Origin of the sequence: Bacillus cereus, assembly GCF_015071065.1 — a bacterium.
GTDB classification, from domain to species: domain Bacteria; phylum Bacillota; class Bacilli; order Bacillales; family Bacillaceae_G; genus Bacillus_A; species Bacillus_A cereus_BA.
Genome location: NZ_VOVA01000009.1, coordinates 1 through 57671, shown reverse-complemented (window position 1 = coordinate 57671; position 57671 = coordinate 1). Strand labels below are relative to the sequence as shown.

Below are 57671 nucleotides of genomic sequence, written 5' to 3'. Positions count from 1 at the left end.
AAACGTATGTAAATCATATGAAAGTACATCATCCAGAAGAGAAAATTCTATGTCAAAAGCAATTTTTTGCTGAGGCACAAGAAGCTAGATTTAATGCAAAAGGCGGAAAGATATCACGATGTTGTTAATAAAAAAGGGACGAAATTTCGTCCCTTTTTATCTTTTTCTGTTTCACGTGGAACAGAAAAAGAGAAATAAAAAGCTTTGGGAATTATAGGGATTTCGTATACAATAAAATAAGGAAAGGTATAGACGAAAAAGTAGGGAGATTATTTTATGTTAAGGGATTTATTTGTAAACACAACAATTATTCTTTCCTTTATCTTTATTGGAGGTCAGCTTTTAAGAGATAAGCCGTTAAAAGAAGGGTTCTCTTTTTGGAAGAAATGTGTAATAGGTATTTTTACTGGAATATTAGGTATATTACTAATGTATTTCGGTGTTCATATTGGTAATATTCTATTGGATTTACGCTACTTAGCTGTCATTCTAGCCGTTATAATTGGAGGACCAATAGCCAGTACTATAACAGTAGGTATGATTTTAGTAACTAGGCTATTATTTATGGATTATTCCTTAGCTTCTCAAGTGGCTTTTTATACACTCATTGCGATAGGGATAGGTAGTATCTTTATTTCACACATGAAGATTTCCTTAGGAGAAAAGTGGGTATGGTTACATACATATATTTTATCTATTCTAATCCCATCGCTATATATATGGTTAATTAAAGATCCCTACATAATGGGGTTATATTTATTTTCTAGTATTGTTACAGGCTATATCACGTTTTTAAGTACAAAATATGTATTGCAATCGAATGAATTATTTCAAACGATGAAGCATTATGCAACGATAGATGCTTTAACAGGATTTGGAAATGTAAGGCAGTTTGATTTAGAGATGAATCGTCATATTAGTAATAAGCGTATGAAAAATGATTCACTTTGTTTACTACTTATAGATATTGATCACTTTAAGTATGTAAATGATACGTATGGACATCCTGCAGGAGACGAAGTGTTAAAACAAATAGGGCGTATTTTACGAGAAATGTCAACATTTCCGGATTTGGCTTTTCGAAAGGGTGGAGAGGAGTTTGCGCTTTTGATACCGAAGAAGGGAATAGCTTATGGAATTCGTATGGGGGAGCAAATTCGTACAGTTGTTGAAAAACACTCATTTCAATTGTTTAATGGAACAAAAATAAAAATTACGGTTTCAGTAGGAATTTCAGAGTATGAAGAGTCGCCAGATCAATTTATTCAAGCGGCTGATGACGCATTATATTACTCAAAAAAAAATGGTAGAAATAGGGTCAGTTCTGTATCTTAAAGATAAGATGACCAGAAGACGTAAAGCTTATTAAAAAACACCCACAGAGGCAATGTATGAACTCTGTGGGTGTTTTTATTCATCTATTAGACAAGTTCTTTCGATGCAACGAATTTACGATATGCACCATGATGAGTTGGGCCTACATATTCGTTAATTTTGAATGAGTAACGAATAGCTGCCGTGATAAATTCTTTAGCAATTTTTACTGCTTCTTTCACAGTTTTTCCTTTTGCAAGTTCTGCTGTAATTGCAGCAGAATATGTACAACCTGCACCGTGTGTATTTGTCGTATCAATCTTTTCTGATTCTAGAAGATCGAATGTTTCTCCGTCATATAATACATCAATAGCAGTTTCTGTTCCTAGTTTGCTACCACCTTTAATCAGTACGTATTTAGCACCTAAAGCGTGGATTTTCTTTGCAGCTTCTTTCATGTCCTCAAGAGAATTAATTTTCACACCGCTTAATTGATAAGCTTCAAATAAGTTTGGTGTTACAACTAATGCTTTTGGAACAAGAACGTCACGTAAGCAGTCATTTGTTTCAGGGTGTAACGCTTCATCCGCTCCTTTACATACCATAACAGGATCAACTACCACATTTTTGAAATTGTGCTTTTCAATTGTTTCCGCAACCATTTCGATAATTTCTACTGATCCAAGCATACCCGTTTTTAAAGCATCTACGCCAACGCCTTCAATTGTTGTTTCTAATTGTGGTTTTAATGTAGAAGCTGCGATTGGGAATACGTTATGTGCCCAGCCGTTATGTGGGTCCATTGTTACGATTGTCGTCAGTGATGTCATCCCATATACGCCAAGTTCTTGAAATGTTTTTAAATCTGCTTGTATACCAGCACCGCCACTTGTGTCAGAACCAGCGATTGTAAGTGCCTTATTTAATGTCATTATGAAAGCCCCCTCAAGTGATATAATAGTGAAAACTATGTTTTCACTATTATATCAATGTTACGAATAAGTACAAAGTGAAAAGTAGATGATTTATGTTAAGTACTATTTAAAATCTTGTATGTAGGAGACGAATTATGTTTCAAGAGAATCGTACAAATGAATTAGTTATATTAAAAGAGATTGCAGAAACGTTGAATACCTCAAATGATACATATCACGTACTTCAAGCTGTGCTGGAAAAGCTATTGAATGTAACTGGCTTAACGACAGGATGGATTTTCCTTGCGGATGAAAATGGTAGATATACAAAATTAATTGATTACCAATTACCAGAGGGATTGAAATTCGAAAATAAACGACCGATGTGTGAGGGGAATTGCTGGTGCTTACACCGCTTTGTGGAAGGAAAACTAGAGCGAGCAGTTAATATTATTGAATGTAAGAGAATTAATAATGCGATTGAATACAACTGGGGAGATACAGAAGGGATTGTACATCATGCGACAGTACCGCTAAAAGCGGGAGAAGATGAATTTGGCGTGTTAAATGTGGCTAGTCCAGGTAAAACGCATTTTTCTGAAGAAGAATTAGTACTATTACAATCAGTGGCCTTTCAAATTGGAACGGCATTAAAGCGTACAAAACTGTATGAAAATGAAAAGAGAAGAGCTCATTATTATGTAAAGTTAGAACGCTTTATTCAAGCTTTAAGGACAATTCATAAATTTAATGCATTACCTGAGGAGATTGTAAAGCAAATAGGGAGCTTATTTCTATGGGAGCAAGTTACATTCTTTATTAGAGAAGAAAATGAACTAGCTGTGAGAGCTTCTTATAAGAAGGGTGAACTACAAGATGATTTGAGGGCAGCAGCACAGGAATCGTTGGAAAAAGAAGAGTCTGTCTTGTTGAAGCGTCAGGTTGGTAATATAGAGCATCCCAATAGGGCAGTTATCGCTATTCCGATACATATCCAAAATCATATATTTGGAGTATTAAGTGTAAGTTCTAATAATGGAGAATTTGATATAAATACGATAGATGTAGTACAAGCGTTAGCAAATCATATTTCATTAATGATAGAGAACTTAAGATTAAATGAAAAACGCCGCGAACTCGTACGAATGGAAGAGCGTAATCGTTTAGCTAGAGATTTACATGATTCTGTTTCACAAAAGTTGTTTTCATTAACGTTTATGACGAAAGGCGCTGAAGCTGTCTTAAAGGGTCAAAATGAAAAGGTAGATCAGTCTTTGTATGAGATGCGTGAATTAGCACAGGGTGCTTTAAAAGAAATGAAGACATTAATTTGGCAACTCCGCCCAGCAGGACTAGAGAAGGGGTTATTGCCAGCTTTAAAGCAATATGGTGAAAGTTTAGGATTGAAAATTCGGGAACAAGTTACAGGTGTGCGTGATTTGCCACGTGTAGTAGAAGAGGCGCTATGGCGAATTGGACAAGAAGCTTTAAATAACGTAAGTAAGCATGCGAATGTAGGGGAAGCGACGATTTATTTTAAAGTGACGGAGAAAAATGTATCATTAGAAATAGTTGATCAAGGAAATGGGTTTGTAGAAAAGGATATAAAAGAGAAGAAATCACTCGGTATGACTACGATGCGTGAAAGAGTAGAATTAGTTGGTGGAACAATTAAAATTGTAAGTAGCAAGAAACGAACGAGTGTAAAAGTAAATGTACCATTATGATGTGAAAATGAGGGAAGTTTGTGAAAATAAAAGTATTGTTAGTTGATGATCATACAGTTGTTTTAAAAGGATTGGCATTTTTTTTAAGCACACGAGAAGACTTTGAATTAGTTGGTGAAGCAAACAATGGGAAAGACGCGTTGGTGAAAGTAGGCGAAACGAGCCCAGATGTCGTATTAATGGATTTATATATGCCTGAGATGGATGGAATTGAGGCAACAGCTTGTATTAAAAAAGAATATCCAAACGTGAAAGTAATTGTATTGACTAGTTTTTCTGATCAAGCTCATGTATTGCCAGCACTAAAAGCAGGGGCGAGTGGTTATATTTTAAAAGATATAGAACCAGATCAGCTTGTTGAAGCTATTCGAAGCGCGTATAAAGGTAATATTCAATTACATCCGGATATAGCAAATGCCCTTCTTTCTCAAACTTTACCGGAGGAAGAAAAAGAAGAAGAACCTTCCGTTCAAGTGGGTGTGTTAACAGCGAGAGAAAATGAAGTATTGCAGCTATTGGCGAAGGGGATGAGTAATAAAGAAATCGCTTCTGTTTTAGTTATTACAGAAAAAACAGTAAAAGCTCATATGAGTAGTATTTTGAGTAAGTTACATTTATCCGATCGCACACAAGCAGCATTATATGCAGTGAAAAACGGAATTGTATAAGACAAAAGTCGTAAGACCTAGTTCGCCTTTAGAAGGTGGACTTTTTTTATGGAAAAATACGTCTATGTGAGGACGAAATTGTCTTGATATAAAGATAGAATATGTTTGTAAGCAACAAAACAACAATTACAAGAGATACCCTTTTTGGGAGTATATAATAATATAAGAGTGAGTAGTAGGAGGAAAAAATAATGGCAACAGTTTTATTCGTAAAAGCGAACAACCGCCCGGCGGAACAAGCAGTAAGTGTGAAATTATATGAGGCATTTTTAGCAAGTTATAAAGAAGCACATCCAAATGATACAGTAGTGGAACTTGATTTGTATAAAGAAGAATTACCATATGTAGGCGTAGACATGATTAATGGTACATTCAAAGCAAGTAGAGGATTTGATTTAACAGAAGAAGAAGCAAAAGTAGTAGCAGTTGCTGATAAGTATTTAAATCAATTCCTAGAAGCTGATAAAGTAGTTTTCGGTTTCCCGTTATGGAACTTAACAATTCCAGCGGTACTGCACACATATATTGATTATTTAAACCGTGCTGGTAAAACGTTTAAATATACACCAGAAGGTCCAGTTGGACTTATTGGAGATAAGAAGATCGCGTTATTAAATGCACGTGGCGGCATATATTCTGAAGGACCAGCAGCTGAAGTAGAAATGGCTGTTAAATATGTAACAAGCATGATGGGCTTCTTCGGCGCAACAAACATGGAAACAGTAGTCATTGAAGGACATAACCAATTCCCAGATAAAGCAGAAGAGATTATTGCATCAGGTCTTGAAGAAGCAGTTAAAGTAGCAAGTAAATTTTAATTAAAAACATAATCGTCACTCAAAAAAAGCAGCATTAACATGTAAACGTTAATGCTGCTTTTTTTATATTTTAAGTTCATCAGCCAGTTTCTCTAATTGCATTCGATTTTGTATGTAATAGGTTCTTCCTTCTTTTTTTAAGTAGTTTTGCTGGCAAAATTGGTTTAGCACGTATAGGAGATGGCGATAACTGACGTTTAAATATTCGGAGGCCTCTGTATGTTTTTCGATATAACAATTATTTTGTTCAGTTAATAAAATAAACGCAGCTAATCGATTTTCGAACGGATAACTATAATTTTTAGCATAATTTTCCGTTCGCGTAATTGTTTTTTCTCCAATAAATTTGCATAATTGCTGCAAAAAAATTGCATCTTGTAATAGGAGATTACGACATTTATTAAGCGGAAGGGCTATACAAGTGCAATCTTCTATCGCCTCAATTCCCTTTGTTGCAGATTCCACACCAATTAATCCTAATTCTCCGATAAAAGAAGGCGCCTTAATAAAATTAATTAAGGATACTTTTCCATTTTTATGCGTCATACGTATTTTCGCTTTTCCAGAAATTAAGTAATAGAGATAAGGAATATCAGTCCCTTCACTACATATTATTTCTTTTTTTTGAAAAGAGTGTACTTCTGTATATGGTAAAACATCAAATGAAAAGAGTGTTTGGAAGTTATATGTTTGTATATAATGATGAATTTCTTCGCCATTTTTGTTAATTTTCATGTTTTCACCTCATATTTAGTATGAGATATCTCCTATTATTTTTACAAGAAAGAATGATACGATTTATTAAAAATAGTTTTTGTAGAAAAGAGAGTGTGAAGAGGATTATGAAAAGATATACAACATTATTATTTGATGTAGATGATACGCTATTAGATTTTCAAAAGGCTGAAAAAACAGCACTACATATGCTTTTTGAGAAGAAAAATATTCCTTTAACAGCTGAAATTGAATCTCATTATAAAAAAATAAATAAAGGGCTTTGGGATGCGTTTGAGGAAGGGAAAATAAATCGAGATGAAGTAGTAAATACAAGGTTTTCAACTTTATTTAAAGAGTATGGGCAAGAAGTTGATGGAATTCTATTTGAAGAAAATTATCGAAGTTATTTAGAAGAAGGCAATCAACTTATTCAGGGCGCTTTTGAATTTATACAAAATAATCAAAGTAAATATGATTTATATATCGTGACAAATGGTGTTTCAAAAACACAAGATAAACGTCTGCGTAACGCGGGATTACATCCGCTTTTTAAAGATATTTTTGTTTCTGAAGATACAGGATTTCAAAAGCCAATGAAAGAGTATTTTGATTACGTTTTTGAAAGAATTCCTAATTTTTCAGCTAAGAAAGGACTTATTATTGGGGATTCGTTAAATGCAGATATTAAGGGAGGACATTTAGCGGGATTAGATACTTGCTGGTTTAATCCTGAAAAGAAATTAAATAATAGCGGGGTTGTGCCGACTTATGAGGTGCGAAATTTTGATGAGTTGCATGATTGGTTAAAGTTGAGTTTATAAATATAAGTAAGCAGTGGGGCTAAAGAAGCCCTACTGCTTACTTATATTTCATTCCATATTTTCATTAAGATTTTTGTTTTCATTATGTTTAGGAAGCGGAAATGCATTACCAATTGCCGCCGCCCCGAGCATCGGTAATAATAAATTGAGCGGGAAAAACATGAGTAATAGTAATGTTATAGCTATTGGTTTTCTTAATGCATAGCTTGAAATGGCTGTCGTGACGATGGCTACAGAAGCTATTGGATCTATAGGGATAATAGAAGCTATAGCATATCCGATACTTGATCCAGCAAATATAATTGGGAAAATATGTCCGCCGCGCCAACCCGTATTTAAACAAACGGCAGTAATACATAATTTTAAAACCCCTGAAAGAAGTAGTACCCAGAAAGATAAATGGCTCCATTCAACGACTAAATCTTTTAATTGATGTTCCCCTGAAAATAACGTATACGGGAGAAAAGTTCCTGTAACTCCTAATAAAATACCGCCTATAATTCCAAGTGATACCTTGTATTCCCTGAAGGGGTGGATTAATTTCTCTAATGTGAATTCTAATTTGAAATAAAAGAAACCAACTATAGCACCAATGCTAGCAAGTGGTAGAAAGGCGATCCATTCATTAAGAGAAAGAGAGCCTTCCCCGAAATCAACAATAAAGGATCCACGATTATCAAATTTACTAAGCAATAAATAAACGGAAAAACCAGCAAAAGTGGTAGCTAAATATACAATTGCTTTTTTTCCTTTAGAAAATTCGTTAATTTGTTCACCCTCATTTTCATTCGGAGCCAAGTAACCGAATAATGGTGCATTAAAAATTACACTTAAAGTAGCACCAATTCCAACCTCTGTTAGTTCATTCATTCCCTTTAAAGCAAATTTAAAGCGATCTCCTACCCATGTACAAAGTCCACCGATAATTCCAACAAGTGCTGCTTCTGGACCTAAACTAGCTCCAAATATTAAAACGATAATCGCAGTTAAAGTAGCTTTATGTACAAAACTGTATTCAATTCTGCCTGTTTTTTTATATTCAGCCATCACTTCCGGCATAAGGCGTGGATATGTACCGAAGTATTTTTGTGTTAAACCAACGAGGATACCACCGATGATTGTTACACAAATGGTGTAATAAGGGGGAGAAGAGAAAAGAGTAGGTACGTATCCCCAAATAAAGTGAATTCCGATATTTATTGTAACTAAAAATAACCAGACTGTAGCTCCTACTATAGAGCCTAAAAGAAGGCCATATAGGACGAGTATATAGTGCATGTCCTTTTTATTTGTCATGTTGTACCTCCGTTATGTAAGTTTTAATGTAGAAAGGATTAAATATGCTAGTGTGAAATGAATTGAATATATATAGTATCTTTTTGAGGGGTTGGCTTATTCAATATATTGAGATCTCATGAAAATTTGAAACCAACGCGGTTAAACCACTTATTTAATTCTATATATTGATTGGAGTTTTTAAAAGGTCTTTTTCAAATGAATATGGAATATATTTCTTTTGTTGTTTAAATTGAATTTCTTACATTTAATTTAGAACATTCAGAAAAACTATTTGACATCATGAAATTATTGCTATAAAATCAACGGTAATTGCATAGTCTTATCAAGAAAAGGTGGAGGGACAGGCCCGATGAAACCTTGGCAACAGCCGTATAACGGAATTGTGCCAAATCCTGCAGGTAATAATCCTGAGAGATACGAAAGATCCTTTAGAGCGTGTTTTCAAACTGCTCCTTTCTTGTTTTCAGGAAAGGGGCAGTTTTTTATTTTGCATAAAGTGAAACTTTAATCAGTGGGGGTTTTGTCCCTCTCCCACTGATTATTAGCCTTCACCAATCGGGCAATTATCTCCCACCTGACTTCCTCGGATTCGCCAAATTTTGAGGTGGGAGTTTTACTACCCGCAAATAGCGGGATAAAAGAAAGGAGAATGAGAGATGGGAGAATCATGGGGGAAAGGAACGATTTGTGTGCAAGGTGGCTATACGCCAAAAAATGGTGAGCCGCGTGTTTTGCCACTTTATCAAAGTACAACGTATAAATACGATACGTCAGATGATTTAGCAGCACTATTTAATTTAGAGGCAGAAGGATATATATATACGCGTATTGGAAACCCTACTCTAGCTGCATTTGAGCAGAAGTTATCAGATTTAGAAGGCGGTGTAGGGGCTGTTGCAACAGCTTCTGGGCAGGCAGCTATTATGCTTGCGGTTTTAAATATTTGCAGTAGTGGAGACCATTTACTTTGTTCTTCAACTGTTTACGGAGGAACGTTTAATTTATTTGGAGTGAGTTTGCGTAAGCTTGGCATCGATGTTACGTTCTTTAATCCTAATTTAACGGCAGATGAAATTGCGGCACTTGCTAATGATAGGACAAAACTCGTTTATGCAGAATCGTTAGGAAATCCAGCAATGAACGTTTTGAATTTCAAAGAACTTTCAGCGGCAGCAAAAGAATTAGAAGTACCTTTTATCGTTGATAATACATTAGCGACGCCTTATTTATGCCAGGCGTTTGAACATGGGGCAAATATCATTGTCCATTCTACAACGAAATATATTGATGGCCATGCAAGTTCTCTAGGCGGCATTGTAATAGACGGAGGGAATTTCGATTGGACAAATGGAAAATACCCTGAGCTTGTCGAACCTGATCCGAGTTATCACGGCGTAAGCTATGTTCAAAATTTTGGAGCAGCAGCATATATTGTGAAAGCGCGTGTTCAGTTATTAAGAGACTACGGAAACTGTATGAGCCCATTCAATGCATATATTAGCAACATTGGCCTGGAAACATTGCATTTACGAATGGAGCGTCATAGTGAAAATGCTCTCGAAGTTGCTAAGTGGCTTGCTAATCATGATCGCATTGAATGGGTGAATTATCCAGGGCTAGATAGTAATGAAAATTACTCGTTAGCACAAAAGTATTTGAAAAAAGGTGCTAGTGGAGTTTTAACATTTGGTATTAAGGGCGGATTAGAAGCAGCAAAAGAATTCATCGCAAATGTAAAACTCGCAACGCTTGTAACGCATGTAGCTGATGCAAGAACTTGTGTAATACATCCAGCTAGTACGACGCACAGACAATTAAGCGCAGAAGATCAGCGTTTAGCTGGCGTTACATCTGATTTAATCCGTTTATCGGTCGGTATAGAAGATGTTTCTGATATTATTGCAGATTTAGAAGCGGCGCTAGTCGGAGGCAAACAACATGCCGATCATAATTGATAAAGATTTACCCGCTCGCAAAGTATTGCAGAAGGAAAATATTTTTGTAATGACGAAGGAGCGAGCAGTAACACAAGATATACGTGCTTTGAAAATTGCTATATTAAATTTAATGCCCACAAAGCAAGAAACTGAGGCGCAATTACTTCGTTTAATTGGAAATACACCGCTGCAATTAGATGTTCATTTACTTCATATGGAATCGCATCTGTCTCGCAATGTAGCGCAGGACCATTTAACGAGCTTCTATAAAACATTTCGTGATATTGAGAATGAAAAGTTTGATGGACTCATTATTACAGGAGCACCAGTTGAAACTCTTTCTTTTGAAGAGGTAGATTATTGGGAAGAGCTTGGACGTATTATGGAGTATTCAAAAACGAATGTAACATCGACGCTTCATATTTGCTGGGGGGCACAAGCAGGTTTGTATTATCACTATGGTGTGCCGAAGTATCCTCTTGCGGAAAAAATGTTTGGTGTATTTGAACATGAGGTTCGCGCGCAACATGTGAAATTGTTACAAGGGTTTGATGAATTATTTTTTGCCCCGCATTCCCGTCATACAGAAGTACGAGAGAGTGATATTAGAGGGGTGAAGGAATTAACATTATTAGCAAACTCTGAAGAAGCGGGTGTTCATCTTGTTATTGGGCAAGAAGGAAGGCAAGTTTTCGCACTCGGACATAGCGAATATAGTTGTGATACGTTAAAGCAAGAATATGAACGAGATCGCCAAAAAGGGTTAAATATTGATGTGCCAAAAAATTATTTTAAGCATAATAATCCAAATGAAAAACCACTTGTTAGGTGGAGGAGTCATGGGAATTTATTATTCTCTAATTGGTTGAATTATTACGTGTATCAAGAAACCCCTTATATATTGTAAAGAAAGATTGTGTAACACGTGGTAACGTTTTCTTTGTAAAAATTACCCTTTATTTTTCCGAATGTTCAAAATATATTGTTTTTCAGTTTTTTTACTCATATAATTTCATCTAAACACAATTTTTGAGGGGTGGACAGTATTATGAAAGAAATTCAAGTTGGTTTATTAGGTCTTGGGACAGTTGGTAGTGGTGTAGTTCGTATTATTACAGATCATCAAGAACGACTTATACACCAAGTAGGTTGTCCTGTGAAAGTAACGAAAGTATTGGTGCAAAACATTGAGAAAGAGAGAGGGATAGAGGTACCCTCTACTCTATTAACACAAGATGTGAATGAAATTTTAGATAATCCTAATATTGATGTTGTCATCGAAGTAATGGGCGGGATCGATGATGCAAAATCATATATTTTACAAGCTTTAAAAGGCGGGAAGCACGTTGTGACTGCAAATAAAGATTTAATGGCGTTACACGGAGCGGAACTTTTAGCGGTAGCAAAAGATAACAAGGCTGATTTATTTTACGAAGCAAGTGTAGCTGGAGGGATTCCAATTTTACGAAGCATCGTAGAAGGACTTTCTTCAGATCTTATTACGAAAGTAATGGGAATTGTAAATGGAACGACAAATTTTATTTTGACGAAAATGTCAGACGAAGGGAGAGCATATAACGACGTGTTAAAAGAAGCTCAGCAGCTTGGATTTGCAGAAGCAGATCCAACATCAGATGTAGAAGGTTTAGATGCGGCAAGAAAAATGACGATTTTGGCTACTCTCGGTTTCTCTACAAATGTAGAGCTTGGAGATGTGAAGGTAAAAGGAATTACTTCTATTACAGCAGAAGATATTGAATATAGTAAGAGCTTAGGCTATACAATTAAATTAATTGGTCTTGCAAAGCGCGATGGTGAAAAATTAGAGGTCACAGTTGAGCCAACTTTACTTCCAAATGCACACCCTCTTGCGGCAGTGCAAAATGAATATAATGCTGTCTATGTGTATGGTGAGGCGGTAGGGGAAACGATGTTTTATGGACCAGGTGCAGGAAGCTTACCGACAGCGACAGCTGTTGTTTCTGACCTAGTTGCTGTAATGCAAAATATTAGGCTAGGTGTAAACGGAAATAGTGCGGTATCCCCGCAGTATAAAAAGGTACTAAAAGAGCCAGATGAAATTGTTGTGAAAAAGTTTTTAAGACTTCATGTGAAAGACGAAATTGGTGTATTTGCAAAAATTACATCATTGTTCTCTGAGCGCGGTGTTAGTTTTGAAAAGATTATTCAAATGCCACTTGAAGAGAAAGGGAAGGCAGAAATTGTAATTGTGACGCATCGTGCTTCTCTTGCGGATTATGAGTACATTCTACATACATTGCAATCGTATGAAGAAATAGATTGTGTGAAAGCAAACTATCGAATTGAAGGAGATGCTAAGTAGTATCTCTTATCATAAAGTGAAACTTTAATCAGTGGGGGTTTTGTCCATCCCCCACTGATTATTAGCCTTCACCAATCGGGCATTTAGGGGCAGTTATCTCCCACCTAACTTCTTTGCATTCGCTGGATTTTGAGGTGGGAGTTTTACTGCCCACAAATAGCGGGATAAAACGAAAAACCCTATTAAGCGGCTTGCTTAATAGGTTTTTTTCTATTTAAAATCTGCGTACCAACTTGAATAAATGCTTGAATAATCCAACCTGTTGTAAAGGATAAGATAATTGTTCCAAAATAGATTGGTCCATCTAATAAGAAGCTTAATGTTAAAAATAAAAAAGCTAATGAAATTTCTGTTCTTCTAAATGTCCATTTCTTTTTCTCAGCAACAGTTAAAACGAAAGCCTCTTGAGGTGCCGCGCAAAGGTTTGTAGAGACGTAAAGACCGATCCCAGCCCCGACGAATAGATTGCCGCAAATAAGTGTTATATATTTTGGAAGAGAGCGGATAGCGTCCATAATGGTCGTAATAGAACCAACCCAATCAACAAAAAGAGAAATAAGAATCATTGTGACAATTGTGCCGATTGTAATTTGTTTTTTGTCCCAAAAGAGTACGATCAGGGTAAAAACAAAGTTAATCATGAAAATCCAAAAACCAATACTTATCCCGAAATTTTGATATAGTGCAATAAAGAAGGAATCATAAGGGCTAAGTCCAAAGGAAGTAATTGTCGTCATCATATTAATACCGAGGGCGAGAATGAGTAGACCGCCAATAAAAAATATATATTTTAATTTGAATCGAAGCATAGTTGTATATCCTTTCAAAATGTATTTGCTAGGAAAGAATATATTGTGGAAAGCTTACCAGGTCAAGGGAGAATTTTTGCGAGAAGGGGAAAATGAGATGACTAATATAAGAAAGATTGCTGAACTTGCTGGGGTATCGGTTTCAACTGTTTCACGTGTACTCAATAATCATCCGTACGTGAATGAACAGAAACGAAAAGAAATTTTAGCGATTATAGAAGAATTGAATTATACGCAAAATGTGAATGCGATTCATTTAGTGAAAGGAAAAACGAATGTAATTGGCGTATTATTACCGCACGTAAATGATCAATATTACAGTGCCATTATTGGGGGGATATCAAAGGAAACCGCAAAGAACAATTATAATATGATGCTTTGCCAGACAAATTATAGCGAAGAAAAAGAGCTTGAAATTTTACATATGTTAAAAATGAAAAAGCTTGATGGAGTAATTATATGTTCACGGACAAATAGTAAGGAAAAACTTGAAGAGTATACGAAGTTTGGTCCAATTGTGATGTGTGAGGAAATAGATTCGAATTTCATTTCGAGTGTACATATTGATTACTACAAGGTATTTTCACAAGGAATGAAAAGCTTAATGGATGCTGGTCATACACGTATCGGATATTGCATTGGAAGAAGTAACAGCATTAATAGTCAAAGAAGGAAACAAGCTTATGAAGATTCACTTCAACAGATTGCTGTAACACCGTTAGATGTCTGGAAGTTTAAAGGATGTTTTACGGTGGAAGATGGGCGCAATGTAGTCAGGGAATGGGCTCGTATGTCTGTAAAATCGACGGCATTTCTTGTATCTTGCAATCATATTGCTGCAGGAATGGTAACGGAGGCGAAAAAACAAGGAATTCGTATCCCAGAGGATATTACGATTATCGGATGTGATGATCAAGAGGTGGCAGATATATTAGGTATTACGACGATTTCGCATTCTAGTAAAAATGTTGGTGTAAAGGCATTTGAATTATTATATGAAAAGATTAATGATGAGGAAATAGAGGTGAAACATGTAGAGTTATTACCAAATTTGGTAGATAGGGAAACGACATAATAGAGAAGGTGCGAGAATCGCTTTTCGAAAATTCGTTTGGTATAATTATGGACAATCTATAGGGGCTAAAAGGGGTTTTGATATGAAATCAAAATTAGTAAAAGTAATTCTACTCATTACAATTGCGTCTTTCTGTTTATTTGCATACGGTTTTGTTTCGGGTGTGAATGATGTATTAAATCCGAAAGCTTCAAAATTAATTACGAAGACTGACGTAGTGGCAAAAGAGAAAAAGAAAACGGGAACGTTACAAATAGTTAGTTTAGGCGATTCGTTAACGCGCGGCGTTGGTGATAAAGAAGGAATTGGCTATATTGGACGAATGAAAGAAGATTTACAAAAAGATTATAAACAAAAAGTGGCACTAACCAATTTGGCAGTTAGTGGTGCGAAAATGCCCGATTTATTAAAACAAATTGAAAGCAGCGGAGCTCAATATTCAATTAAGCAAGCAGATGTAATTGTTTTAACAATTGGAGGAAATGATTTGTTCCCAGGATGGGAATCGCTCGGAAAGATAGATTTAGAGACGTATCGTCCTGATACGGGAACGTTTCAAAATGAAGCAAAGAAAATTATAGAAGAAATTCGTAAATTAAACACAGATAGTCCTATTTTTTGGCTAGGTTTATACAATCCTTTTGAGGATGTAGAAGATTTAAAAGGGTCTTCAAACATTGTTGTAGACTGGAATGCATCTTTAGAGAAGTTAGCATTAAATGATAAAAATGTGTATATTACACCGACATTTGATTTATTCCAAAACCGCGGTAAAGATTTATTATACTCCGATCATTTTCATCCGAATGAAGTAGGCTACACATATATGGCAGAGCGATTAGTCCAAAACGTCGTAAGTAAACTAAAACTAGAACAAGGAGGGATAAAATGACGATGATACTTTCCGTACGAGACGTGAAGAAGGTAATTGGAAAGAAGACACTTGTAGAAGACATTTCATTTGATGTAAAACAAGGAGAAGTGTTTGGCTTTTTAGGACCAAACGGAGCTGGGAAAACGACAACAATTCGAATGTTAGTCGGACTGATTAAAGCGACAGAAGGTACTATTTCTATTGGTGGTTATTCTATTAAGGAAAATTTCAGAGAAGCGATGCGTCAAATTGGAAGTATCGTTGAAAACCCAGAGCTTTATACATATTTAACGGGATGGGAAAACTTAAAGCAATTTGCGCGCATGCTTGGTGATATATCAGATGAACGTATTATTGAAATTGCAAAAATGGTTCATTTAGATGAGCGTATTCACGATAAGGTAAAAACATATTCCCTTGGTATGAAGCAGCGTCTCGGAATTGCACAGGCGCTTCTTGGAAACCCTAAATTGCTCATATTAGATGAACCGACGAATGGTTTAGATCCAGCTGGGATTAGGGAACTGCGAGAATTTATACATAAGCTTGTAAAAGAAGAAAATATGAGTGTATTTATTTCGAGTCACTTATTAAGCGAAGTGCAAATGATATGCGACCGTGTTGCTATTATTCATAAAGGGAAAATGATAACAGTTGCACCTATTGAAGAGTTGATCAAAACAGCGAGTGATCGTGTGGAATGGGTCGTTACACCAATTTCCAAAGCGAAAGACATGTTAGACGCTGCTGAAGGGATAGAGGAAGTTAGTATAGAAGATGAGCGTTTACTATGTCGTATGGATGTTGCGTCTATTAGTGTTTGGAATAAGCACTTTGTAGAAAACGGAATAGATGTACATAGCGTCAAAGAGCTTGTATTTACGCTAGAAGATTTATTTATTGAACTTACAAGGGGTGAGCAACATGCGTGAATTTGCGAATCTAGTTTTAAATGAATCAGAAAAGATTTATCGTAAGAAACGGATTGTTGTTGTCATGCTAATTTTAGCAATCTTGATTCCGCTTTTTGTGTATGCTCAGTATCGTGAAATAGAAACGACGCAGAAAAGGCTTGGTACGACCGATTGGAAAATATCATTACAGCAACAGATTGTTGATTCGCAGAACCGCTTGAACAATTCTAGATTGCCAGAAGAGTGGCGTGATTGGCTAAAAGTAAGGGTGGAACAGCAACAATATTATTTAGATCATAATATTAATCCGACTGCGCCAGGGGCACCAACATTTGTGAGGGCGTTTATTGAACAAGGAATAACGTTATTTATTCCATTGCTCGTTATGATTGTCGCCATTGATATCGTTTCAGGAGAGCGAAGCGATGGTACGATGAAAATGCTTCTGACGAGGCCGATTCGGCGCTGGAAAATACTCCTTAGTAAATATGTGACGATGCTATTTTTCATTTCGCTCATATTGCTTCTTGTCGGTGTGTTTGCTTACGGATTATCGGGGCTTGTATTTGGATACTCGGGATGGAACTTGCCTGTTTTAACAGGATTCGTCATTGATAAGGAGACATTAAATACGAACTTTGTACATCTTATTCCGCAGTGGCAATATATTTTAATGGCGTACGGATTAGCTTGGTTTGTTGCCATTGTTGTAGGAACTATATCGTTTATGGTTTCTGTTTTAATTCGAAATACACCAGCTGGTATGGGAGTTATGTTAGCTGCATTAATTGCTGGCGGTATTTTAAGTTCTTTTGCAACGTCTTGGGAAGGTGCGAAATACATTTTTAGTGTCAACTTATCGTTAACGGATTATTTATCAGGGAAATTGCCTGCATTACAAGGATTGTCGATGGGGTTTTCGTTAATAAATTTAACTGTTTGGGCAGTCGTTTCCCTTATCATTTCATTTGTAGTATTTACAAAGCAAGATATGGTGAATTAAGTGGATAGGAAGTGAAGGCATGGAAAACATTTTGCAGAATGATTGGGGACCATTACTGGGGCCAGAATTTGAGAAAGAATACTATCAAGCTTTAGCTGATTTTTTAAAAGAAGAGTATGAGGAGCATGTGATTTATCCAAAGAAAGAAGATATTTTTAGCGCTCTTCAGTATACAAGTTATGAAAATACAAAGGTCGTTATTTTAGGACAAGACCCATATCATGGACCGAATCAAGCACATGGTTTAAGCTTTTCTGTACAACCGGGTGTGAAAACACCACCATCATTGTTAAATATGTATAAAGAACTGCGAGATGAATATGGTTATGAAATTCCGAATAACGGCTATTTAATAAAGTGGACAGAGCAAGGGGTATTATTATTAAATACTGTATTAACAGTTCGTCAAGGTGAGGCGAATTCCCATAAAGGGAAAGGATGGGAGCATTTCACAGATCGCGTAATTGAGCTATTAAATGAACGTGAAAAACCAGTTATTTTCATATTATGGGGACGCCATGCGCAGGCGAAGAAAAAGTTAATTATGAATACGAATCACCATATTATTGAATCTGTACATCCAAGTCCACTATCAGCAAGACGTGGTTTCTTTGGCAGTAAGCCGTATTCTAAAGTAAATACGATTTTAGCTAATATGAGTGATAGAGAAATCGATTGGCAAATTCCGAATATATAAACGATAAAAAGGTAGCTAACAATTGTTAACTACCTTTTTACTATTACTGCTCATTTTTTAGTTTTGCATCTAGTACGAAAGTACCAAATGGGATAACTGATGCAGCAAGTGCGCCAAGTGCCCATAAAATTGATTTACGGTGTACGATTGTTACTTGAATTACCGCAAAGATAAATAGTATAAATAGAACTCCGTGAGCCATACCTGTAATTTTAACGGCTGTGGCAAATCCCGCGAAATATTTTAATGGCATTGCTACAAATAATAGTAATAGGAAAGAAATCCCCTCAACTAAGCCGATTGCTCTTAATCGTCCGATTGGTGTAGATAACATGAAGTAGCCTCCTTTAACGTATGCTTGTATATAGTAAATTTGTATTCTTTTTCAAAATAAAACAGTCTATTTTGTTTCATTATATACAAAAAGAAACTTTACACTACGAGAATAGTGCAAAGTTCAAAATATAGTCACAAAAGCAATGTGATTTAAATAAAAACCTATTTGAAGTATTTGACTTCAAATAGGTTTTATGAATGAAAATATTAAACAAGCGCTTCGCTTTTTAGTACAAATTTCTCTACAACTTTAGCAACGCCATCGTTCATATTTGTATCTGTTACATAGTTTGCAATTTCTTTAATATCATCTGGTGCATTGCCCATTGCAACACCAAGACCAGCGAATTCAATCATCGATTGGTCATTATAGCTATCACCCATTGCGATAACTTCTTCGCGTTTAATACCAAGTTTTTGAATTAATTGGTTTAAGCTCGTTCCTTTTGTAACACCATATTCAGTGAATTCTAAGAAGAATGGTTTAGAGCGCATAACGCTTAATTGGCCTTCTAGTTGTTTTTGTAGTTTCTTTTCTACTTCAACAAGGCGTTCAGCTTCTTTATTCATTAATACTTTTACTACAGGCTCTTTAACAGCAGCCTTGAAATTATCAACTTCAATAATTGGCATACCAGTAATTTCGCCCTCAATTTCAGTATACGGATTATTTTCTTCTGTTACGATATCATCGCCAATATAAGTATGAATCCATACATCTTCAGTTTTACTAATTTCAAATAGGTTGTGAACGATTTCAGGAGATAGTGTACTACTGAAAATCTCCTCATTTGTTTTACAGTTAATAATTTTTGCGCCGTTAAAGGATAGAATGAAACTGCCGTATTCTTCTAAACGAAGTTCTTTTGCAACATTGCGCATACCAAACGTTGGACGTCCAGAAGCAAGTACAACTTTAACTCCTTGCTCTTGTGCGGTCATTAAAGCCTCTTTCGTACGAGGTGAAATTGTATGGTCATCGCGTAATAAAGTATCATCTAAATCTAAAACAATCATTTTATAAGTCATATAGAAAATTCCTTTCTTTGTTGGAATAGAAATAAATTTTTATGAAGATATTGGGGAATATATAGTAAGACATCGAACCTCTTTACATGAAATTAGGAGAAGTTCTGCATTGTTAGTATAAATTATCATGAGCGTGTTGCCCATGATAATTTATCATTATCGTAACAACTCTAAAGGTAGAGTGCAATAATGGAAGTTTTCCAATTTACGATAGTTGTTTTTCGTTTGAACGAGAAAATAGTATTTCCAGCAAAATAGCCATTACAGATCCAAGAACGAGACCGTTACTCAAAAAGGATGCTAGAAATGGTGGTAACGTAGAAAACGCTCCTGCTGGAATGAACATAACTCCAACTCCTGTAAAAATTGAAAGACCTGCTACTTTAAATAATCGTTCTTTATTTTGTACAGTGTCGTATTCACGAAAAGCGAGACCAATCATGCTTGCGAATACAGGATAAATAGCAGCATATCCAACTGCGACGGGGATTGCTGCAAAAAATGAAGTAATCTTTGGGAATATACTAACGAAAATAATAAAGCTTGACCCTAATATAAATGGAAGGCGCTTATAAATATTTGTCGTTGCAATAAATCCTGCGGATCCAGAAATGGCAACAGGACCAATGGCTGAAAATAGGCCGCCTAGTAATTGATTTATTCCTGTTATAATGCCAGCTTGTTTGAAGCGATCTGGGGCGGCATCTTCTTCATACTTAGAAACAACCTTTTGTACAACACGAATACTTGCTAACATATTTGTTAGAAGTAATAGTGTGACGAAAACTACCGTAATTGCCATGTTCCATTCAATGCGAGGCATTCCGAAAACAAATAGAGATGGAAGACGAATTATATCTGTCACAGGTGTTACTGGATTAGATAATCCGAAGCACGCGAATAATATCCAGCCGCAGACGATACTGAAAAGAACGGAATATTGTCCAATAATAGGTAGCTTCATAATGAAAAAAGATAGTAAAATAACAATGAGTGAAAGAATAAATACCTGTGGCTGTACTTCTGTATGTTGTCCATCAAGGCCAAACATCCCTTTTAAGAAGGAGCCACTAAGTTGTGCGACAAGAAGGAATAAATACGTTCCAATTACTGTAGGTGTAAAGTAGCGAACTAGTTTATCGATAAGTCCAAAAACACTAAGAATAATACAAATAATTCCGCTTAGTAGGAAAGCGTACTGAAGGACCTTAAGTGTTTCATTGCTTGATCCAAATAGTACGACGCCTAAACTTGCATACAGGGAGAAAATTCCCCACCAAAGGCCTGCGGGACCTTCTTGAATAGGAAGTTTATGCCCAAATATAGCTTGCAGTAGGCCGGCAAAACCGAGAACAAATAATGTTCTTTGTACAAACGCGATAGCTTCAGTGCCATCAAGGCCGTAACTAGTTGCGACACTAATTGGTACAATAAGACTCCCAGCTAAAATAAATAGTGCCCATTGTAAGGCAGAAAGAAATAGCTTCATTATATCAACCTCTTTCATAGATTCCGTTTCTAGTATATAGGTATTTCATTTCCTTTGGCAAAGATTGTAGATAGAGAAAAGAGTTGAAATATAATATGAATGCACGTAAGCAATTATGGATAGCAGTTATATGTATGACATTTGTTGTAATTCTAGGGACGCTAGGATTTATGACAATTGAAGAGATTAGCTTGTTTCAAGCATTTTGGATGACGATGATTACTGTATTAACGGTCGGATATGGTGATGTAGTGCCTGTAACACAGGCAGGGAAACTTTTTGCGCTCCTTATTATACCTGTTGGTGTCGGGATCGTTACGTATGCAATGGGGGTAGTGGCAGCTATGATCATTGAGGGGAATTTATTTCATGCAGTGCGGAGGAAGAAGATGGATAAACAAATAGCACAGTTACAAAATCATATTATAGTATGTGGTTGCGGTAGAGTAGGGCTTCAAGTTGTACATGAATTACAGGAAAAGAAAATTCCATTTGTAGTTGTGGATAAAGATGAAAGTATATTGGAGCAGGAAAAACTTTTATATGTACATGGAGATGCAACTGAAGACCAAGTATTACATAATGCTGGAATCTCAAGGGCGGCTGGTCTAGTTGCCATTGTAGCAAACGATGCTGAAAATGTATTTATTACGTTAACCGCACGAGGACTGAACGATGCAATTAAAATTTTAGCAAGAGCTGAAAAGCCAGAAACAGAAGAGAAATTACGACGCGCTGGTGCAAATAAGGTTGTTAATCCATCTAGTATGGCGGGAATTCATATAGCGAAAGGTATTGCGAATCCGTTGACAGTTCATTATATTGATACAGTGTTGTATGGAATAGAGCAATCATTTGTAATTGAAGAGATTCAAGTTGGAAAAGGTTCTATCTTAGCCAGTAAATCGTTAATAGAGAGTGATGTGAGAAATCAATTTGATGTAACGATTTTGGCGATTTTAAGAGATGGGGATATTATCCATAATCCAACGGGGCAGGAAAAACTGCAAGAACATGATATGATAATAGTATTTGGTTCAGTAGAGAAACTGGGGCAATTTGAGAAAGAACTACAAAGTAAGAGGTGACAAGGAATGCAAGTATCTAGCGATAAGGTTTTAAATAAAATGGCGAGTGAAATTGCAAAGGCAAAAAGTAGTGAAGGACAAAAATCAAAAGAGCATTTATTAGTTGTGCGTGCATTATGTGATTTATTATTAGATGAACAAGTTGAGCCTGCTACGTATAGAGAACCACAAGTTCAATCACAAGTAATCGGATCCCAGCCTATAACGACAGTTCAACCGGTTATGCCAGTTTCTGGAGAACCTGTGTATATAAAAGAAGAAGGTGCAAATGGTAATTCTTTATTTGATTTTTAAGGATTAAATCGTTTGGATTATATGTGAAAATTGCTTATGATAAAAATAAAAAGGGGAATTAAGATGAAAATTTTCTTTTTACTAGGTTGTATTGCAGCGGGGCTATCTGTTGCATTAGGGGCTTTTGGAGCACATGGTTTAGAAAATAAAATTTCTGCAAAAATGTTAGAAGTGTGGAAGACGGGCGTTACATATCAAATGTTTCATGCAGGTGGCTTATTTGTAGTTGCTCTATTAATGGACAAAATGCAATCATCACTTTTAAGCACTGCAGGTTGGCTTATGGTAGCTGGGATTATTATGTTCTCAGGCAGTCTTTATGCATTAAGTACAACAGGTATTAAATTCTTTGGCCCAATTACACCTCTTGGTGGTGTGGCGTTTATTGTGGCGTGGATTTTAGTCGGAACTGCAGTTGTAAAAGGGTTATAAAAAACAAAAGCTGGCATTTGCCAGCTTTTTTTTATGGTCTTGGAGCATAAGTCGCTTGTTGACCAGGTAAATACGTAATTTCTCCTGGGAATTCTACATAATCTAAATAAATCATTAGTAGTAAAAAGCGCTTTCCAGATTTCGGCTCACTAATAACGATATGGTCACGGCCAGCTGCCTCGATAATCCCTGTATAAGATTGTGTACCGAGCGAGCTACCACGTTCATAAGTCATTACAACTGTAGCTGGCTTACCCTTATTTAAACGAAGGATATTTTCAATATACGATTGCTCTAGTGGCAACATACCTTGAGAAACTGCCAATTGAGCCTGAGCAGCTTGTTGTTGCATTGCTTGTTGCTGTTGCTGCTGTTGCTGCTGTTGTGGGTTCATCTGTTGCGGTTGTACATAAGTTCCAGATGGTTGATAAAAACCTGTTCCATAGTATGGATTTTGTTGCTGTGCCATTCAAAAATCCCTCCTCATTTTCATTCCTTAATATACGCTTGGACAATCCTCACCGGATGGTTGGAAGAAGCAGTGCTTTTTAAAACGTCCAGAGTTTTGTTGGTCATACCAAGTTGGTGGGCAAGGACCTTCAGGTCTGAAAAACCATAAAGCGAAATTTGCAGGCCAAAAACGTTGTCCTTGAATGGTACGCCTTGCTAAGGCAATGTCTTGTTCTCGTGCTCGTTGATAAAAGTACCCTTTTTGAGTAGCTTCAAAACCACCAGGATTTTGATAAACCATCTGACGTAAGTTCCGTACTTTTTTAAAATCCAAACAATTTCCGCGGACACGATTTACACCGACATTTCCAACCATTAGCATGCCTTGTTGACCTTCTCCTTCAGCTTCGGCACGCATGAGTCTAGCTAATAACTTTACATCTTCTTCTGTATGCGCGATAACACCCATTATGTGTCACCTCTCTTTTTGGAATACCCTTCGGAAAGAGGTTTTTTCTAGATGAAGTGTGGAACAATTACTAGTTCATACGTATGAGAAAAAGGACTCAGATATGACAACCAAGCAAAGTTTTACATTTTGAGAGGAAAAGAAAAAAGCTAGCGTGGGCTAGCTTTTTTTATCATTAAAATACTTTAGACCATAAGTTTGAGAAGAAATCACCAACGGAGCGCATTGTTAACACGAACCAATTTGCTTTTTCTACTTCTTCTGTCGTTTTTGCAGCAACTTTCATACTTTTATTTCCGTCTAAGAAACCGTATTTATCAGTTGATTCTAAAACGATTGAACCTACTTTTACATCTTTCTTAATAGGAGCAACTAAATGTCCATCTTCAGCAAGCGATTTATCTACTTCAGCTGAAATTTTGTAAGATGGTTTGCTACCTTTTGCAGTAACTACTGTCACTTCTTTTTCTGGTGCAACTGTTACGTAGTCTTCTTTTCCTTTTACTACAGAAATTTTGTTATTTTTATCTACTTTTAATTTCTGTTTTTCGAAGTTATTAAATCCATATTCAATTAATGCGCGAGATTCTGTGAAACGTTCGTCCATTGATTTCGTTTTAATAATAACAGAAATAAGACGTAAATCACCGCGTTTTGCTGTAATAGTGAATCCATATCCAGCGGTATCAGAACTTCCTGTTTTTAAACCATCTGCTCCTTCATAAGAGAAAGCAGCACCTGGTAACATCCAGTTCCAATTTTCCATACGAATTGGTTTCGGATGATTATCTGGGAAGTTTCTAAATCTTTGTTTTGTATCCTCTAGCATTTCTGGATACTTTATAATAATTGTTTTTGAAAGAATACCCATATCGCGGGCTGACATGGAGTTTTCTCCATTCGGATCAGTTCCTTCAGGATGTTTTCCTTTTAAGTCAGCGTTGTTTAACCCAGTAGCGTTTACAAATTTATATTTCTTTAACCCTAGTTTTTTCGCATGTTCATTTGCAAGATTTAAGAAGTTCTGTTCACTTCCTGCAAGTAATTCTGCTAAAGCAATACTAGATCCATTCGCAGAGAAGATAACGATAGAATGATATAATTCTCTTACAGTATATTGGCGTCCCTTTTCGAACGGTACGTTAGAGAATTCATTATTACGTGAAACTTCATAAGCGTAATCAGAAATATTTACTTTCGTATCCCAAGTGATTTTTCCTTCTTTAATTGCTTCTAATACGGCATAAACAACAATTAATTTTGACATACTAGCGATAGCTAGTAATTCATCTGGATTTTGTTCATGCAGTATTTTTCCTGTATCTGCATCAAATAGAAGTGCAGCAGCTGCCTCTATATGTATTTTTTCTTCCGCATGGGATGTTGTTACTCCTAAGGAATAAAATGACAATAGAGACGCTAGTAAAATAGACAAGATTTTCTTCATATACATTATCACCTTCGCATCGTTATTAGCATATAGCTCGTACCATTTTAGCATAAATTTGGATGTGAAGAGGTTACAATCTTACAAGAAATTTGAAAAGAATTTGGCGATTTTTGTTCGAATTTGCAGAGAAAAGAAGGTTTTTGCAGGTAAATGTAGAGGGTAATACAAAAAAGGAACGAATTTCGTTCCTTTTTTATATTATATGTGTAAAAATGTTGTTACTTTTTCGCTTGGTAAAATGTTTCCGACAAAGAATGTTCCAAATTCACCGTAGCGAGCACTTACTTCATCGAAGCGCATTTCATATATAAGTTTCTTAAATTGAAGAACATCGTCAGCAAATAATGTTACGCCCCACTCAAAATCGTCAAATCCAACTGATCCTGAAATAACTTGGCGCACTTTACCTGCGTACTGGCGACCAATTTTGCTATGACTGTACATAAGTTTCTTACGTTCATCCATAGGAAGCATATACCAGTTATCATTACCTTGGCGACGCTTATCCATTGGATAGAAGCAAATGTGATTTGCTTTCGGTAACTCAGGATATAAGCGAGCTAAGACTTGTGGGTTTTGGTATGGGTCTTCATCAGCTGGAAGATAGTTGCTTAGTTCAACAACAGATACGTAAGAATATGCAGGAATTAAATATTCAGCTAATGTTGTTTTATTTAATTCTGTTTCGATTTCATTTAACTCTTCCATTGTTGGACGTAAGATCATAAGCATAATATCTGCTTTTTGACCAACAACTGTATACATTGCATGACTGCCTTTTTTTGCAGTAGCTACTTCATTCCATTTTTCAACGACATTTAAAAATTCAGACACTGCTTGTCCGCGTTCGTCGCTAGATAATGTTTTCCATGCTGCCCAATCAATAGAACGTAAATCATGTAAACAATACCAGCCATCTAACGTTGTTGTTGCTTCACTCATTCTATTCACCTCAGTTAATGATATTTTACACGTTAACTATAGCATATATAGGATTAAAAACATCTAAATAAAGTTTGGGTGCATAAAACTGTCACATTTATATTTACTGGAAAACGGGAGAAAATAAGGATTAAGTAGGCTTTATTTCTCGGCTGAATTTTATGAAAATATAATCATTTTCATTTTATCTATTTTTTGGGAGCTATAAGTTTAAAATATAGCTGAAAAGAAGTATTCTTAAAGGTAGAGTTTTTAACATTTGTAGGAGGGTTTATTCGTGAGCAATTTATTTACAGCAGTAAAAGAAAAAGTTCAAGGAAAAGGCATTTCTATCGTACTTCCTGAAGGAACTGATGAAAGAATTTTAGGCGCTGCAGAGCGTTTAGCAAAAGAAGAGCTAGTAAAACCAATTTTAGTTGGTAATAAAGAAGAAATTAGCGCAAAAGCTGCTAGCATGAACTTAACATTAGCAGGCGTTGATATTTACGATCCAGCTACATACGAAGAGATGGATGCAATGGTAGCATCTTTCGTTGAACGCCGTAAAGGTAAAGCAACAGAAGAAGATGCTCGTAAAATCCTTAAAGACGAAAACTACTTCGGTACAATGCTTGTATACATGGGCAAAGCACAAGGTTTAGTAAGTGGTGCAGCTCACTCTACAGCTGATACAGTTCGTCCAGCACTTCAAATTATTAAAACAAAACCAGGCGTTACAAAAACTTCAGGCGTATTCATCATGGTACGTGAAGAAGAGAAGTATGTATTCGCGGATTGCGCAATTAACATTGCACCAAACAGCCAAGATTTAGCTGAAATTGGTATCGAAAGTGCGAAAACTGCTGAACTATTCGGTATTGACCCACGCGTTGCTATGTTAAGCTTCTCTACAAAAGGTTCTGCGAAATCTCCAGAAACAGAAAAAGTTGTAGAAGCAACTCGCATTGCAAAAGAAATGGCTCCTGAATTAACTTTAGATGGAGAATTCCAATTCGATGCTGCGTTCGTACCATCTGTAGCTGAGAAGAAAGCTCCAGGTTCTACAATTAAAGGTGATGCTAACGTATTCGTATTCCCAAGCCTAGAAGCTGGTAATATCGGCTACAAAATCGCTCAACGCTTAGGTAACTTCGAAGCAGTAGGACCAATCTTACAAGGTTTAAACATGCCTGTAAATGATCTATCTCGTGGATGTAACGAAGAAGAAGTGTACAAGTTAGCTTTAATTACAGCAGCTCAAGCACTTTAATTCTATAGTAAATTAAAAATAAAAAAGACCACCCTATTTCTTTTGAAATGCGGGTGGTCTTTTTTATTTTTCTAAACCAAGTGCCTTATTATTACGGTCAATAATACGTTGTAAATTCGTCTCATATAAAGGAACTTCATCTACGGTTAGCTGAGATGGTGTTAACTTTGGAGCGAATTGTTGCAACGTTTTTAAAAGGCGCATCATTAAATCTTGCACTGTAATTGTTTCGCCAAGTAATTCAGATAGTGAAGCCATCGTACTCGGCACAATTTCAGGATACGTAAATCGTGTTTCTTCGCCTTGAATTGCTATGTTGTAAAAATCACGAACGAGTGCGGCACGCTCAGATCCGCTTCCTGTCGCACATAAGTAAATTTGTACAGCAACACCTCCGCGAATACGACGCTGAGAAATACCAGCAAATTTTTGATCGCGAATACTCAAATCATAGCTACCAGGACAATAAGAACCAACAATTTCTTTTGCCTCGATAGTAACATTATAATCTTTTAACATTTCCTGAATTAAATGCCACATCGTATCGTATCCAAGATCGATGTCGATACCTTTTTCTGTTTCTTGGAATAAAAGTGATATGTTTAAAACACCTTCATCAAGTACGACAGCAAGTCCACCAGAATTACGAACGATAACATTGAAGTCGTTTTCTTTTAAAAAGGAAATACCTTCTTCTAAATGTGGTAGGCGTGAATCTTGGATGCCAAGAACAATTGTATTGTGATGAACCCAAGAGCGCATTGTTGCAGCGGATAGACCATTTCCAATACTTGTGCATAACGTGTCATCCATTGCGAATGACTGAAGTGCATGGAAAGTTGGTCCTAAACTAGACTGATCCGCAATACGCCACTCTGGCTGAGATAAAATCGAACGGGAATTGCTCATATAACTAACCCCTTATCTATAAAGTGAAACTTTAATCAGTGGGGGTTTTGTTCATCCCCCACTGATTATTAGTTGAACCAATCGGGCATTTACGGGCAGTGGATCTCCCACATAACTTCTTTGCTCCAGCTGAATTTTGAGGTGGGGGTCTTACTGCCCGTTAATGCGGGATAAAATGACAACCTCTATTATAGCAAAAAATGAAGAAAGGGGTTTTCTCGGATATAAAGTGAAAGAATAAAAAGGATGCATTGCATGCATCCTTTTTATTCTGCAATTTTTTCTAAGTTACCGTTTCGATCCATGCGGAAAGATGTTTGTGAGCGTTCCTCATCATCCATTACTGCTAATTTACGAGCACGGTTCATAATATTCATAAGTGTTTCGTAATCCTCTTGTACAGTATGAGATTGTTGTTCTAATTTTTCTAGTTTCTTTTCTAGTTCTTCATTTCGCAAGATTTGCGCTTTAATTTCTTGTTTCAATCTCGTATTCTCGTTTTCAAGAGCGGTTACTTTTATATTTGAAGATCCAACTGTTTGTAAAAAGTAAATAACATCTTGCATTGTTATTGGGCTTTTTGGAGCAGGAACAGTCGGCTCTTGATATGGAATAGCTTCTGTATATTGAACAGCTGTTTCATATGGTAACGGTACGTGTTCTTCATAATCAGTTATCGCTCCTGAAGCTGGTGGTGTATAAAGCAAACGTTTTTTTGCCTGTTCACCGCCCGCAGCACGCATTTTATCTTTACGATGTTTTTTTGCTAGTTGAAGAGCTTGCTCATAGCTATAACGAACAACAGCATTCCAGCGGAAACCACAAGCGGCTGATGTACGATTTAATTGATCTCCAACTTCTTCAAATGCATTTAATTGTGTACTTCCTTCACGAACATGGCGGAGTACAGTTTCAGCAAGCAATAAATCATCCTCATCCGTCCAAGCATCTTGTCTTACTTTCATAGATTCAACTCCCTTTCTTTTTATGAACTTCCTATTTTTATAATGGGCAAAAAAAAGAGCTTTTATACAAAGCTTTTAAAAATATGGTAGATTTTAATGAAGAGAAGAAATTTTGCTTTGAATAATGGAAGCTTTTGAAGTAGAAAATATAAATAATAGGTAGCCTTATATAGGAATAGAGCCATATTGGGAGACTTGCAACGAGCCTCAAAGAGCGGTAAAATACCATTTAGTGTTTATTTTTGAATGTACTTGTGAAAAGTTTAAAATAGAGGAAGTGTTATATATAATGGGAAACGAATTTCGTGTGTGTGATGATTGTCAGGCAACGAACGTTAAAACGTTGATTCCGAAGTTAAAAAAAGTAGATTCATGTGCAACGATTGAGGTTGCATGTCAGTCTTACTGTGGCCCTGGTCGTAAAAAATCATTCGCGTTTGTAAATAATCGTCCAGTTGCGGCTCCAACAGAAGACGAATTAATTGTAAAAATTGAAGCAAAGTTAAATAAGTAAGAAAAAGAAGAGTGAACAGATTACTCTTCTTTTTTTATGTCCATAAGATAGCGCTGTGTATGAATTCGTATTTCAAAATAATGGTTGACAGTCTTTTGACGTGGTAGGTAGAATAGAAAGTGTCTGATTCTGAGAATCATTATCACGAGAATGTCAATTCACCTAATTTTTTTATTACTATTTGAGAATAAATTTCATTTTATTAAATATATGTTGTTGGTTAGGATGGTTGAGGGATGGAAGCGAGCGCAAGGAGTATAGAACAGCAAGATGTGAATGTTAAAGAGATTAAGAGCAGACCACTTGTTGCTTCTATTATTTTAATAGCGGGCACAATTTTGTTAGCTTTAAGCATGGCAGTTTCTATTTCGTTTGGTGCAGCAGATATTAGTTTAAAGACTGTTTGGCAAGCTGTATTTCAGTTTGATGGGTCTATAACGCATCATAATGTAATTCAAGAACTTCGCATGCCTAGAGCAATAGGGGGCGTAGTTGCAGGTGCCTTTTTAGCGGTATCAGGAGCAATTATGCAAGGTATGACACGAAATCCACTTGCATCCCCATCGTTAATGGGGATTACAGATGGGGCTGTATTCGGAATTGCAATTATGTATGCATTCTTCCCTAATTCACCTTATTTAATGTTTGTTATCGCATCTTTTATTGGAGCTGCGTTTGGTGCGAGCATTGTATACGGTGTGGGTTCCTCTTCACCAGGTGGATTAACGCCTGTGAAATTAGCTTTAGCTGGTTCAGCAATTAGTGCTTTATTAGGGGCAATTTCATCTGGAATTGCACTGTATTTCAACCTTGCCCAAGAGGTAAGTATGTGGAATGCAGGCGGTGTTGCTGGAGTGAAATGGCAAAGTATTAATATGTTAGTACCGATTGGTCTCGTTTGTCTCGCTATAGCAATTATGATGTCGAGATATATTACAATTTTAAGCTTTGGTGAAGAAATTGCGATTGGACTTGGTCAAAATACAACATTAATTAAATTTATCGGAATAGTACTTGTTCTTGTGTTAACAGGTTCTGCTGTATCTATGGCAGGATCGGTTGGATTTGTTGGACTTGTAATTCCGCATATGACTCGTTTCCTTGTAGGCTCAGACTATAGATGGGTTATCCCATGTTCTGCGGTCTTAGGTGGACTATTAATTGAATGTGCAGATATGTTATCTCGTATTATTAATCCACCATTTGAAACGCCAATTGGGGCAATTACAGCGCTAATTGGGGTCCCATTCTTCCTCTACTTAGCACGTAACGAAGGGAGAGGAAAAATGTGAGGACGAGCGTCTTAACAAAAAAGAACGTTTCTATTTTAACGATTTTAGTAGGATTAATTGTTGCTGTATTTTTAGTAAGCTTAAATACAGGAACATTTAAAATACCTCCAATAGATGTATTAAAGTCATTGGTTGGATTAGGTGCAGAAGATCAATCTGTTATTTTATTTGAATTTCGTATGCCACGTATGGTTATTGCTATATTAGTTGGTTCTGCATTAGCTATGTCAGGTGCAATTTTGCAAGGGTTATCACGAAACCCACTTGCTGATCCAGGTATTATAGGTATTAACGCCGGAGCGGGATTAACAGTTGTTGTATTCGTCTACTTTTTCTTTGGAAAAGTTGGAACTGGTACATTTTTATCTGTATTTATCCTGCCATTCTTCGCGCTAGTTGGTGCGATATTAGCAGCGGTTATTATTTATTTACTGGCATGGAAAGAAGGCGTTTCATCCACTCGATTAATTCTTGTTGGTATCGCTGTTGCAGCCGGATTTGGTGCTGTTAGTTTAATTTTTTCTATGAAGATGACATCGAACGACTTCCGTTTTGCAACGATTTGGTTGGCAGGAAGTTTATGGGGAACAGATTGGAAGTTCGTACTAAGTGTACTCCCATGGATGGTTATTTTCTTACCACTTGCCATTAGTAAAGCACACATATTAAATGTAATGAATTTAGGCGACTCTACAGCAGTTGGCCTTGGTGTAAACGTAGAAAAGGAAAGACGTAAATTATTATTTATTGCAGTTTGTTTAGCTGGTGCATCTGTTGCTGTTGCGGGCGGAATTGGTTTTATCGGTTTAATGGCTCCGCATTTAGCGAGACGCCTCGTTGGTGGTAAACATCAAATTATGTTACCAACAGCTGCATTAATAGGAACGTTCTTGCTTTTATTTGCAGATGTAATTTCAAGAAGTGTGTTACCAACTTCAGAAATACCGGTCGGTCTTGTTATTTCTGTAATTGGCGCACCATATTTCATATATTTACTTATGAGGACAAAATAAAGGGAGGCTTTTTGTATGGCAACTTTAGCAGTTGATGCGGTATCTGTTGGCTATAATGAAGGGTTAATTATAGATGGATTAACAGTTGAAATTCCGGAAGGGCAAATTACAACGATTATTGGACCAAATGGTTGTGGGAAATCTACATTATTAAAAACGGCTTCTCGTATTTTGAAAGCAAAACGAGGTACTGTTTATCTTGATGGAAAAGCAATTGAGAAACAGCCAACGAAAGAAATCGCAAAGAAAATGGCGATTTTACCACAAACTGCAGAAGTGCCAACAGGCCTTACTGTGTTTGAACTTGTTTCATATGGACGTTTTCCTCATCAAAAAGGATTTGGAACATTGAAAGAAGAGGATTATCGCTACATTCATTGGGCACTTGAAGTGACGGGGATGACAGAATTCGCAAATCGTCCAGCAGAAGCTTTATCAGGTGGTCAGCGTCAACGTGTATGGATTGCGATGGCTCTTGCACAAGGAACAGATTTACTCGTGTTAGATGAACCAACAACATACTTAGATATGGCTCATCAACTTGAAGTATTAAACTTACTGAAGAAGTTAAACAAAGAAGAAGGCAGAACGATTGTTATGGTTATTCATGATTTAAATCATGCTTCTCGTTTCTCTGATCATATGATTGCATTAAAAGCTGGAAAGTTAATGAAACAAGGAACGCCAGATGAAGTTATGACAAGTGAAACGCTTCGTAACGTATTTGAGATTGAAGCTCAAATCGTGCCATGTCCAGTAAACTGTAAACCAATTTGTTTAACATACGATTTAGCGATGATTAATAATCAATTGCGTAAAAAAGCATAATTAATAGAATTTCCCCCTCTTAAAGAGATGAGAGGGGGAGTTCTAATGGACGTTGAGCTTCTTACCCATGGATGGGAAGTTGAACGCCCGTTAGAACGGGTTATAAACAACAGTTAATAAAAATATATTGATTAAATGTTGTTTTTATTTCTTATAGGTACATGCAAATTATAAGAGAAATACAACTAGAAGGAGTGGGAATATGAAAAATTTTAAAATGGCACTATTAGCAATAGTACTAGTTGTTACTTCTGTACTATTTGCAGCTTGTTCTAACAAAGAAGAAGAAAAGAAAGCAGATGCGAAGACTGAAGAGCGCACTGTAAAACATGCAAAAGGGGAAATTAAAATTCCTGCAAATCCAAAGAAAATTGCTGACCTTAGTGGTTCAACAGAAGAATTATTAATTTTCGGTATGAAACCGATTATTACTGCAAATACAACACAAGAAAAAATTGATGGACATATTGCAAAGAAATTAGAAGGTGTGAAACCAGTAGGTTCTGCTTGGGGCGATAAAATTAACATCGAAGCAGTAGCTGCTGCAAAACCAGACTTAATTCTTGTAAACAATCGTCAAGAAAAGATTTATGATCAATTATCTAAAATTGCACCAACAGTTATGTTAAAAACTCCATTAGACCAATGGCGTCCAAAATTCGAAGAAGTAGGTCAAATCTTCGGTAAAGAGAAAGAAACAAAAGAATGGTTCAAACAGTATGATGAAAAAGCAAGCAAATTACATGACAAAATCGTTGCTAAAACTGGCGATGCAACATTCATGAAAATGGCTGCATATCCAAATGCATTCCGTGTATACGGTGACTACGGTTACGGTAGCGTAATCTTTAATGACTTAAAGTTACCAGCAGTTAAAGGTACACCAACTGATAAACCACTAGTACAAGTACAAAAAGAAGCTTTAATCGATTACAACCCAGATTACTTATTCGTATTTACAACTGGTGACGGTTCTCAGCGTCTAAAAGAATTCCAAGAAGAATCAATTTGGAAAAATATGAACGCTGTTAAAAACAATCACGTATTCACAATTAGCAATGAAGACCTAAACAAAGGATACTTCCCACTAGGTAAAGAAATGATCTTAGACGAAGTTGCTGAATTTGTTTTAGGAAAATAATATATAAAGAAAAATCACTTTTACGCCGGTAAAAGTGATTTTTCTTTATATAACAGGAATTAATATAGTCTTTCATTTCTTTCTGTTTCCTATTTCGTTTATAATATATAGTAAGAATGTAGTAAAGAAAGGGGGATGTCGGAAAGTGGTATATTTAAACGACAAACTCAGCGAAACAAAAGTGTTTAAAGACCCAGTACATAAATACGTACACGTGCGTGATCGCGTTATTTGGGATTTAATCGGAACGAAAGAATTTCAACGCTTGCGCCGTATTAAGCAGCTTGGAACGACATTTTTTACATTTCACGGTGCAGAGCATAGTCGCTTTACTCATTCGTTAGGTGTGTATGAAATTATTCGTCGTATGATTGATGATGTGTTTGATGGCAGACCAAATTGGAATGCTGAAGATAGATTGTTATGTTTATGTGCGGCATTGCTTCATGATGTCGGTCACGGCCCTTTTTCTCACTCGTTTGAAAAAGTATTTTCGTTAGATCATGAGAAGTTTACACAAAAGATTATCGTTGGTAATACGGAAATCAATGATGTGTTAAGCCGTGTTGATAAGGATTTCCCGCAAAAGGTAGCAGATGTCATTGCGAAAACATCTACTAATAAACTAGCGATTAGTATGATTTCAAGTCAAATTGATGCTGATCGTATGGATTATTTATTAAGGGATGCTTATTTCACAGGTGTAAAGTATGGCAACTTTGATATGGAACGTATACTGCGCGTAATGCGTCCATATGGGAATCAAGTAGTCATTAAGAATAGTGGTATGCATGCTGTAGAGCATTATATTATGAGCCGTTATCAAATGTATTGGCAAGTATATTTCCATCCGGTAACGCGTAGTGCAGAAGTTATTTTAACGAAGATTTTGCACCGAGCTAAATCATTGCATGAGAAGTATTATGCATTTAAATATCACCCTGTTCATTTCTATTCTTTATTTGAAGAAGAGGTAACAGTAGAGGATTATTTAAAGTTAGACGAGAACGTAATGTATTATTACTTTCAAGTATGGCAAGACGAAGAAGATCCAATTTTAAGTGACTTATGCCGCCGTTTTATGAATCGAAATCTATTTAAATATGTAGAGTTTACAGATAAGCATGGTTTAGATAATTGGGTGGAATTAAGTAGCTTATTTAAAAAGATTGGACTCGATCCAGAATATTATTTAGTTGTTGATTCAACATCAGACTTACCGTATGATTTTTACCGCGCAGGAGAAGAAGAAGAGCGTCTGCCAATCTTACTTCTTATGCCGAACGGAGAACTTAGAGAGCTTTCACGTGAATCGGATATTGTTGAGGCGATTACGGGTAAGAAGAGAACGGATCAAAAGTTATTCTATCCGCATGATTTAATCTATGAAGATGGAAGAAAAGGAAAATATAAAGAGAGAATTATCGAGTTGTTAGAAGGAAAGAAATAAGAAGCAGCTAAGGGCTGCTTCTTATGAAAAAACTTGGAATTATTTGTCGCTTAAGCGTTTTCCGCCAACTGCATAATGGTTTTTAGACATTTCTTCGATGAAAACAACGATGTTTTCTTCAGGAGCACCAGTTGTTTCGCTTACTGCTGCTGTTACTTTCTCAGCAAGAGCTTTTTTTTGTTCTTCTGTGCGTCCTTCTAACATTTTCACTGTTACGTATGGCATGTACAATCGCTCCTTTTATGTAAGTTACAACCTTATTATAACGGATTATGGGGAAGAACAATCGGAAAAACAAATATTTTCTTTTTTTGACATAATGAAGAGGAGATGAAGTATGGATCAGTTATTTAGATACCCGTTGCACCAAATTCCATTGGTAGCAATGGCGATTATTATTGCGCTATCTGTGCATGAATTTGCACATGCGTATGTTGCATATAAATTTGGAGACGATACAGCGAAAAAACAAGGACGTTTAACATTATCACCGATGGCTCATTTAGATCCTATCGGGATGATTGCTGTATTAATTCTTGGATTTGGTTGGGCAAGACCAGTGCCTGTTAACCCGTATAACTTTAAAAGACCACGTCTTGCAGGGATATTAGTTTCGATTGCAGGACCGATTAGTAACTTGATTTTAAGTGCGATCGGTTTAATTATTTGGTATAGCTTATTAACATTTGGCGTATTAGACTCAATTCCAGTTACAGTAGCAGATACATTAGGTCAATTCTTCCAAATTTTTATTATGCTTAATATCGTTTTACTTGTATTTAACTTATTACCGATTCCGCCACTTGATGGATATCGTGTAGTCGAAGATTTAGCACCAGCAAATGTGCGTGCGAAAATGACACAGTATGAAAAGTATGGATCAATTGCGTTATTAATTCTTGTTATTACACCGCTTAGCAATTACACAATTCAGCCTATTTTCAATGTTGTTATTCCATATGTATTAGTATTTTTACAAAGTATCATTGCGCCTATTTTTGGGCTTTTATAATCAGTAAGCGAGGAGGAATTTACATATGACAGAGAAAAAGAAAAAAATCGGTTTTAATATTGTAAAGAATGACTCAACAGATGGACATGGTGGGTTTGGTGTTGGGGCATTAAGCCTAGAAAATATTTCTCCTGTATTTGTTGATGTATTAGAGAAAAACGCGTTCGTTGATATCGGTGCGATGCATGCGCGTAGCACCGTAGAAAAAGGAATTAAGTTTTTAATGAATAAAGATGAAGTTCCAAACGGAAAACCATTTTGGCTTGTTTGGGTAACAATTGAAAGAACACCAAACGGTGCATATTACGCAGGTGTAACTGCTTGTGAAATGACAGTTGATCGTGAAATTCGCCGCGGATATAAATCACTTCCAGAGCATGTAAACAAAATGGATAAATCATTAAAGCGTCACATCATGATCGATCATATGGATGAATCATCTAAAAAGGTACTTGGCACATTCTTAAAAGAGCATAACGAAGCAATTTGGAACGAGTCTAGTGAAGAATTGCGCCGTGCATTATTAGGTGAATAAAAGAAAAGGATGTCTCATTAGTCGATTTTTGACTAGTGAGACATCCTTTTTATTTTGTGAATAGGACCATGGGATATGAAAATATATCAGCAATTCGACAAGGAATATCGATTTACCGAAAAAGAATGACAATAGTTACCACGGGAGATATTTTTTCCACCAACCCGTCTTTTTCTTCTCTTCACTAACCTTTTCAAACTCTTCTTTATCATCAACGTGATCCATACAATATTCAGTTGGCTCTGTACCTTTTGCGAAATACATTTTCACAGAAATGGGACAATTTTTTGTAGCAATCTTACCGTTTTCAGGGTTAACGTCGACAGCAACAACATCTGTTGGTTGTTTGAAATCTTTTTTAGGCTGTCCATCTAATCCTTTTTCCATCGTATCGGTCCATATTTTTTTCGCGTATCCTTGTTCTGCTACGTTTGAAATGGATTTAGGTTGATCGTATCCAATCCAAACCCCTGTTACAAGTTGCGGGGTAAATCCAATCATCCAACTATCAGTTTCTGTAGAGCCAGATTTCCCGGCATATGTTCTTGATAGTTTTGATAACATCGATTGACCGGTCACAGCGGCATAACTGCTTAGTTTTTTATTAAACATACCTGTCATCATTTCTTCCATCACAAAGGCTTTGCTTTTATCGAGAACTTGTTTACTTTCTAAATGAGCGTCGTATAGCATATTTCCTTCATGATCAACAATGCGCCTTATAAAGATTGGTTTTACTTCTTTTCCGCCGTTTGCAAACATGCTATAAGCATTGACCATTTCAATTGGTTTTACAGGAGATGTGCCGAGAGCAAGAGACGGAACATCTTTTAAGGCGCTAGTAATACCGAATTGCTTCGCTGTTTTTGTAAGAATGTCTTCGCCTAAAAATAAATTTGTCTTCACAGCATATACGTTATCAGAAACGGCGAGTGCTTGTGCCATTGTCACAAAATCGTCTGCATAATAGTTTTTATAATTTTTCGGTTTATATTTGGAAACACCATCACCTAAAGTGAATACAGTGTATTCGCTTTTTAAGCGCGTAGCAGGGGTAAATCCTCGTTCTAAGGCTGCATAATATAGGAACGGCTTAAATGTAGAACCGGGCTGACGAGCGGCTTGTGTAGCTCTGTTAAATTGGCTCGTATTATAATCAGTTCCACCAACAAGGGCAGCCACTTCACCCGTTTTTGGATTCATAGAGACGAGGGCAGTTTGGATGTTTGTTGTTTCAGGTATATGATTTTTTACAGCTTGCTCCGCTACAGATTGTAATTTAGGGTCTAGCGTTGTATAAATACGTAAGCCACCTCGCTGTAAGGCTTGCTCATCTAATCCGATATCACGAAGAAGAGAGGCTTGTACAGCATCTTGGAAATAAGGTGCAATCTCTGCAACTTTTTTCGCATCCAATGAGGCGAAAGTAAGAGTTTCCTTTTTTGCCGAGGCAGCTTGCTGTTTTGTAATATAACCTTGTTCTACCATTTCATTTAGTATGAGAGATTGACGCCCTTTAGCACGTTCTTCTTTTAAAAAAGGAGAGTAAACACTAGGTCCTTTCGGAATTCCTGCGAGCATGCTAGCTTCTGCTAATGTTAATTCCTTTGCAGTTTTATCGAAATACAAACGAGAAGCAGCTTCGATTCCGTAAGCGCCGTGCCCATAATAAATTGTATTTAAATATCCTTCTAAAATATGATTTTTATTATAGTTTACTTCAAGACGAACGGTATACATTGCTTCTAATAGTTTACGCTTCCACGTTTTATCATGATCTAAGTATAGGTTACGAGCATACTGTTGTGTAATAGTACTAGCACCTTGTACTTTTGCCATTGCTTTCAAATCGGCAACAATGGCACCAGCAATGCGCTTCATATCAAAGCCGTGATGTTTGTAGAATCGTTGATCTTCAATAGATAGTGTCGCCTCTTTTACATAAGGAGAAATTTCATCGAGAGATACATTATAGCGTTTTTGCATTTCATTACTTTGTCCTATAACAGTGTCATCATTAGCGTAAAAGACACTCGTTTGCGGAACCGCAACAGGGGGAGGTCCCATAATTTTTGCAGCTATAATGATAATAAAAAAGGAAAAAACGAAAAAAAGAACACAAGAAAACATTACGGTGAAGAAAAGACGTTTATATTTTTTAAGTTTTGGATTCATAGTTTGATCCATCTTTTTCAGCCCCTCATTAATACAAGCATTATTGTATTAGTATTGAGGGTTTTTGTTTATTTTAAACAATGAAATTTCCAAAATAAAAAGAGCCCCTTCATTTAAGAAAGGAGCTCAAAAGCACGCGCTGGCCAATCGGTAATAATAACATCTACGCCATAATCAATCATAGTTTGCAAATCTTTATATTCATTAATGGTGTAAGGGCGAAAAACGTATCCTTGCCCTTGTGCGAATTGGATAAACTCTTTCGTTAATAATTGAAAGTTTGGATGTAATCCCGTTGCCCCACGTTTTTTTGCTTCAGCAATAGGATCTGCAAGTGGTGTATCGTACAAAATCGCTCTTGGGATTTCTGGAGCAAGTTCTGCTAATAATGAAACGGAACCATGGTTAAATGATGAAAATACAATTTGATTGGATAGATGATATTCACGAACAAGGGCAACAACTTGTTCTTCAATATTTGGATAGTGAATAACATCTGTTTTTAATTCAATGTTAAGTTGTAAATTTGTTGTAGAAAGCCAAATAAATACTTCTCGTAACGTTGGGATTTTTGCTTCATGGAAAGAAGGATCTTTATGACTACCAGCATCTAAAGCTTGTAATTCTTCTACAGTTTTCTTGGAAACAAGTCCCACGCCATTTGTTGTACGATCCACTGTTTCATCATGAATAACAACTAGTTCACCATCTTTTGATAGATGAACATCAAGTTCAATTCCGTGAGCACCAATGCGTTCAGCTTCTTGGAAGGCAATCATCGTATTTTCTGGGTGTGTTCCTTTTACCCCGCGATGAGCAAAAATAAGTGGTTTATTCATTTGAGAATCTCCTTATTATTATTTTCTTTCATTATGAAACTGCTTTGAGAAAAATACAATTGATATGACAAACATTTACAAAAGTATAATAGTTGCAAAAAAGTTAACGTTAACGTAAAATGTAATAATCCGATGAAGGGAGGAATAAACATGTATAAAATCGATGAAGTAACAAAGCAAGTTGGCTTAACAAAGCGTACACTTCGTTATTATGAGGAAATTGGTTTAATTCATCCCCCAGAACGTAGTGAAGGGAATATTCGCTTGTATACAGATGAGGATATTGCAAGAATTAAAAGGATTGTGGAAGCGAAAGAAGTGCTAGGAATTACACTTCAAGAAATGCAACATTTCTTATCGTTGAAAGAAAGAATGGAACAAAGAAGGAATAGTGAGAATCCTCGTGACCGTGAAATGATTCAAGAAATTAAAGAGATGCTTGAAAAACAAGTGCAAACGTTAGACGAGAAAATGGAGCAAATGCAGCGCGTGAAGGCGGAGCTAGGGGATAGTTTAAGCCGGGCCGTTACATTTTTAGAGAATACAAAAGGAGAGTAATCAAAATGGAGAGCAAACAAAAATTAGGGAGATTGATTACAGTGGTGGCTACATTCCTTGCCTTTTCAGGTATAGGGGTAGTCGACCCAATTTTACCAAGCATTGCTGAACAAATTGGTGCATCGCATTGGCAAGTCGAGATGTTATTTACAGCATATATTTTAACGATGGCAATTATGATGTTACCAGCTGGAATATTTGCATCAAGATTTGGTGATAAACGAATGATGACGATCGGTCTGGCGATTGTGACTGTATTTGCATTTATATGTGGTATATCGCAAACGATTGCTCAATTATCTCTTTTCCGCGCGGGGTGGGGATTAGGAAATGCGATGTTCTTCGCAACGGCGATGACATTATTAATTGCATTAAGTAAAGAAGTTCATGAAGCAGTAGGACTATATGAAGCAGCCATTGGTTTAGGGATGGCAGGTGGACCATTATTAGGCGGAATATTAGGTGGACATTCTTGGCGTTACCCATTTTTTGCGACGAGTATTTTAATTTCCTTAGCATTTATTTTAGTTTTCTTTTTTGTAAAAGAACCGGAGCGAAAAGTGAAGCGTAAAGCAGCGGGCATGGGGGAATTACTTAACTTGGTGAAGTATAAACCGTTTATGCAAGGTGCCATTTCAGGGATGTTATACTACTACGGATTTTTCGTCGTTTTAGCATATTCACCACTTATTATGCACTTATCTGCTATTCAATTAGGTTTTGTATTTTGCGGATGGGGATTAGCGCTAGCTTACGGATCAGCAATTTTAGCACATAAGCTAGAAGGGAAATATGAACCGAAAACAGTGTTAAAGGGTAGTTTACTCGTATTTGCGATGTTATTAATTGCACTATTCTTCGTAAAAATTATGTGGTTACAAATCGTGTTAATCGTTCTATCAGGATTAGCATCAGGATTAAATAATGCGTTATATACAAGTTATGTAATGGATATTTCACCTTATGAAAGAGCTATTACGTCAGGTGTGTACAACTTTGTTCGTTGGTTAGGGGGGGCAATTGCTCCAATCTTATCAGGAATTATCGGTCATATAGTTTCACCGCAAAGCCCATTTTTAGTTGGGGGCATTGTAGTGTTAGTTGGTTGTATTATAATCTTAATTCCGATTCGTAAACCAGTCGAAATAGAGACAAAAACCCTTTCTTAAGAAAGGGTTTTCTTTATGCATATAAGTTAGAACGGTCTGACTAAAATATATTTTCGGTATTTTTGTACTTTTAACTATACTTTTTGGATGTTTTGTTTTATTTTTGTTAGGGGACATTAATGATGTCCCTATTATAAATTTGCAGCGAAAGGCGTGATTGTACGATGGAACTATGGTTCACTGAAAAACAAACAAAGCATTTTGGAATTACGGCGCGTATTAACCGCACATTACATACGGAGCAAACAGAATTCCAAAAACTTGATATGGTTGAAACGGAAGAGTTCGGAAACATGCTTATTTTAGATGGCATGGTTATGACAACAGAAAAGGACGAGTTCGTTTATCATGAAATGGTAGCGCACGTACCTTTATTTACACATCCAAACCCTGAAAACGTATTAGTTGTAGGTGGTGGCGATGGTGGTGTTATTCGTGAAGTGTTAAAACACCCAAGCGTGAAGAAAGCAACTCTTGTTGAAATCGATGGAAAAGTAATTGAGTACTCTAAGCAGTACTTACCATCAATTGCAGGTGCATTAGATAATGAGCGTGTAGAAGTAAAAGTAGGAGACGGTTTCCTACACATCGCAGAAAGCGAAAACGAATATGACGTAATTATGGTAGATTCTACTGAGCCAGTAGGCCCAGCAGTAAACCTATTTACTAAAGGCTTCTACGCTGGAATTTCAAAAGCGTTAAAAGAAGATGGTATTTTCGTTGCCCAAACGGACAACCCTTGGTTTACACCAGAACTAATTACAACTGTGTTTAAAGACGTAAAAGAGATTTTCCCAATTACTCGTCTATACACAGCAAACATTCCGACGTATCCAAGTGGACTTTGGACGTTCACAATCGGATCTAAAAAACATGATCCATTAGAAGTAAGCGAAGAACGTTTCCATGAAATCGAAACGAAATATTACACAAAAGAATTACATAATGCAGCATTCGCATTACCGAAATTTGTTGGCGATTTAATTAAGTAAGAAAATCGAGTTTGAACAAATAAAGTGTAAGTAGCTCATTTAAGGTGTTTGTCCAGAAGACTTGAACATGCTAGCTACTTACACCTCTGTAAATAACATAGTCTTCTGATTGTTAAAAAGAAGACTCCGGTAAATCGAGAAAGAGGAGCAGTGCGCTCCAAATTTGAGAAATCATGAAAGGTTGGGATACCTTAAGTTCCACATAAGGAGGAAAAGAGTATGCGTTTTGATGAAGCTTATTCAGGTAAAGTATTTATTAAAAGTCATCCAAGTTTTGAAGAGTCAGAGGCAGTTATTTACGGGATGCCAATGGATTGGACAGTAAGTTACCGTCCAGGTTCTCGCTTCGGCCCTGCACGTATTCGAGAAGTATCAATTGGACTAGAGGAATACAGTCCGTATTTAGATCGTGAACTAGAAGAAGTAAAGTATTTTGATGCGGGTGATATTCCGTTACCATTTGGGAACCCACAGCGCAGCATAGACATGATTGAAGAATATGTATCAAAACTATTAGATGCCGGTAAGTTTCCACTAGGTCTCGGCGGAGAGCACTTAGTGTCTTGGCCAATTTTTAAGGCAATGGCAAAAAAATATCCGGATTTAGCAATCATCCATATGGATGCTCATACTGACTTACGCGAGTCATATGAGGGAGAGTCTTTATCGCACTCTACACCAATTCGTAAAGTGTGCGATTTAATTGGTCCGGAAAACGTATATTCTTTCGGTATTCGTTCTGGAATGAAGGAAGAATTCGAATGGGCAAAAGAAGTAGGTATGAACTTATATAAATTTGACGTATTAGAACCGTTAAAAGAAGTATTACCGAAACTTGCAGGACGCCCAGTCTATGTCACAATTGACATTGACGTATTAGACCCAGCTCACGCTCCTGGAACAGGAACATTAGAAGCTGGAGGTATCACATCTAAAGAACTATTAGAGTCCATCGTAGCAATTGCAAATTCAAATATAAAAGTAGTCGGAGCAGACTTAGTAGAAGTAGCTCCAGTCTACGATCATAGTGATCAAACACCAATCGCAGCAAGCAAATTCGTGCGGGAAATGCTGCTCGGTTGGGTGAAATAAAAGTGAAGCCGACTGTTTAGACCCGGTGACTAAGGTTCTTTCCTGCAAAAGGTGCTTTTTACCTTTTGGCAGGGAAGGTTCTTAGACGCAAGGGTCTAGAAGGCGTAACTGGATAGAAATAAAAGCGGAAGCGGCTCGTTTAGAATGTGAGGGGGATGGAGCTTCAGACGTAGAGGCGCTTTTGGCCTCGAAGGAAGAAGCGAAGCCACCGAGCATTCTAGCCGCTGTAGCTAGATAAAGTAAAAGTGAAGCCCTCCTACACGAAAGTGTCTAGGAGGCTTTCCTATTTGTCGTTCTTTGTCGGTAAGTCGATATGATTTCACTTACTATCAATAACATTGCGGCACAGAAAAAAGAGCTAATCTCACGGGATGAGGTTAGCTCCTTTTTTCTTATGCAATTTTTTCTTCTGAAGTAATGCCACGAATTTCATCAGCGGAACGAATTGGGTATTTGCGGAACACAATTGATCCGGCATATCCGACAATCATGGTAACGATTCCACATAATACGGCAGCAATCGTAACTTTTATTACATCATTAAATCCAAACAATACGAGAAGTCCTGGAATTGGTGATGCTGTCCCTGGTGCATTATTAACGAGCTGGAATAGCGACGTAATAATACCGGCAAGTGCACCGCCAACAAAGTTTGTCGCGTAAATTGGAATTGGGTTTGCTGAGACAACATCGGCTTGTGTTAAAGGCTCGATTGCTACAGCAATTGTATCTTTCTTTGAACAAATTTTTAGTCGTTTAAAGAAAATAAAGTTCATTGGGGCAGAGGCTGCTACGGCAAGACTACCAATTGCCATTGGTAAACCTGTTAATCCAAGCATTGCAGTTAGTGCCATAGAACTTAATGGAGATGTAGAAATAACTGTGATTAATCCACCAAGCATAATACCCATAATAATAGGACTTTCTGTAGTTGCAACTGAAATCATAGAACCGATTTTACCGAGTGTTGCGTTAACGAGCGGATCCATAAGCATGGCCATTCCACGTGAAATTGGTGCGGCAATAAATAAAATTGCTAAAAATTCTACACCAGCTGGTAATTTCTTTTCGAGAAATTTCACGACAAAGGCACAAACGTATCCAGCGAAAAATCCTGGTAAAATGCCGAATCCACTAGTAGCGATACCGATTAAAACAGCATATACGGGTGAAACGCCAATTGCCAATGCTACTAAAATCGCCGCTGCGACACCGCTCATACTACCAGAAGCTTCTCCTACTGATTGTAAAAAGTCATTATGAAACATTTCTCCACCGATATAACGGTGAAATGCTTCAATAAGAAAACTTGCGATTGCTGCATTAGCTAAAGCACCCATTGCTTTCATTCCGTAAGGAGCACGGTAACTAAAAAGTGTAAATAGACAGAGTACAACAAGTAATAGTGCTAAACCTTGCAAGATAGCCATTTGAAAACTGTCTCCTTTGATTTTTGTAATAAAAATTTGTATCATTCAATAATAATATAAAAGTGCATGAAACGGAAAAAAATTTATTGGGAAATTGCTGTTATGCGAAAAACCCTTACAATAATGTAAGGAAAGTGTAAGACATTTCGATAGAGTATAGTATGTCTTTTTTCGTATAATACAGGTATAGACATAAGACTGGTGAGAAAGAAGTGCAAACAGGAGGCGCATGTATGAAATTAGTAATTAAAGTTTTAGCTGTTTTCGCCATTATTTTAGGTGGTACAGCTTATTATTTACAATCAAAAACAGAAGGTGTCGATGCTTTTGTAGACAACTTCTTTTCGAATAAAGAAATACAAGATTATTATGCAGTTATAGATAAAGGCGAGAAAAAAGATGATGAATATTTATATACATTTAAAGGCTATACAGAAGATGGGAAACAGCAAGTCATTAAAAAGATGGTAAACCGCCAATTGCATGAAGGCTCCTTCATTAAAATTTATGCAAAAGGTATGCAAGGAAAAGGGTGGGCTGAAGTCTCGAAAGAATCAATTCCACAGAAAGCTTTACAGAAAATAGAAAAAGCTTAAAAGGAGCGAATCGTTCGCTCCTTTTTTACTGCGTTAAAATTGTAATAGATGTGTTCTTTTCATTAGAAGTGATTTTTGCTCTTCCGCCAATTGGGAAAGTAAAAATAGGAGTTGTATGTCCAAAACTCGCGTTTGCAATGATAGGTATATGTGTAAGTTCAGGCTTTGAAGCAATTATGTCTTGAATGTCTTCTATCGTACATTCTGCTCCTTTTTGCATTCTTCCTATAACAATGCCTTTTACATGTTCAAAGTAAGGTTGCTGCATAAGAGAATGTAAATATCGATCAAAAGTTTTAAGGGTAGCTTCTCCTGTTAAACTATCCTCTTCAAGAAATAAAATTTTGTCCTGTAAGTTAGGCATATATGGCGTACCTTGTAGTAAATTAAATGTGCTCATATTTCCCCCAATTATGTCGCCGATAGCTTCTCCTTCATGTATAGAAACATATCCTTCATTTTTAATAAATTCTCGATTTTCCTGATCAATATACCAAGAATCATCGCTCCACATTTCTGACGGTATGATTTCAATAGGTTCATTAGAAGTTAAGCATTTTAAAAAGTAATCGGTCGTATAATCGAGGCCCTTCTCCATTCCAAATGAAGAGAAGTGGGGTCCTGAATATGTAACGATGCCTGTTTTGGTGTAAATGGCATTATTTAAAGCGGTAATATCAGAATAGCCACAGAAAAATTTCGGATTTTCTCGAATTAAATCATAATCGAGATGTTTCAATAAACCATTAGAGTTGTACCCACCAAGTGTCGTCAAAATTGCTTTTACATTAGGGTCTCTAAATGCTTCATGAAGATCTTGAATTCGTGAAGAAATAGAGGATGAAGAAAAGCTATCTATTTCTCCAGCATTTTTTGAGAATGTAACGTGAAAGCCCATGTCGGTTAATCTTTTTATAGCAAGGTCTCGGTTCGTATTTGAGACAATACTTAAACTACAAGATGGTGAAATAACCCTGATTTCATCACCTTTTTTTAATTTTGTTGGTAGCATTAGATTCACCTCTTTAAATGAAAAAATATTCAGATTTTAAAAATATTTTAACATACGCAATAAAGAGAAGGTGAATTATTTTTTGAAAAGGAGTTTTCCTGATTTTTCAGCAGACAGACAGAGTCTTTTTTTGATATGATAGGAAAAGTGATTTATTATAAGTAGTATTTAATATCTATAACATTTGAGAGGTGTGCAAGACGTGAAGAAACAACTTGCAGGCTTGCCAGTACACGTTCATTTCGTAACAGAAATCCGTGAAGGGGCGAGGAAGGAAACCGTTGCTTTTGAAGCAAATGGTCAATACTATGTAAAAGGTCAAGGTACATATATAACATTCCAAGAGCCGAACGAACAAGGCGAAGTGAAAACAATTATTAAAATTCAAGATGAACAAGTTCTCATAATGCGTTCAGGTGCTATTTCTATGCGTCAGACGCATGTGAAAGGTGAATGGACAACTGGTACGTATACGAGTGAACTTGGTACGTTTGCATTGCAAACGAAAACTGATAACGTTCTTTTTAAATGGTCGGATGAAAAGAAAAAAGGACAACTCTTCTTAACGTACGCATTGCTTCTAAGTGAACAAGAAGCTGGCAGATATACAATTACTATTAATTTGAAGGAGGCAAAATAATGAATTCTTTAGAACAAGTAAAAGGATTGATTAAAGAAGAAATCCAAGCTGCTGTATTAAAGGCAGAATTAGCGACAGAAGAACAAATTCCAAACGTTGTATTAGAATCTCCAAAAGATAAAACAAACGGTGACTTCTCTACAAATATGGCAATGCAACTTGCACGCGTTGCGAAAAAAGCACCTCGTATGATTGCAGAAGAATTAGTTGCAAACTTCGATAAAGCAAAAGCTTCTATTGAAAAAATTGAAATCGCTGGTCCTGGTTTCATTAACTTCTACATGGATAATAGCTACTTAACAGACTTAATCCCAACAATTGTAAACGCTGGTGAAGCATACGGTGAAACGAATACTGGTAAAGGTGAAAAAGTACAAATTGAGTTCGTATCTGCGAATCCAACAGGCGATCTTCACTTAGGACATGCACGTGGTGCGGCAGTAGGTGACACTTTATGTAACGTATTAGCAAAAGCAGGATACGATGTATCTCGTGAGTACTACATTAATGATGCTGGTAACCAAATTCATAACTTAGCTCTTTCTGTTGAAGCTCGTTACATGCAAGCTTTAGGTTTAGAGAAAGAAATGCCAGAAGACGGTTATCATGGTGCGGACATCATTGGAATCGGTAAACGTTTAGCTGAAGAATTTGGTGATCGTTATGCAAAAGCTGATGCAGAAGAAAGCTATGAATTCTATCGTTCATACGGTTTGAAATATGAGTTAGCAAAACTTCAAAAAGACTTAGCAAGCTTCCGTGTTAACTTCGATGTGTGGTTCTCAGAAACATCATTATACAAAAACGGGAAAATTGATCAGGCTCTTGCTGTATTAAAAGAGCGTGAGGAAATCTTTGAAGAAGGCGGCGCAACTTGGTTCCGTTCAATGACTTACGGTGACGATAAAAACCGTGTATTAATTAAAAATGATGGTTCTTACACATACTTAACGCCAGATATTGCTTATCACCGTGATAAATTAGAGCGTGGTTTCGATAAGCTAATCAATATTTGGGGTGCTGACCACCACGGTTACATTCCGCGTATGAAAGCTGCTATTCAAGCGCTAGGTTACGATAAAGAAACACTTGAAGTAGAAATCATCCAAATGGTACAACTGTACCAAAATGGTGAAAAAATGAAAATGAGTAAGCGTACAGGTAAAGCAGTTACACTTCGTGAGCTTATGGAAGAAGTAGGCGTAGACGCAATGCGTTACTTCTTCGCAATGCGTAGCGGTGATTCTCATTTAGACTTCGATATGGACTTAGCTGTATCAAAATCTAATGAAAACCCAGTATACTATGCACAATATGCACATGCTCGTGTATGCAGTATCCTTCGTCAAGGTGAAGAGTTAGGATTAGCTACAGGCGGAGACGTAAATTACAAACTTGTTACTTCTGAGAAAGAAGTAGAGTTACTGAAAAAACTTGGTGAATTCCCAGCTGTAGTTGCGGATGCAGCGCAAAAACGTCTGCCACACCGCATTACAGGCTATGCATTTGAATTAGCAGCAGCATTACACAGCTTCTACAATGCAGAAAAAGTATTAAACCAAGATAACTTAGAATTAAGTAAAGCTCGTTACGAATTAATGAAAGCAGTACGCACTACACTTCAAAATGCATTAGCAATCGTAGGAGTATCTGCACCAGAAAAAATGTAATAGACAAAAGAAAAGATACTTATTTTTGTTTAGAAGTGATATACAAGTTGATATAAAGACATCTGATCAGTCTATAAACTGATTAGATGTCAAAGAAAAAAGACCAACGAAAAGACGTATGGGGGAGAACCTCACGTACGTCTTGATGAGGGGAAACTGAAATAAAAAAAGAGATGGCAGAGCTGTCTCTTTTTTTGTGCCAGTTTTCTAATATAAATACATGTGACAAATATATGTTATGGTGATGAAGTGAAAATAGTAAAATACCAATTAACTATTGATTTTTAGGAACGATTCTAGAATAATAGACTGTTGGGGGTAAGATTATCAAAAATCCATATATGTATTATTAGTTGGTGGAATGTTACTAGGAAATGGTGTGATTGTTGTAAAAAACATTGTTGCAGCTAGGCCAAATACTAAAATAACAATTCATCTAACCAAGTATTTAACCAATTAGTAATTAATCTTGAAAACTTCCAACTTAGTCAAGAAACTAGGGATGGTATGTTTAAAATAGTACATATAGTACAATTAAAGTTTTCATGATTTGATAAAAAATAATGAAAGGATATAAATCTCTCGGTTTTGATATTATCATCATATATAAGCTCATTTTAATTCTTCGACATAGCCATGGAACCCATTAGGCAAAGTGTGTTTTCTCGACACTCATTTATATACTCCAAAAATGAAAAGGCTGAATTTCGTATTTCTATGCGATTTACATGAAATCAGTTGACAATCATACTCTTTTTTAGTTACCCCCAAATTCGGTCCACTGTATTCAAATTTGGAGAATATGACTTTGATCTTGCATAAGCAAACAATACTTCATCCAGAGCGTTTTTAATTATATAATGCTGGCGGTGGAACGCTTCTTGTTCTACTTGTTTCGGTGTGTAGGTCGGTTGTGTAACTAAACATAAAACATTTTAACATATGGCCAATTTCACCTCAACTCATAATGGCAGAAAACGCATCTTCAATAACATCTTTTAGAATACGAGTATCCAAGTATGTTTCACAGTTGTAAATTTCCTCGGCTGATATGCTAATTTCGATTATAGATGGTACTTCTTGTTATTCTTTAGGAGGATAAGTAAGGAAGTTGACCAAATGCATATTTACTGTGAAGTAGCTCTTCCATACTTGCCGGCAATGAAATTTTTACATTTATAGCGCAAACGTTTGCATTGGGTTTGAAGAAATTTCTAAAATTTCACAGCATAATAAGACGACAATGGCTGTCATGAGCTTTATCGTGAGTGCTTTTCAAATTGTCTTCTTCTAGCTTTGAAGTTATTCTGTGGTCCGTTCATGTGTACGTGTAATTTGAATTTCTTTATCAAAATTTGTCCTGTCCTGTATCTGTTCTTGTTAAACAGTATAGGCCAGAAAAAACATAGTTTAGACATGTCGGAGAAATGAGATGAATCTATATAAAAGTCAGACTTCAAGCTTCTAAATAATAGAAGGGTTGAAAAAAGAGAAAAAGATGATAATAGCTATCAAACACATTTTAGTAAAGTGGCTTAATGACATTGAATGGTAGAATCTTTGTCATAGTATGCTTGTACCAGGATCTATCTATTTTTAACTTTATAGGAGGATAACATAAAATATGTATTTAAAAAGAGTTACTTCGATTTTTTCGATTATAATGATTTTCATGTTTACTATAGGTCAGAGTCTTTTACCTATAGTAGCTAATGCGCAAGAGCTAAACACAGCAGGACTTGTGGATAGTTTTAAGATTGATAAAACAGATCTTTTTATCGGACAACAGACTAAAGTCACTGTAAACTTCAGTGAAAAAAATGGCCTTAAGCTGAAGCCTGGAGACACACTAACATTAACACTGCCTCCAGAATTAAAAGGATTAGACACAGAGTTTCTATTAGATGACTATGGTACTTGTAAAGTCACTGCAGGTACTGTGGTATGTACATTTAATGATAAAGTGAGTACACATCAAAATATTAAAGGGTATTTAAACTTTTTCGTGGAAGCTGCTAATGTAGGAACGGATGAAAAGAAAGAGATTGAAACCAATTTCGGTACAAATGTAGATAAGCAGTCTGTAATAATTACCGGTCCAACAAGCGGTGGTGGTACAGATCCTGGAAAGGGTCCGTTTTTTTATAAAACTGGTGATATGAGAGGTAAGCCAGGTGAGGTGCGTTGGTTCTTAAATATAAACTTAAATAAAGAAGAGTTAAGTCGTGATATTGTTGTGACTGATAATTTACAGGAAGGTCAAACACTTAATAAGGATAGTTTCTATATAAGTGTAGATGATTATCTAGGTCATCGATCTTTAACGCTACAAGAGCTTGAAAAGCAAGGTTACGGAACGATTACCTTTACTGGAGACAGATCATTTAAAGTTGTACTTAATAAGGATAAAGCACGTCTTGCTGCCTTTACGATTGGTTATACATCCACTATAACGGAAGCTGGGAAGAAGCAAGAGTTTTTTAAGAATGATTATACGATTGACTACCAAGTTCTAAACAAAGAACCAGTTACTGAATCGGGTACTCATCCAGTCGAAAATATGACAGCTGGCGGTGGTGCTGAAGGTAACGTGACTCCAAGAGGAACGCTAAAAATTGTGAAGCATATTGAAGGGGATGAAGAAAAAGTAATCCCAAATGTTTCGTTTAAGTTGTATAAAGAGTCTGATGAACAAGTTGGAGATGTATATAAAACAGATGAAAAAGGGATAATTGAAATTCCTAATTTACAACCAGGTAAATATTATGTGCAAGAAGTTTCAGCTCCAGACTATGTTGATTTCGATCCTCAGGCAAAAGTAATTTTTGAAGTTAAATCAGATGCTGTAAATGGAGTTAAGTTGCCGATTCCGAATAAGGTGAAAACTACATCTGTTTCAGGAACGAAGACGTGGAAAGGCGATAACGAGAAAAATCGTCCAAGTTCAATCAAAGTAGACTTACTACAAAATGAGAAAGTAGTAGACACGAAAGAAGTAACAGCGGCAGATGGTTGGAAATACAAATTTGACAACCTAGCAGTCTATGATGCAAATGGAGTAGCGTACAAGTATGAAGTAAAAGAACAAGCAGTAGACGGATATCAAACAGAAGTAAAAGGTTATGACATTACAAATACAAAAATGTTACAAACAACAAAGGTAGAAGGAACAAAAACATGGAAAGACGATAACGAGAAAGATCGTCCAAGTTCAATCAAAGTAGACTTACTACAAAATGAGAAAGTAGTAGACACGAAAGAAGTAACAGCGGCAGATGGTTGGAAATACAAATTTGACAACCTAGCAGTCTATGATGCAAATGGAGTAGCGTACAAGTATGAAGTGAAAGAACAACCGATAGATGGATATCAAACAGAAGTAAAAGGTTATGACATTACAAATACAAAAGTAGCGCAAACAAAAGTAGAAGGAACAAAGACATGGAAAGATGATAACGCAACAGATCGTCCGACAATGATCAAAGTAGACTTACTACAAAATGAAAAAGTAATAGACACGAAAGAAGTAACAGCGGCAGATGGTTGGAAATACAAATTTGACAACCTAGCAGTCTATGATGCAAATGGAGTAGTGTACAAGTATGAAGTAAAAGAACAAGCAGTAGACGGATATCAAACAGAAGTAAAAGGTTATGACATTACAAATACAAAAGTAGGTCAAACAAAAGTAGAAGGAACAAAAACGTGGAAAGACGATAATGCGAAAGATCGTCCGAATATGATTAAAGTAGACTTACTACAAAATGGCAAGGTAATCGATACAAAAGAAGTAAGCGCAGCAAGTGAATGGAAATATGCGTTTACAGATTTAGCGGCATACGATGCCGAAGGCAAGGCATATAAGTATGAAGTGAAAGAACAAGCAGTAGACGGATATCAAACAGAAGTAAAAGGTAATGACATCACAAATACAAAAGTAGGCAAAACAAAAGTAGAAGGAACGAAAACATGGAAAGACGATAACGCGAAAGATCGTCCGGAAATGATTAAAGTAGACCTACTACAAAATGGTACAGTGATTGCGACGCAAGAAGTAAGCAAAGCAACAGGCTGGAAATACGAATTCAAAGATTTAGCGGCATATGATGCCGAAGGTAAGGCATACAAGTATGAAGTGAAAGAACAAGCCGTAGACGGATATCAAACAGAAATAAAAGGTAATGACATCACGAATACAAAGATTGGTCAAACAAAAGTAGAAGGAACGAAGGTATGGAAGGACGGAAATGGTGAAGGACGTCCAGAAATGATTAAAGTAGACCTACTACAAAATGGCAAGGTAATCGATACAAAAGAAGTAAGCGCAGCAAGCGAATGGAAATATGCGTTTACAGATCTAGCGGCATACGATACCGAAGGTAAGGCATACAAGTATGAAGTAAAAGAACAACCAGTAGACGGATATCAATCCGAAGTAAAAGGTAATGACATTACGAATACAAAAGTAAGCAAGACGAAAGTAGAAGGAACGAAAACATGGAAAGACGATAATGCGAAAGATCGTCCAACAATGATTAAAGTAGATTTACTACAAAATGGTAAAGTAGTAGATACAAAAGAAGTAAGCAAAGCAACAAATTGGAAGTACACATTTGAAAACCTCCAAGCATACGATGCAAACGGAGTAGCATACAAGTATGAAGTAAAAGAACAAGAAGTAGACGGATATCAAACAGAAGTACATGGTTATGACATCACGAATACTAAAGTTGGTCAAACAAAAGTAGAAGGAACGAAAACGTGGAAAGACGATAATGCGAAAGATCGTCCGACGATGATTAAAGTCGACTTACTACAAAATGGCCAAGTAATCGCAACACAAGAAGTAACAGAAGTGACAGGCTGGAAATATGAATTCAAAGATTTAGCGTCATACGATGCTGAAGGTAAGGCATATAAGTATGAAGTGAAAGAACAAGCAGTAGATGGATATCAATCCAAAGTAAAAGGATATGACATCACAAATACAAAAGTAGGCGAAACGAAAGTAGAAGGAACAAAGACTTGGAACGATAACAACGCAACAGATCGTCCGACGATGATTAAAGTCGACTTACTACAAAATGGTAAAGTAGTAGACACAAAAGAAGTAACAGCAGCAACAAATTGGAAGTACACATTTGAAAACCTACAAGCATACGATGCAAACGGAGTAGCTTACGAGTATAAGGTGAAAGAACAACCGGTAGACGGATACAAATCTGAGGTAAACGGTAATGACATCACCAATACAAAGGTAGGCCAAACAAAAGTAGAAGGAACGAAGACATGGAAAGACGATAATTCATCAGAACGTCCGACGATGATTAAAGTCGACTTACTACAAAATGGCCAAGTAATCGCAACACAAGAAGTAACAGAAGCAACAGGTTGGAAATATGAATTCAAAGATTTAGCGGCATATGATGCCGAAGGTAAGGCATACAAGTATGAAGTAAAAGAACAAGCAGTAGACGGATATCAAACAGAAGTAAAAGGTAATGACATCACGAATACAAAGGTTGGTCAAACAAAAGTAGAAGGAACGAAGGTATGGAAGGACGGAAATGGTGAAGGGCGTCCAGAAACAATCAAAGTAGACCTACTACAAAATGGCAAGGTAATCGATACAAAAGAAGTGAGCACAGCAAGCGAATGGAAATATGCGTTTACAGATTTAGTGGCATATGATACCGAAGGTAAGGCATATAAGTATGAAGTAAAAGAACAACCAGTAGACGGATATCAATCCAAAGTAAAAGGTTATGACATTACAAATACAAAAGTGGCGCAAACAAAAGTAGAAGGAACGAAAACATGGAAAGACGATAATGCGAAAAATCGTCCGAATATGATTAAAGTCGACTTACTACAAAATGGCCAAGTAATCGCAACGCAAGAAGTAACAGAAGCAGGCGGTTGGAAGTATGAATTCAAAGATTTAGCGGCATATGATGCCGAAGGTAAGGCATATAAGTATGAAGTGAAAGAACAAGAAGTAGACGGATATCAAACAGAAGTACATGGTTATGACATCACGAATACTAAAGTAGGTCAAACAAAAGTAGAAGGAACGAAAACGTGGAAAGACGATAATGCGAAAGATCGTCCGACGATGATTAAAGTCGACTTACTACAAAATGGCCAAGTAATCGCAACACAAGAAGTAACAGAAGCAAGCGGTTGGAAGTATGAATTCAAAGATTTAGCGGCATACGATGCCGAAGGCAAGGCATATAAGTATGAAGTAAAAGAACAAGAAGTAGACGGATATCAAACAGAAGTAAAAGGTTATGACATTACAAATACAAAAGTAGGTCAAACAAAAGTAGAAGGAACAAAAACGTGGAAAGACGACAATGCGAAAGATCGTCCGAAAACAATCAAAGTAGACCTACTACAAAATGGCAAGGTAATCGATACAAAAGAAGTAAGCGCAGCAAGCGAATGGAAATATGCGTTTACAGATTTAGCGGCATACGATGCCGAAGGCAAGGCATATAAGTATGAAGTGAAAGAACAAGCAGTAGACGGATATCAAACAGAAGTAAAAGGTTATGACATCACGAATACAAAGGTTGGCAAAACAAAAGTAGAAGGAACGAAAACATGGAAAGACGATAATGCAACAGACCGTCCGACAATGATCAAAGTAGACTTACTACAAAACGGTAACGTGATTAAAACACAAGACGTACTAGCGGTAATGGGTTGGAAATATATATTCGCAGATTTAGCAGCATATGATGCGGAAGGAAAGGCTTACGAGTATACAGTGAAAGAACAGCCAGTAGCTGGATATGAATCCAAAGTAAGTGGTACTGACATCACAAATACAAAAGTAGGTCAAACAAAAGTAGAAGGAACGAAAACGTGGAAAGACGATAACGCAACAGATCGTCCGGAAATGATTAAAGTAGACCTTTTACAAAATGGTACAGTGATTGCGACGCAAGAAGTAAGCAAAGCAACAGGCTGGAAATACGAATTCAAAGATTTAGCAGCGTATGATGAAAATGGAGTAGCATACAAGTATGAAGTGAAAGAACAAGCAGTACCAGGATATGAATCCAAAGTAAAAGGTACTGACATCACAAATACAAAAGTAGGCGAAACGAAAGTAGAAGGAACGAAAACATGGAAAGACGATAACGCGAAAAATCGTCCGGAAATGATCAAAGTAGATCTTTTACAAAACGGTAAAGTAGTAGATACAAAAGAAGTAACAGCGGCAACAGAATGGAAGTACACGTTTGATAAACTCCAAGCATACGATGCAAACGGAGTAGCATACAAGTATGAAGTGAAAGAACAAGCAGTACCAGGATATGAATCCAAAGTAAGTGGTACTGACATCACAAATACAAAAGTAGGCAAAACAAAAGTAGAAGGAACGAAAACATGGAAAGACGATAACGCGAAAGATCGCCCGGAAATGATTAAAGTAGACCTTTTACAAAATGGTACAGTGATTGCGACGCAAGAAGTAAGCAAAGCAACAGGCTGGAAATACGAATTCAAAGATTTAGCAGCATATGATGAAAATGGAGTAGCATACAAGTATGAAGTGAAGGAACAACCGGTGGCTGGATATGAATCCAAAGTAAGTGGTACTGACATCACAAATACAAAAGTAGGCGAAACAAAAGTAGAAGGAACGAAAACATGGAAAGACGATAACGCGAAAAATCGTCCGGAAATGATCAAAGTAGACCTTTTACAAAATGGTAAAGTAGTAGATACAAAAGAAGTAACAGCAGAAACAAACTGGAAGTATACGTTTGAAAAGCTACAAGCATACGATGAAAATGGAGTAGCGTACAAGTATGAAGTGAAGGAACAACCGGTAGCTGGATATGAATCCAAAGTAAGTGGTACTGACATCACGAATACAAAAGTAGCGAAATTGACAGTAGAAGGAACAAAAACGTGGAACGATAACAACGCAACAAATCGTCCAAGCACAATCAAAGTAGACTTACTACAAAACGGTAAAGTAGTAGATACAAAAGAAGTAACAGCGGCAACAAACTGGAAATATGCATTTGCAGATGTAGAAGCATATGACGCAAATGGAGTAGCGTACAAGTATGAAGTGAAAGAACAGCCAGTAGCGGGATACCAATCTGACGTACACGGTTATGACATCACAAATACAAAAATAGGCGAAACAAAAGTAGAAGGAACAAAAACGTGGAACGATAATAACGCAACAGATCGTCCAAGCTCGATTAAAGTAGATTTATTACAAAACGGTAAAGTAGTAGATACAAAAGAAGTAACAGCAGCAAGTGAATGGAAGTACACGTTTGACAAACTCCAAGCTTACGATGCAGAGGGTAAGGCATACAAGTATGAAGTGAAAGAACAAGCGGTACCAGGATATGAATCCAAAGTAAGTGGTACTGACATCACAAATACAAAAGTAGGCGAAACAAAAGTAGAAGGAACGAAAACGTGGAACGATAACAACGCAACAGATCGTCCAAGCACAATCAAAGTAGACTTACTACAAAATGGTAAAGTAGTAGGTACAAAAGAAGTAACAGCAGAAACAAACTGGAAGTACACGTTTGAAAACCTCCAAGCATACGATGCAAACGGAGTAGCGTACAAGTATGAAGTGAAAGAACAGCCAGTAGCTGGATATGAATCCAAAGTAAATGGTACTGACATCACA

At 36.6% G+C, this 57671-nt stretch carries 52 protein-coding genes and 1 riboswitch (1 of these 53 running past the window's edge); of the genes, 34 read left to right on the top strand and 18 right to left on the bottom strand.

Annotation, left to right across the window (positions count from 1 at the left end):
• Positions 1 to 128 carry the 3' portion of a YbdD/YjiX family protein gene (locus FT637_RS20210; RefSeq protein WP_002113158.1) on the top strand. It extends 76 nt beyond the left edge of the window, so the window shows 128 of its 204 coding nt (coding positions 77-204); its start codon lies beyond the left edge, outside the window; the stop codon is at positions 126 to 128.
• 148 nt (positions 129 to 276) lie between these two features.
• Positions 277 to 1335, top strand: a complete 1059-nt coding sequence (locus tag FT637_RS20205) for a diguanylate cyclase (RefSeq protein WP_193647825.1) — start codon at positions 277 to 279, stop codon at positions 1333 to 1335.
• A gap of 86 nt (positions 1336 to 1421) precedes the next feature.
• Here the strand turns inward: FT637_RS20205 and pdxK are convergent, their stop codons facing one another.
• Entirely contained in the window at positions 1422 to 2246 is an 825-nt protein-coding gene (pdxK, locus tag FT637_RS20200; protein ID WP_193647824.1) for a pyridoxine/pyridoxal/pyridoxamine kinase, read from the bottom strand.
• 137 nt (positions 2247 to 2383) lie between these two features.
• Here pdxK and FT637_RS20195 point away from each other — a divergent pair, with 137 nt between their 5' ends.
• The 3 genes from FT637_RS20195 (at position 2384) to FT637_RS20185 (ending at position 5441) form a co-directional block, all read left to right on the top strand.
• Positions 2384 to 3955 (top strand): GAF domain-containing sensor histidine kinase, encoded by a 1572-nt coding sequence (locus FT637_RS20195; RefSeq protein ID WP_193647823.1) that lies wholly within the window; start codon positions 2384 to 2386, stop codon positions 3953 to 3955.
• Positions 3956 to 3975: 20 nt separating this feature from the next.
• On the top strand, positions 3976 to 4623 hold the full coding sequence (locus tag FT637_RS20190) for a response regulator (protein ID WP_193647822.1): 648 nt from the start codon (positions 3976 to 3978) through the stop codon (positions 4621 to 4623).
• Positions 4624 to 4814: 191 nt separating this feature from the next.
• A complete protein-coding gene (locus FT637_RS20185) occupies positions 4815 to 5441 on the top strand; it encodes an FMN-dependent NADH-azoreductase (protein WP_193647821.1) in 627 nt (208 codons plus the stop codon).
• A gap of 63 nt (positions 5442 to 5504) precedes the next feature.
• On the opposite strand, the gene FT637_RS20180 is transcribed toward FT637_RS20185, so the two are convergent.
• Positions 5505 to 6176, bottom strand: a complete 672-nt coding sequence (locus FT637_RS20180; RefSeq protein WP_193647820.1) for a transcriptional regulator YeiL — start codon at positions 6174 to 6176, stop codon at positions 5505 to 5507.
• Between the two features lie 107 nt (positions 6177 to 6283).
• Here FT637_RS20180 and FT637_RS20175 point away from each other — a divergent pair, with 107 nt between their 5' ends.
• Positions 6284 to 6979, top strand: a complete 696-nt coding sequence (locus FT637_RS20175; protein ID WP_193647819.1) for a YjjG family noncanonical pyrimidine nucleotidase — start codon at positions 6284 to 6286, stop codon at positions 6977 to 6979.
• 48 nt (positions 6980 to 7027) lie between these two features.
• Here the strand turns inward: FT637_RS20175 and FT637_RS20170 are convergent, their stop codons facing one another.
• Complete coding sequence (locus FT637_RS20170; RefSeq protein WP_193647818.1) at positions 7028 to 8275, bottom strand: chloride channel protein; 1248 nt, start codon at positions 8273 to 8275, stop codon at positions 7028 to 7030.
• 319 nt (positions 8276 to 8594) lie between these two features.
• Positions 8595 to 8699: riboswitch (SAM riboswitch) on the top strand.
• Between the two features lie 235 nt (positions 8700 to 8934).
• On the opposite strand from FT637_RS20170, the gene FT637_RS20165 reads away from it, so the two are divergent.
• The 3 genes from FT637_RS20165 (at position 8935) to FT637_RS20155 (ending at position 12559) form a co-directional block, all read left to right on the top strand.
• Positions 8935 to 10233: a bifunctional O-acetylhomoserine aminocarboxypropyltransferase/cysteine synthase gene (locus FT637_RS20165; protein WP_193647817.1), complete on the top strand. Its 1299-nt coding sequence runs from the start codon at positions 8935 to 8937 to the stop codon at positions 10231 to 10233.
• Positions 10217 to 11122, top strand: coding sequence for a homoserine O-acetyltransferase MetA (gene metA / locus FT637_RS20160; protein ID WP_193647816.1), 906 nt, complete (start codon positions 10217 to 10219; stop codon positions 11120 to 11122). The genes FT637_RS20165 and metA overlap by 17 nt, the downstream gene beginning before the upstream one ends.
• A gap of 141 nt (positions 11123 to 11263) precedes the next feature.
• On the top strand, positions 11264 to 12559 hold the full coding sequence (locus tag FT637_RS20155; RefSeq protein ID WP_193647815.1) for a homoserine dehydrogenase: 1296 nt from the start codon (positions 11264 to 11266) through the stop codon (positions 12557 to 12559).
• Between the two features lie 182 nt (positions 12560 to 12741).
• On the opposite strand, the gene FT637_RS20150 is transcribed toward FT637_RS20155, so the two are convergent.
• On the bottom strand, positions 12742 to 13368 hold the full coding sequence (locus tag FT637_RS20150; RefSeq protein WP_193647814.1) for a YczE/YyaS/YitT family protein: 627 nt from the start codon (positions 13366 to 13368) through the stop codon (positions 12742 to 12744).
• 97 nt (positions 13369 to 13465) lie between these two features.
• On the opposite strand from FT637_RS20150, the gene FT637_RS20145 reads away from it, so the two are divergent.
• The 5 genes from FT637_RS20145 (at position 13466) to FT637_RS20125 (ending at position 17931) form a co-directional block, all read left to right on the top strand.
• Positions 13466 to 14443: a LacI family DNA-binding transcriptional regulator gene (locus FT637_RS20145; protein ID WP_193647813.1), complete on the top strand. Its 978-nt coding sequence runs from the start codon at positions 13466 to 13468 to the stop codon at positions 14441 to 14443.
• 82 nt (positions 14444 to 14525) lie between these two features.
• Positions 14526 to 15335 carry an SGNH/GDSL hydrolase family protein gene (locus FT637_RS20140; RefSeq protein ID WP_193647812.1) on the top strand — a complete coding sequence of 270 codons (810 nt, stop codon included), beginning with the start codon at positions 14526 to 14528 and terminating at the stop codon, positions 15333 to 15335.
• Positions 15332 to 16249, top strand: coding sequence for an ABC transporter ATP-binding protein (locus FT637_RS20135; RefSeq protein ID WP_193647811.1), 918 nt, complete (start codon positions 15332 to 15334; stop codon positions 16247 to 16249). The genes FT637_RS20140 and FT637_RS20135 overlap by 4 nt, the downstream gene beginning before the upstream one ends.
• Complete coding sequence (locus FT637_RS20130; RefSeq protein WP_193647810.1) at positions 16242 to 17234, top strand: ABC transporter permease; 993 nt, start codon at positions 16242 to 16244, stop codon at positions 17232 to 17234. Before FT637_RS20135 ends, FT637_RS20130 begins: the two co-directional genes overlap by 8 nt.
• A 19-nt stretch (positions 17235 to 17253) precedes the next feature.
• The gene (locus FT637_RS20125; RefSeq protein WP_193647809.1) at positions 17254 to 17931 is read left to right on the top strand and encodes a uracil-DNA glycosylase; all 678 of its coding nucleotides are present in this window, start codon (positions 17254 to 17256) and stop codon (positions 17929 to 17931) included.
• A gap of 43 nt (positions 17932 to 17974) precedes the next feature.
• On the opposite strand, the gene FT637_RS20120 is transcribed toward FT637_RS20125, so the two are convergent.
• The 3 genes from FT637_RS20120 to FT637_RS20110 all read right to left on the bottom strand — a co-directional run bounded on the left by FT637_RS20120 (position 17975) and on the right by FT637_RS20110 (position 20785).
• Entirely contained in the window at positions 17975 to 18265 is a 291-nt protein-coding gene (locus tag FT637_RS20120) for a DUF3817 domain-containing protein (RefSeq protein WP_071770537.1), read from the bottom strand.
• Positions 18266 to 18474: 209 nt separating this feature from the next.
• The gene (locus FT637_RS20115) at positions 18475 to 19296 is read right to left on the bottom strand and encodes a Cof-type HAD-IIB family hydrolase (protein ID WP_193647808.1); all 822 of its coding nucleotides are present in this window, start codon (positions 19294 to 19296) and stop codon (positions 18475 to 18477) included.
• Positions 19297 to 19501: 205 nt separating this feature from the next.
• A complete protein-coding gene (locus FT637_RS20110) occupies positions 19502 to 20785 on the bottom strand; it encodes a purine/pyrimidine permease (protein ID WP_193647885.1) in 1284 nt (427 codons plus the stop codon).
• A 95-nt stretch (positions 20786 to 20880) separates the two neighbouring features.
• On the opposite strand from FT637_RS20110, the gene FT637_RS20105 reads away from it, so the two are divergent.
• The 3 genes from FT637_RS20105 (at position 20881) to FT637_RS20095 (ending at position 22599) form a co-directional block, all read left to right on the top strand.
• Entirely contained in the window at positions 20881 to 21873 is a 993-nt protein-coding gene (locus FT637_RS20105; RefSeq protein WP_193647807.1) for a potassium channel family protein, read from the top strand.
• A 6-nt stretch (positions 21874 to 21879) separates the two neighbouring features.
• Positions 21880 to 22167 (top strand): YwdI family protein, encoded by a 288-nt coding sequence (locus tag FT637_RS20100; RefSeq protein WP_193647806.1) that lies wholly within the window; start codon positions 21880 to 21882, stop codon positions 22165 to 22167.
• A gap of 63 nt (positions 22168 to 22230) precedes the next feature.
• Positions 22231 to 22599, top strand: coding sequence for a DUF423 domain-containing protein (locus tag FT637_RS20095; protein ID WP_002016371.1), 369 nt, complete (start codon positions 22231 to 22233; stop codon positions 22597 to 22599).
• Positions 22600 to 22630: 31 nt separating this feature from the next.
• On the opposite strand, the gene gerQ is transcribed toward FT637_RS20095, so the two are convergent.
• The 4 genes from gerQ to hemQ form a co-directional block, all read right to left on the bottom strand.
• Positions 22631 to 23068 (bottom strand): spore coat protein GerQ, encoded by a 438-nt coding sequence (gene gerQ / locus FT637_RS20090; RefSeq protein ID WP_193647805.1) that lies wholly within the window; start codon positions 23066 to 23068, stop codon positions 22631 to 22633.
• A 27-nt stretch (positions 23069 to 23095) separates the two neighbouring features.
• Positions 23096 to 23518, bottom strand: coding sequence for a cell wall hydrolase CwlJ (cwlJ, locus tag FT637_RS20085; RefSeq protein ID WP_000538152.1), 423 nt, complete (start codon positions 23516 to 23518; stop codon positions 23096 to 23098).
• A 175-nt stretch (positions 23519 to 23693) separates the two neighbouring features.
• The gene (locus tag FT637_RS20080) at positions 23694 to 24971 is read right to left on the bottom strand and encodes a serine hydrolase (protein ID WP_193647804.1); all 1278 of its coding nucleotides are present in this window, start codon (positions 24969 to 24971) and stop codon (positions 23694 to 23696) included.
• 195 nt (positions 24972 to 25166) lie between these two features.
• Complete coding sequence (gene hemQ / locus FT637_RS20075) at positions 25167 to 25910, bottom strand: hydrogen peroxide-dependent heme synthase (RefSeq protein WP_193647803.1); 744 nt, start codon at positions 25908 to 25910, stop codon at positions 25167 to 25169.
• Between the two features lie 277 nt (positions 25911 to 26187).
• On the opposite strand from hemQ, the gene pta reads away from it, so the two are divergent.
• Positions 26188 to 27159 (top strand): phosphate acetyltransferase, encoded by a 972-nt coding sequence (gene pta / locus FT637_RS20070; protein WP_002016367.1) that lies wholly within the window; start codon positions 26188 to 26190, stop codon positions 27157 to 27159.
• Between the two features lie 63 nt (positions 27160 to 27222).
• Here the strand turns inward: pta and FT637_RS20065 are convergent, their stop codons facing one another.
• Positions 27223 to 28068, bottom strand: a complete 846-nt coding sequence (locus FT637_RS20065; RefSeq protein ID WP_193647802.1) for a biotin/lipoate A/B protein ligase family protein — start codon at positions 28066 to 28068, stop codon at positions 27223 to 27225.
• Positions 28069 to 28334: 266 nt separating this feature from the next.
• Complete coding sequence (locus tag FT637_RS20060) at positions 28335 to 29033, bottom strand: RsfA family transcriptional regulator (protein ID WP_193647801.1); 699 nt, start codon at positions 29031 to 29033, stop codon at positions 28335 to 28337.
• Between the two features lie 289 nt (positions 29034 to 29322).
• Between FT637_RS20060 and FT637_RS20055 the strand changes: the two genes are divergently transcribed.
• The 6 genes from FT637_RS20055 (at position 29323) to FT637_RS20030 (ending at position 35271) form a co-directional block, all read left to right on the top strand.
• On the top strand, positions 29323 to 29547 hold the full coding sequence (locus tag FT637_RS20055; protein ID WP_000526075.1) for a DUF1450 domain-containing protein: 225 nt from the start codon (positions 29323 to 29325) through the stop codon (positions 29545 to 29547).
• A gap of 236 nt (positions 29548 to 29783) precedes the next feature.
• Positions 29784 to 30839, top strand: coding sequence for a FecCD family ABC transporter permease (locus tag FT637_RS20050; protein ID WP_193647800.1), 1056 nt, complete (start codon positions 29784 to 29786; stop codon positions 30837 to 30839).
• Positions 30836 to 31852: a FecCD family ABC transporter permease gene (locus FT637_RS20045; RefSeq protein ID WP_193647799.1), complete on the top strand. Its 1017-nt coding sequence runs from the start codon at positions 30836 to 30838 to the stop codon at positions 31850 to 31852. Before FT637_RS20050 ends, FT637_RS20045 begins: the two co-directional genes overlap by 4 nt.
• Before the next feature lie 15 nt (positions 31853 to 31867).
• Positions 31868 to 32680, top strand: coding sequence for an ABC transporter ATP-binding protein (locus tag FT637_RS20040; RefSeq protein WP_000212073.1), 813 nt, complete (start codon positions 31868 to 31870; stop codon positions 32678 to 32680).
• 202 nt (positions 32681 to 32882) lie between these two features.
• Positions 32883 to 33821 (top strand): ABC transporter substrate-binding protein, encoded by a 939-nt coding sequence (locus FT637_RS20035; protein ID WP_193647798.1) that lies wholly within the window; start codon positions 32883 to 32885, stop codon positions 33819 to 33821.
• Positions 33822 to 33966: 145 nt separating this feature from the next.
• Positions 33967 to 35271 carry an HD domain-containing protein gene (locus FT637_RS20030; RefSeq protein WP_193647797.1) on the top strand — a complete coding sequence of 435 codons (1305 nt, stop codon included), beginning with the start codon at positions 33967 to 33969 and terminating at the stop codon, positions 35269 to 35271.
• Positions 35272 to 35310: 39 nt separating this feature from the next.
• Here the strand turns inward: FT637_RS20030 and FT637_RS20025 are convergent, their stop codons facing one another.
• Positions 35311 to 35496 (bottom strand): 2-hydroxymuconate tautomerase, encoded by a 186-nt coding sequence (locus tag FT637_RS20025; protein ID WP_001147171.1) that lies wholly within the window; start codon positions 35494 to 35496, stop codon positions 35311 to 35313.
• A gap of 112 nt (positions 35497 to 35608) precedes the next feature.
• Here FT637_RS20025 and FT637_RS20020 point away from each other — a divergent pair, with 112 nt between their 5' ends.
• Together FT637_RS20020 and FT637_RS20015 are read left to right on the top strand one after the other, a co-directional pair.
• The gene (locus FT637_RS20020; RefSeq protein WP_193647796.1) at positions 35609 to 36283 is read left to right on the top strand and encodes a site-2 protease family protein; all 675 of its coding nucleotides are present in this window, start codon (positions 35609 to 35611) and stop codon (positions 36281 to 36283) included.
• Between the two features lie 25 nt (positions 36284 to 36308).
• Complete coding sequence (locus FT637_RS20015; protein WP_193647795.1) at positions 36309 to 36818, top strand: YwhD family protein; 510 nt, start codon at positions 36309 to 36311, stop codon at positions 36816 to 36818.
• A 135-nt stretch (positions 36819 to 36953) separates the two neighbouring features.
• On the opposite strand, the gene FT637_RS20010 is transcribed toward FT637_RS20015, so the two are convergent.
• Positions 36954 to 39005: a transglycosylase domain-containing protein gene (locus FT637_RS20010; RefSeq protein ID WP_193647794.1), complete on the bottom strand. Its 2052-nt coding sequence runs from the start codon at positions 39003 to 39005 to the stop codon at positions 36954 to 36956.
• Between the two features lie 101 nt (positions 39006 to 39106).
• The gene (locus tag FT637_RS20005) at positions 39107 to 39832 is read right to left on the bottom strand and encodes a glycerophosphodiester phosphodiesterase (RefSeq protein ID WP_193647793.1); all 726 of its coding nucleotides are present in this window, start codon (positions 39830 to 39832) and stop codon (positions 39107 to 39109) included.
• A 150-nt stretch (positions 39833 to 39982) separates the two neighbouring features.
• Between FT637_RS20005 and FT637_RS20000 the strand changes: the two genes are divergently transcribed.
• The 4 genes from FT637_RS20000 to speB all read left to right on the top strand — a co-directional run bounded on the left by FT637_RS20000 (position 39983) and on the right by speB (position 43643).
• Entirely contained in the window at positions 39983 to 40390 is a 408-nt protein-coding gene (locus FT637_RS20000; protein ID WP_193647792.1) for a MerR family transcriptional regulator, read from the top strand.
• A gap of 5 nt (positions 40391 to 40395) precedes the next feature.
• Positions 40396 to 41559, top strand: a complete 1164-nt coding sequence (locus FT637_RS19995; protein WP_193647791.1) for an MFS transporter — start codon at positions 40396 to 40398, stop codon at positions 41557 to 41559.
• Between the two features lie 164 nt (positions 41560 to 41723).
• Positions 41724 to 42551 (top strand): polyamine aminopropyltransferase, encoded by an 828-nt coding sequence (speE, locus tag FT637_RS19990; protein ID WP_000424696.1) that lies wholly within the window; start codon positions 41724 to 41726, stop codon positions 42549 to 42551.
• Between the two features lie 219 nt (positions 42552 to 42770).
• Positions 42771 to 43643 carry an agmatinase gene (gene speB / locus FT637_RS19985; protein WP_193647790.1) on the top strand — a complete coding sequence of 291 codons (873 nt, stop codon included), beginning with the start codon at positions 42771 to 42773 and terminating at the stop codon, positions 43641 to 43643.
• 392 nt (positions 43644 to 44035) lie between these two features.
• On the opposite strand, the gene FT637_RS19980 is transcribed toward speB, so the two are convergent.
• Positions 44036 to 45073, bottom strand: coding sequence for a PTS sugar transporter subunit IIC (locus FT637_RS19980; protein ID WP_193647789.1), 1038 nt, complete (start codon positions 45071 to 45073; stop codon positions 44036 to 44038).
• Positions 45074 to 45306: 233 nt separating this feature from the next.
• Between FT637_RS19980 and FT637_RS19975 the strand changes: the two genes are divergently transcribed.
• Positions 45307 to 45669: a YxeA family protein gene (locus FT637_RS19975; protein WP_193647788.1), complete on the top strand. Its 363-nt coding sequence runs from the start codon at positions 45307 to 45309 to the stop codon at positions 45667 to 45669.
• A 25-nt stretch (positions 45670 to 45694) separates the two neighbouring features.
• Here the strand turns inward: FT637_RS19975 and FT637_RS19970 are convergent, their stop codons facing one another.
• A complete protein-coding gene (locus tag FT637_RS19970; RefSeq protein WP_193647787.1) occupies positions 45695 to 46681 on the bottom strand; it encodes a S66 peptidase family protein in 987 nt (328 codons plus the stop codon).
• A gap of 202 nt (positions 46682 to 46883) precedes the next feature.
• On the opposite strand from FT637_RS19970, the gene FT637_RS19965 reads away from it, so the two are divergent.
• The 3 genes from FT637_RS19965 to FT637_RS19955 all read left to right on the top strand — a co-directional run.
• Positions 46884 to 47321, top strand: coding sequence for a DUF1934 domain-containing protein (locus FT637_RS19965; protein ID WP_000744340.1), 438 nt, complete (start codon positions 46884 to 46886; stop codon positions 47319 to 47321).
• Positions 47321 to 48991 carry an arginine--tRNA ligase gene (gene argS / locus FT637_RS19960; RefSeq protein WP_193647786.1) on the top strand — a complete coding sequence of 557 codons (1671 nt, stop codon included), beginning with the start codon at positions 47321 to 47323 and terminating at the stop codon, positions 48989 to 48991. The genes FT637_RS19965 and argS overlap by 1 nt, the downstream gene beginning before the upstream one ends.
• Before the next feature lie 1672 nt (positions 48992 to 50663).
• Positions 50664 to 57671, top strand: a 7008-nt coding sequence (locus FT637_RS19955) for a Cna B-type domain-containing protein (protein ID WP_413773238.1), incomplete at its 3' end; no start/stop codon positions are given.

Bases quoted from the DNA above. Each gene is read 5' to 3' on its own strand.
- FT637_RS20205 (WP_193647825.1), top strand. From the start codon at position 277: ATGTTAAGGGATTTATTTGTAAACACAACAATTATTCTTTCCTTTATC.
- pdxK (WP_193647824.1), bottom strand. From the start codon at position 2,246: ATGACATTAAATAAGGCACTTACAATCGCTGGTTCTGACACAAGTGGC.
- FT637_RS20195 (WP_193647823.1), top strand. From the start codon at position 2,384: ATGTTTCAAGAGAATCGTACAAATGAATTAGTTATATTAAAAGAGATT.
- FT637_RS20185 (WP_193647821.1), top strand. From the start codon at position 4,815: ATGGCAACAGTTTTATTCGTAAAAGCGAACAACCGCCCGGCGGAACAA.
- FT637_RS20180 (WP_193647820.1), bottom strand. From the start codon at position 6,176: ATGAAAATTAACAAAAATGGCGAAGAAATTCATCATTATATACAAACA.
- FT637_RS20175 (WP_193647819.1), top strand. From the start codon at position 6,284: ATGAAAAGATATACAACATTATTATTTGATGTAGATGATACGCTATTA.
- FT637_RS20170 (WP_193647818.1), bottom strand. From the start codon at position 8,275: ATGACAAATAAAAAGGACATGCACTATATACTCGTCCTATATGGCCTT.
- FT637_RS20165 (WP_193647817.1), top strand. From the start codon at position 8,935: ATGGGAGAATCATGGGGGAAAGGAACGATTTGTGTGCAAGGTGGCTAT.
- metA (WP_193647816.1), top strand. From the start codon at position 10,217: ATGCCGATCATAATTGATAAAGATTTACCCGCTCGCAAAGTATTGCAG.
- FT637_RS20155 (WP_193647815.1), top strand. From the start codon at position 11,264: ATGAAAGAAATTCAAGTTGGTTTATTAGGTCTTGGGACAGTTGGTAGT.
- FT637_RS20150 (WP_193647814.1), bottom strand. From the start codon at position 13,368: ATGCTTCGATTCAAATTAAAATATATATTTTTTATTGGCGGTCTACTC.
- FT637_RS20145 (WP_193647813.1), top strand. From the start codon at position 13,466: ATGACTAATATAAGAAAGATTGCTGAACTTGCTGGGGTATCGGTTTCA.
- FT637_RS20140 (WP_193647812.1), top strand. From the start codon at position 14,526: ATGAAATCAAAATTAGTAAAAGTAATTCTACTCATTACAATTGCGTCT.
- FT637_RS20135 (WP_193647811.1), top strand. From the start codon at position 15,332: ATGACGATGATACTTTCCGTACGAGACGTGAAGAAGGTAATTGGAAAG.
- FT637_RS20130 (WP_193647810.1), top strand. From the start codon at position 16,242: ATGCGTGAATTTGCGAATCTAGTTTTAAATGAATCAGAAAAGATTTAT.
- FT637_RS20125 (WP_193647809.1), top strand. From the start codon at position 17,254: ATGGAAAACATTTTGCAGAATGATTGGGGACCATTACTGGGGCCAGAA.
- FT637_RS20120 (WP_071770537.1), bottom strand. From the start codon at position 18,265: ATGTTATCTACACCAATCGGACGATTAAGAGCAATCGGCTTAGTTGAG.
- FT637_RS20115 (WP_193647808.1), bottom strand. From the start codon at position 19,296: ATGACTTATAAAATGATTGTTTTAGATTTAGATGATACTTTATTACGC.
- FT637_RS20110 (WP_193647885.1), bottom strand. From the start codon at position 20,785: ATGAAGCTATTTCTTTCTGCCTTACAATGGGCACTATTTATTTTAGCT.
- FT637_RS20105 (WP_193647807.1), top strand. From the start codon at position 20,881: ATGAATGCACGTAAGCAATTATGGATAGCAGTTATATGTATGACATTT.
- FT637_RS20100 (WP_193647806.1), top strand. From the start codon at position 21,880: ATGCAAGTATCTAGCGATAAGGTTTTAAATAAAATGGCGAGTGAAATT.
- FT637_RS20095 (WP_002016371.1), top strand. From the start codon at position 22,231: ATGAAAATTTTCTTTTTACTAGGTTGTATTGCAGCGGGGCTATCTGTT.
- gerQ (WP_193647805.1), bottom strand. From the start codon at position 23,068: ATGGCACAGCAACAAAATCCATACTATGGAACAGGTTTTTATCAACCA.
- cwlJ (WP_000538152.1), bottom strand. From the start codon at position 23,518: ATGGGTGTTATCGCGCATACAGAAGAAGATGTAAAGTTATTAGCTAGA.
- FT637_RS20080 (WP_193647804.1), bottom strand. From the start codon at position 24,971: ATGTATATGAAGAAAATCTTGTCTATTTTACTAGCGTCTCTATTGTCA.
- hemQ (WP_193647803.1), bottom strand. From the start codon at position 25,910: ATGAGTGAAGCAACAACAACGTTAGATGGCTGGTATTGTTTACATGAT.
- FT637_RS20065 (WP_193647802.1), bottom strand. From the start codon at position 28,068: ATGAGCAATTCCCGTTCGATTTTATCTCAGCCAGAGTGGCGTATTGCG.
- FT637_RS20060 (WP_193647801.1), bottom strand. From the start codon at position 29,033: ATGAAAGTAAGACAAGATGCTTGGACGGATGAGGATGATTTATTGCTT.
- FT637_RS20055 (WP_000526075.1), top strand. From the start codon at position 29,323: ATGGGAAACGAATTTCGTGTGTGTGATGATTGTCAGGCAACGAACGTT.
- FT637_RS20050 (WP_193647800.1), top strand. From the start codon at position 29,784: ATGGAAGCGAGCGCAAGGAGTATAGAACAGCAAGATGTGAATGTTAAA.
- FT637_RS20040 (WP_000212073.1), top strand. From the start codon at position 31,868: ATGGCAACTTTAGCAGTTGATGCGGTATCTGTTGGCTATAATGAAGGG.
- FT637_RS20035 (WP_193647798.1), top strand. From the start codon at position 32,883: ATGAAAAATTTTAAAATGGCACTATTAGCAATAGTACTAGTTGTTACT.
- FT637_RS20025 (WP_001147171.1), bottom strand. From the start codon at position 35,496: ATGCCATACGTAACAGTGAAAATGTTAGAAGGACGCACAGAAGAACAA.
- FT637_RS20020 (WP_193647796.1), top strand. From the start codon at position 35,609: ATGGATCAGTTATTTAGATACCCGTTGCACCAAATTCCATTGGTAGCA.
- FT637_RS20015 (WP_193647795.1), top strand. From the start codon at position 36,309: ATGACAGAGAAAAAGAAAAAAATCGGTTTTAATATTGTAAAGAATGAC.
- FT637_RS20010 (WP_193647794.1), bottom strand. From the start codon at position 39,005: ATGGATCAAACTATGAATCCAAAACTTAAAAAATATAAACGTCTTTTC.
- FT637_RS20005 (WP_193647793.1), bottom strand. From the start codon at position 39,832: ATGAATAAACCACTTATTTTTGCTCATCGCGGGGTAAAAGGAACACAC.
- FT637_RS20000 (WP_193647792.1), top strand. From the start codon at position 39,983: ATGTATAAAATCGATGAAGTAACAAAGCAAGTTGGCTTAACAAAGCGT.
- FT637_RS19995 (WP_193647791.1), top strand. From the start codon at position 40,396: ATGGAGAGCAAACAAAAATTAGGGAGATTGATTACAGTGGTGGCTACA.
- speE (WP_000424696.1), top strand. From the start codon at position 41,724: ATGGAACTATGGTTCACTGAAAAACAAACAAAGCATTTTGGAATTACG.
- speB (WP_193647790.1), top strand. From the start codon at position 42,771: ATGCGTTTTGATGAAGCTTATTCAGGTAAAGTATTTATTAAAAGTCAT.
- FT637_RS19980 (WP_193647789.1), bottom strand. From the start codon at position 45,073: ATGGCTATCTTGCAAGGTTTAGCACTATTACTTGTTGTACTCTGTCTA.
- FT637_RS19975 (WP_193647788.1), top strand. From the start codon at position 45,307: ATGAAATTAGTAATTAAAGTTTTAGCTGTTTTCGCCATTATTTTAGGT.
- FT637_RS19970 (WP_193647787.1), bottom strand. From the start codon at position 46,681: ATGCTACCAACAAAATTAAAAAAAGGTGATGAAATCAGGGTTATTTCA.
- argS (WP_193647786.1), top strand. From the start codon at position 47,321: ATGAATTCTTTAGAACAAGTAAAAGGATTGATTAAAGAAGAAATCCAA.